Source organism: Bartonella sp. OC16QHHD, assembly GCF_042194035.1.
Classification (GTDB): domain Bacteria; phylum Pseudomonadota; class Alphaproteobacteria; order Rhizobiales; family Rhizobiaceae; genus Bartonella.
The window spans coordinates 1-57,245 of record NZ_JBHIMJ010000079.1 but is presented as its reverse complement, the minus strand read 5'-3'; the positions used below and the strand labels follow the sequence as shown (position 1 = coordinate 57,245).

Below are 57,245 nucleotides of genomic sequence, written 5' to 3'. Positions count from 1 at the left end.
TTCAACACAAAAATGTGTTCAATCTTTTGATTGATAGATAATTTGCTATATTAGATGATTTTATGGGATATGAAGTCGATGACAGAAATAACACCTTTTAAGAGCAATCATACAAACGCTTTTCATAATTTTCAGGTCCGCGTTTATGTTGCGGATACAGATTTTTCCGGTGTAGTTTATCATGCGCGTTATCTTGAATTTTTTGAACGAGGACGTTCAGAGTTTTTACGGGATACCGGTTTTAATAATAAGATGTTAGCAGCAGGGGGTGAGGGGGAAAAACTATTTTTTGTTGTTCGTCATATGGAAATTAATTTTTCAAGACCAGCTAAAATTGATCATCTTTTAGTCGTTAAAACACGTGTTACTCATATCCAAGGGGCCCGCTTTTTTATGGAGCAATCTATTTTGCATGAGATGACCACGTTGGTAACAGCCAAAGTTGAAATTGCTCTGATTAATGAGCAGGCAAAACCGCGACGTTTACCCAAAGAACTTTTTGCAAAAATGCTTGGTTAAAAGTGTTATTCATTGAATTAGCAGTTTCAGGAAAGATCAGCAGATATAAAGTAATCTACAATCTAAGATTATACATTTATCATAGCCTAAATGTTTTCCAACAAGGTTACACGATACAGCAAAAGAAAGCACCTCTGCTACAATAACTACAATAAATTGAAGATGATATCCCACAAAATTAAACACGCCTTATCCATGTTATGATTCAAAATCAATGTCGCCTCATCCATTTTCTGCTATAAACTCAAGATATTTTTCTTTCTTTTGAAGAAAGGTTTTTTGGTATCAGAAAGCAGCGAAAAAGTACAAAATATAAAAAAAATAAAAATGGATTAAGATTTATTTTTATAAAAATGCACATACCCAGCACAATATTGCAATAAAGTGATAATAAGCTATTAGGTCGAAAATTGTCTCAAAACACCTAAAGGGTGTTTTTAAGCAATTTGATTTGTTTTTTTACTGGATTATCATTTGGCATCACAAAAGCGCGTGTTTCATCCATTTCTATCCATCATGCATGACTTTATGTGCTATAATGCGCGATTTATGTGCGCTTCTAAACGTAGTGAATGAGTGAGAGATCAATGTATGCAAAGCAGAAATGCATTCTTGCATTTAAAGTTTCAAAAGCATATTATTCTATATAATATATTGACTTAGAAAGATAAATTATCACTTCTTACGGGCACAAACCCTAATAGAGGAATAGAATAAAATACTTTCATTTCAAATCTGTTCATGTTGAAACAATTAAAATCATTTGCTTACACATCATAAGAGAGCAATATAAATTATTGAAAAAATTGTAAAAATGTTCCTTATGGATCATTCTCAATGCAATAACGATCAAATATCGCAAGTGAGCAAAGAGAGCGAAGAAGCCGGTTTTCATAAAGTAAAGATGTGAAAAGGCTTTTTTCATATCACAGAAACTTGTACGTTACACCATGATGCCAGAGAGATGATAGGGATTGAAAGGGGTAAATTCACAACACAATGAGATTACATGAGACTTACACTAGATTATATAGGACTTATAATAGGGGTGTATGGGTGAGGCGCATTGTTGTGAGGCATTTTATGGTGGTTTATTGTCGTTTTTTGTGCCCGATGGTGTACCCCGTATTCAATTCGATGGAAAATGAGAGAAATAATAGCCTGAGGCAAAGCGTCATCTTTTATGATGATAACATATTTATTTACAATGATAATTCATTGCGTTGTCACTTTCAGATAATTCTGAAACTTGTAAAACTTTTTCTTTTCAAGCTCTATTGCCGAGAATTAATCAAAAACATTTTCTTACATGTCACAAGCGGAGTTGGTGAGTGGATACAAAAACACTTAAGAAAGGAATAAAATACCTCTTACGAATCTTTTCAAGTGCTAAGACTTATTGCAGCATTTTAAGCTAGAAACGCGTATGATGATTTAGCGTTCTTTTCATAAGCGTAAAGATGGTGGTGCATAATAGATTTTATATTATGCATTTTTATATCTTTTATTTTTATAGCATTTATGGAGAAGTCCTTATCGTTATATTTTTCATAAATGCTGTTGTGAAATGAGGGGGGCGTGCATTGAGGGATGTCTCTCGTCATCACTTTTTAAGGAAATTTAAGAAACAAGTCTTGTTTTAGCGCATGGATTTATGTGAAACTAGAGTCTTTACTTAAATTTAGAAACTATAAAATAATCTGTTTTATAAAATTTTAAAAAATGCATCTTTCATTTAGAGGGACAAAAATTATGCCGCATGTAGAACTAACGAATCCAGAAACAATTGGAATGTTGCATTTGTTTATGCAAGCGAGTTGGATCGTGAAAGGTGTTATGATCGGGTTGCTGCTCGCTTCTATCTGGAGTTGGGCAATTATTTTTGATAAAATTTTTACGTATCGGAGAATACGGCGTGAAATAAAGCAGTTTGAACGCACATTTTGGTCTGGCAAAGCGCTAGAAGATCTTTATGCATCATGCAAAAGTCAACGTACCAATAGTATATCCGCAGTTTTTATGGCAGCAATGGTTGAATGGAAAAAATCTTTTGAAAAAGGGACCCATACATCGAAAAGTTTGCAGAGCAGAATTGATAAGGCTATGGATTTGACGCTGGGACGTGAAAGTGAAAAAATAGAATCAAAATTAAGTTTTCTTGCGACACTGGGATCTGCGGGACCTTTTATCGGACTTTTTGGAACAGTTATTGGTATTATGGAGTCTTTTCTTTCTATTTCAGCTTCTCAAAATACATCACTTGCCATTGTCGCGCCAGGGATTGCAGAAGCGCTTTTGGCAACCGCTATTGGTTTGTTTGCAGCAATTCCAGCTGTTATTGCTTATAACAAGTTGACTCATGAAAGTGCGCGCATCATTGCACAAATAGAAAATTTTGCCGATGAATTTTCAACAATTGTATCGCGGCGTATTGATGAAACACGCACAGCACCTTCCTCTTTATAAAAAGGATCTTATCCCATGGGCGTTTCTGTTGCTTCTTCTTCTCGCAAAAATACACGTAGGCGGCATCATTCACGAAGCCAACTGATGAGTGAGATCAATGTCACTCCTTTTGTGGATGTCATGCTGGTCTTGTTGATTATTTTTATGGTCTCTGCTCCCCTTTTAGTGAACGGTGTTCCTCTAGATTTGCCTCGTAGTCAAGCGGGTCCCATACGAGCTCAAAAAACACCCCTTACGGTTTCACTTGACGCGCAAGGGCGCTTTGCCATTAATCAAGATTATTATGAAACGTCACAGGCACTGATTGCACACCTGAAAACTCTTCTGGAAGCAGATGCTACACAAAAAGATCAACGGGTTTTTGTGCGGGTTGCCAAAACTGTTGAATATCAACAAGTATTAAAACTGCTGGCGGATATTCAAAAAGCGGGGTTTTCTCAAGTTGCGTTAGCAAGTTTAGCACAATAAATAATAAGTAATAAAATTGTGCATAACCGGTTGTTTTTAAGATGTTTTTAAAAGAGCATAGAGTGATTAAAAATGAAAAAATGTAAGGCATAAGTAAGGCATAAAGAATGAACAAAGACTCTTATCATAGTATGAAACGAGGCTTGGCTTTATCCCTTGTGGTCCATGTCATTTTTCTCAGTTGGGGAGCTATTCAGTTTACAAGCTCTGTCTCTTTACCACAACCATTGGAAGCAATTCCCATCACTCTTGCTCCTTTAGTGGACGAGTTTTCTTCTCAACAAGGAGCCGTGAAGGCTCCTATCCGTGCAATCCCTGCCATAAAACCAACTATGCAACCACAAGAGAAAGAAGATGCACGCCATATTGGAGAGGGACAAATAGATAGTCTGGCACCGTTTCAACCAAAGGAAAAGCTGCGTCCCGTTGAAACAGCATCGCCACCATCAAGCGAGAACACATCAGAAACATTTGCACCCGAACTTACAAAACCAGAATTATTAGAAGCAAAAACAGAGGATGCACCCAAGGTTGCGCCTGAGATGCCTTTGGAGGCACCGGAGGATGCACCCAAGGTTGCGCCTGAGACGCCTTTGGAGGCACCAGAGGATGCGCCCAAGGTTGCACCTGAGATGCCTTTGGAGGCACCACCGGAGGATGCACCCAAGGTTGCGCCTGAGATGCCTTTGGAGGCACCACCGGAGGATGCACCCAAGGTTGCGCCTGAGATGCCTTTGGAGGCACCAGAGGATGCACCCAAGGTTGTGCCTGAGATGCCTTTGGAGGCACCGGAGGATGCCTCTAAGGTTGCGCTCAAGCCTGCGCACAAAAATGAAGAAATGATATCGCCAAAAGAATTGGCTCCAACGGTCCCAAAAGTACCAGCAGAGCAGATTGTTCATCAAGCGCCCAAAATTGTACTTCCAGAAAAATCTCTTCTTCCACAGTTTAAACCAAAGTTTGACGGAGAATTTCCAAAGAAGAATGAGGCTGCACTGAATCAAAAGACGCCAAAGCTTAACAAGAAAAACCAAGAGAAACAGACCATTGAAGATATTTTAGCTCTAGAGGAAAATAATTTGCTCAATCGTGCGCGGTCACAAGGAGGGGGAGCAAAACGTTCTCATATACCAGAAGCTTTGGGTGCAAGAAAAAATATTAATGATACCACAAAAATGGCACAAACATTGGTCAATATTGCGGGGGGATGTATTCAACAGAAGCTTAAACTTGTGGCGCTTGGCGGCGATTTAAAAAATCGTCCGGTCGTGCGGTTGCGATTTTACTTAGACCGTGAAGGGATGGTTGTGGGCGACCCTATCATTGATCCCGTAAGCGGCCTTGAGAGTCAACAAGCTATTATGATAAGGCAGGTGTATGCTGCTGTCTTTTCATGCCAACCTTATGCAGATCTCCCACGTGATCAATATGATCTATGGGGGCAAGGTTTTGACTTTAATGTTGATCCCCTCCAAGAAATAAGATGATAAACGAGAAAAAAGCGCTTAACGAAAGGACACATTCCATGATGACTATAACGAGACATAAAGTTTTTGCTTGGTTTATTGTCACTTGTGGGTTGTGGCTTTCAAATATTTCATCGGGTTATGCGCAATTGAAAGGAACTATTTCGAGCGCTGATTTTAATCCCATTCCCATTGCAATTACAGACTTTATTTCCAATGATTCGATTGGGTTAAAAATATCTGCTGTGGTGACAGCCGATCTTGAACGGTCGGGGCTTTTTTTACCGCTTGATAAAGCAAATTTTTTTGAAAACATTTCTAATCCTAATAAACAACCGCATTTTGCTTCTTGGCAGAAAATAAAAGCGCAAGGTTTAGTTACTGGGCAAGTCATGAGAGAAATCGATGGACGTTTGAGGGTCGATTTTCGTTTATGGGATGTGTTTGGACAAAGACAATTGAAAGGACGGCGTTTTTATACCGCGACAGAACGTTGGCGGCGTGTGGCACATATGATCGCAGATGAGATCTATAGTGAAATGACAGGAGAAAGTGGTTATTTTGATACACGAATTGTTTTTATCGATGAAACAGGCCCCCAAAATGCACGCATTAAACGCTTAGCAATGATGGATCAAGATGGCGCAAATTTGATTTATATGTCTGATGGAAGTGAATTGGTGCTTACACCGCGTTTTTCCCCAAAAAGACAAGAAATGACCTATATGGCTTATGAGGACAATCAAGTACCTCATGTTTATCTCCAACAAATTGAAATGGGGCAAAGAGAGTTGATCGGAACGTTTAATAACATGACAATTGCTCCACGTTTTTCTTCTGATGGACAAAAAGTTATCATGAGTTTGTTACAAAATGATGGGAGTGCCAATCTTTACACTATGGATTTACGAACCCGTACGATGACGCGACTTACAACAACTTCTGCTATTGATACTTCTGCTTCTTATTCACCGGATGGAAAACAAATTGTCTTTTCTTCAGATCGTAGTGGAAAGCCGCAAATCTATAAAATGAATGCGGATGGGAGTGATATTCAACGTATTTCTTCAAACGATGGGAGTTATTCAACACCTATTTGGTCTCCACGGGGTGACTATATCGCCTTTACAAAACAATTAAGCGGACAATTTTCTATCGGTGTTATGCGCCCTGATGGACAAGGAGAACGAATTTTAACCACAGGGTTTCACAATGAAGGACCAACGTGGGCCCCCAATGGTCGTGTACTGATGTTCTTTCGCAAAAATCCCGGTATGGGACCAAAAATTTATACGATTGATATTACGGGACGCAATGAACGACAACTCCCTACCCCCAATGATGCTTCAGATCCAGCATGGTCGCCTTTGCTCAATGTACAGTAAAACAAAATGCTTAAAAACAGAATATAGAAGGAATACAGTCTCAAGTTTACACAATCTCAATAGTTTTTAAATTATTTAAAAGAAGGAATTGATTATAATGGGCATGGGGAGTTATGTAGATTTCATCTATCATCTATGGTTGTTGATCGATAATGGAATTTCCTTGGGGGAAAATGCTTAAAAAAATTCAAAACAAGACCTTGAAAAATAGAGTCGAAAATTCTGAGGTCTCTAGAGTTCAACTTTTTATTCAAAGTGTCGCTATATTTTTTTAAACTTCCTCTTCGATTTTGTTTGTGAAGAGTCCGGACTCTTGTCAGGGGGGGGGCTGTTGCTCTCTGATGTGTTTTATTCAAGTACGCGGTTGTTTTAGGTCTGAATATTGATTGATCGGTAAGAGCAAAAGGACAGATTTTTAAGATAAATGACGTTATTTTAGAAATATACGATGCCATAAAGTTAATGCCATAAAGTCAAAAATTTATCTGCAACGGATTAGAGAGATGTACCGGCTTTTTGTACAATACTTTGCTAAAAAATCAGCTCTGGCTTTCCATTTGCTTATTTTTATTCTGTGATGTTGTAAAAACACTGCCCTTTGAGGTGTGGGGATATAGGGCGTATAAACCTCCTTGATATATTCTAAGTGTTTTTTAAGTGCGTAGCGAATATTTAGGGGAATGCATGTTTGTTGAGCCTTAAGTTTCAAGTGAATTTCATGAGTAATTCGTCATAGGAATACGTCAAGAAAACCCCAATTGTTTAGAGGCTAGATCATTTCATTACTTGAGGGTGGGGAGAGGAGGTTAATTTTAAAGAACAAAAAGATCAAATAGAGAGGAATATAGGGATAATCTTTGGGGCATGTAAGAAAGGCGTAAGGCTACAGAGTTTTGTATGCTTTCTTTTTGGGATTATGTTTTCTGCGATTGATTGTGGTTTTTTGTTGCATCAATGGCTTACCCCGCGATTGATGCGGGGCTTTTATATGTGCGGATAAAGAGGAGGGGTGACAGATGCTTTTGAAGCCCTCATGAATGAAGAGAGGGCTTATGCAAATGATGGGAATTATACAGACAATTTTGCCAAAATCTCATCACTGACATCAAAATTTGCATAAACATTTTGCACATCATCATCTTCTTCTAATGTTGAAATTAGTCGTAAAACGGACAAAGCTTTTTCTTCATCTATTGGTGCAAGGGTGGTGGCTTTCCAAATCGTTTTAATCGATTCTGCTTCACCAAGTTTTGCTTCAAGTGTTTTGGAAACTTCACCAATATCTTCAAATGCGCAGGTAATATGATGTCCGGTTTCTTCTGATTGCACATCTTCGGCACCGGCTTCAATTGCTGCATCCATGATGTTATCGGCTGTTCCTGCTTCTGGCTTATAGATTATTTCACCAATCCGATTAAACATGAAACTGACCGATCCTGTTTCCCCTAAGGCTCCTCCTGATTTTGTGAAGGCGGCGCGCACATTTGAAGCGGTGCGGTTGCGGTTATCAGTTAAAGCTTCAACAATGACGGCAACGCCGCCTGGTCCATAGCCCTCATAGCGTACTTCATCATAATTTTCGACATCGGTGCCTGACGCTTTTTTAATCGCGCGTTCAATATTATCTTTCGGCATCGATTGTGCTTTGGCATTTTGAACAGCCAGTCTTAAACGTGGATTCATGGCTGGATCAGGAGCACCTTGTTTTGCTGCTACGGTAATTTCGCGCGCAAGCTTAGAAAATATTTTCGAGCGCATTGCATCTTGACGCCCTTTACGGTGCATAATATTTTTAAATTGTGAATGTCCTGCCATAGTTTTCCTTCCTATTTGAGGGCTTTTTTGCCAGTTGGATACTCCTTAGAATTTAAGGCGATAAAGCACGCATCCCACCAGAATAAATGTGCCACAGCATGAGGTGAAATAATCGAATAAACCCTTTATAAGAAAATTCATCTTAAAGGTAAAGACACCTTAGTTGAGGATCATTACAAGAGAGATCTCTTGTCGTTAAGCAAAAATAACGCTATAACAGAATGTAAGCTCATAGCAAAATGGTTTATTCCATGCCGCGCTTTGTTTTAGGAGTGGTTGGAGAGACCTAAATATATAAAAAAGTTCCAGTGCTCTTGAGTGGGCGGTAACCTGCCTCATAGAAGAGGCGCAGAAGAGGATTTATAAAAATGGCAACGCAACTTTTGATGCCCAAAGCAACAGCTGTTTGGTTGGTTGATAATACAGCTCTTTCTTTTGATCAGATTGCAGAATTTTGTAAATTGCATGTCTTGGAAGTAAAAGCTATTGCCGATGGTGATGCGGCTTATGGTATTAAAGGTTTAGATCCGATTAGTTCTGGGCAATTGACGCGCAGTGAAATTGCACGGGTGGAGGCTGATCAAAACGCACGCTTGAAAATTTCTCAATCGAGGGTGCATATTCCTGAAAAAAAACGTAAAGGGGCGCGCTATATCCCTCTTTCTCGACGCCAAGATCGTCCCAATGGTATCCTATGGTTGGTTACAAACCATCCCGAGTTGAAAGATGCACAAATTGCACGGTTGATTGGGACAACAAAAGCGACAATTGAACAAATCCGCCTTAGAACCCATTGGAATAGTGCAAATTTGGTTCCTCTTGATCCTGTAGGGCTTGGTTTGTGTTCGCAAATCGATTTAGATTTTGAGCTCCAGCGTGCGGCGAAAAATCGCCCTGTTGCTGCAGAAGAAGATAGGTCGTTGCTTCCCGCTTCTGTGACGGAAAACGCTGCTCTAGAGGAAAATGAGAGTGAAGACAATCTGCATAAGACTTTTGACGCTGATAAAGTTTTTGCAAAGCTGAACGCGCTGCAAAAAAATAGTCAAAATCAAGATGATGCATAAAAAGCCATGACGCATAAGGGAAACATTTCTTATGGAAATGTTAGAGGAATGGCTGAAGAGAAGAAAAATTGGCAGAGACTTAAAAGTAAAAATAAGGACGAAAAAAACAGAAAAAATTTCGTCTTCATTAGGAATTAACGGTTATTCTTAAAAATATTTTTAAGAATTGACCCTTCTTTACGAAATTCAAGGAGAAACGGATTATGCGCTCTACCAAAAAAACCATCTCTCATTCCTTAGCTATCCTCTTTCTTTTCTCACTATGCCTGGGTGGGTGTGGCAAAAAAAATGTTGGTGCACTTAACGGTATGAATGGCGCTTATATGAATGATGCTGGTTTGAATCAGGTGTCACCAGGCTCAGGACAAGAATTTACGGTTAATGTGGGTGATCGCGTGTTTTTTGGTCTCGATTCTTCTTCACTTGATGCTGATGCTGAACGTATTTTAACGCGCCAAGCAGAATGGTTGCTTCATTATCCTTATTATTCTATTATGATCGAAGGTCATGCTGATGAGAGGGGAACACGTGAATATAACTTGGCACTTGGACAGCGCCGTGCTGTTGCTGTGCGAAACTATTTGGTGTCTCTTGGTGTGTCCGCACAACGGATTCAAACAATTTCTTACGGAAAAGAAAGACCTGTAGCAGTATGTGATGATATTTCCTGTTGGAATCAAAATCGACGTGCTGTGACAACGTTGAGTGACATGAATAGTCATTAAAAAGAAGATTGTTTGTTTCAACTATTCAATAAGCTCTTAAGGGGAAAAAAGAATGTATCGTAAAATCAATTGGAAAACACTCTTTTATATGGGGGTTTTCATAGCTTGTTCTACTTCACTTGTTCAAAGTGCGGCACGAAAGGCTTCCGAATATCCTGCACATGATACGGATAAAGTTGATGCAGTTGATAAGGCAACTGATGACGTGAAGAAAGCACCTGAAGCAGCCGATAAAGCAGCATCTGATGCAGCGGAAAAAGCCACTGACGCTGTTAATAAGGCTGTCGATGCTGTGAAGAAAGCACCTGAAGCAGCCGATAAAGCAGCATCTGATGCAGCGGAAAAAGCCACTGACGCTGTTAATAAGGCTGTTGATGCAGTGAAAGAAGCACCTGAAGCAGCCGATAAAGCAGCATCTGATGCAGCGGAAAAAGCCACTGACGCTGTTAATAAGGCTGTCGATGCTGTGAAGAAAGCACCTGAAGCAGCTGATAAAGCAGCATCTGATGTGGTGGAAAAAGCTACTAGTGTTGCGGAGCACCAAGGGATTATTTTAGAGAATCAACAGGCTTTATTTAAAGATTATGATTTAGATAAGCTTTTGCATAAGATACGAATGGTGCTTGAGCATAACAGTCTAAAAAATGTTAACAAGCAGTTTCACGAGCTTTTTGATACAGAAGCCTCTTCTGTTTATTCTTGTTCTTTTGAAAAGTCTGCTGTAGATGAAAAATCTCAGACTGTAAAAGAAGAGATGGAGCAGGACCATAGTACAGGTGATCAGACAAAGGTTGCTGCTGTGGAAGCTAAGGTGGAGAGCCATGACCATGAAAACAGTCAACCTTTTAACAAAGCGCATGAAGTAGGTGCTCCAATTGAAGCACATCAGAGTGACAATCTTTCTTCTTCTAAAGCTTTGTATAAGAAAGGGTATGATTTTATTCGTTCTGCCAACTATGTTGATGCTGAAAAAAGCTTTTGCGCTTTTCAAAATCGTTACAAAAAAGATTCTTTGAGTGATGACGCTTTATTTTGGTTGGCCGAATCTTTGTTGGGGCAAAAACGCTATCATGAAGCAGCACAAGTTTATCTTACCGCATGGTATGCAGATAAAAAGAAGCTCTATACCTCCGAGATTTTGCTGAAATTAGCAAGAAGTATGGTCGCTCTTGAGCCAAATAAAGACGATTGTGCTCATTTTGTGAAAAAATCAAAACGTCAACAAACATTAGCATCTGTTTTTTGTAAACCTGCAAAATAAACAGCGAGGTCGTTTTTGGTGTGCGTTAGACTGGCAAGAAATCTCTTTAAAACATCGGATTTTATTCAATGTCAGAAGTTGATTCTTGCCGTCTCAGGGGGAAGTGATTCTTTGGCTTTGATGTTTTTGGTCAAAGAGCATTTGGAAACTCTCGCATTTCCTCCAGAAATGATTGTTGTCACGGTTGATCATCAATTGCGTAAAGAATCGATGCGTGAGGCAGAAACTGTTGCGAAAATTTGTCGTGTCCATGATATTCAACATATCACTGTGCGATGGGAAGGCGAAAAGCCAAAGACGCATATTGCTTCCAGCGCGCGTGTTGCACGCTATGATCTCTTGGTTAAAGAAGCACAAAAACAAGGCGCATCACTTATTATGACGGGGCATACACTCAATGATCAGGTTGAAACTTATCAAATGCGGTATCAACGTCTCCAAAAGAATAGAGGTGCTTTATATAGTGAAGCTGTTGCCATGCGTGATGGAGTTTCTGCGGGCGGTTTTGCTGGTATTTTGCGCGGTGAAGCTGTTGCTATGCGTGATGAGGATCATACCAGACAAACAAGAAAAAATATTGCCGAAAAAAACTATGGTCCCCTCTATGAACGTGGTTTATCTTGTATTCCGCGTGAGGCGTTGTTGCATAGAAAAGTGCGTTTGATTCGGCCACTCCTTGGTGTAAAACGCCAAACATTACGGAATTATTTACGCTTACAAGGACAAACATGGATTGATGATCCAACCAATGAAGATCGCAATTTTGAACGTGTGCGCGTGCGTCAATCTCTTTCTCCACAAAAATTGGCTTATATTGCTCAAAAAATAAATGAAGCCGCATTGCAGCGTCGTCAACAAGCAAAAAATATTGCTGATTTGATCTTAGCGCTGGATATTACTGTCCAACATGGGCGTTGTTTCATAGCAAAGCCTGCGCTATTTTTACAGAAACATTCCAGTTTTCCTTTCGTGGTGGGGCTCTTTGCTGTGCTGATGGGAGGGGGATTTTATTTACTCCCCAATCAGAAATTAAGCATGCTTGTTCAAAAACTCTGTCTCGATTCTCCAGAAAAGAAGCGTTTTACTTATGCGGGCTCTGTTATTGAATATAACAAGCAGGGAATTTCTTTGTGGCGTGAAGGGCGAAATATGAAAGAGGCTATCGTTGAGCCAGATAAAACTTTTATATGGGATAGGCGCTATCATATCACAAATCATGGATATGAGGCTATAAAGGTTGGAGCCGCAAATTTAGAACAGCTGAAATTTTTATTAAAAAATAGCGATTTTGAGCTTGAAAAGCCTCATTTTCCCTCTTTACAATCGCTGCTGATGATTTCAAATCATAAAGGGTATGATATTCCAGAGTTGATTTCTCAAGCAGTTGTTCATAAACATGTTATCGTCAAGCGGATTATGGCACCTTTCGATTGGCTTTCCTCACGAGAAGATGCTGCCTTGGTGAATGTTGTGGAACCTTTTTTTAATATTGAGGTGAAAAGATAAAGGAAAATTACTTTAAAAGAAAATAAACAGCTTCTCATCCCTTGGCAAGGGGCTGACAAGGTTATATGTTAAGGGGAACTGTTTGAAATCTATATTTGATTAAGTGGGCTGAATATGAATTCCAATTACCGCTCTCTCCTTATTTGGGGAGTTATTGCCTTGATTTTGATTGTGTCGTTTTCTCTCTTTAATGGAGATAGCCAACGTTCTGGTGGTGGAGAAGTCTCCTATTCTGAATTTTTGCAAAAAGTTGAGAATAATGAGTTGAAATCTGTGACCATTCAAGGTCAAAAATTAACAGGAAAAACCATTGAACATAGAGCTATTTCAACCTATGCTCCTCGCGATCCAGGTTTGATACAAAAATTGGAAAGCAAAAACGTTAATGTTAAAGCTATTCCTGAAAGCTCTGGAAATAGCATTTTCCTCAATCTCCTCTTTTCCTTATTGCCTGTTATTATTATCGTGGGGGCGTGGGTCTTTTTTATGCGGCAAATGCAAAATGGGTCACGTGGTGCAATGGGATTTGGGAAATCGAAAGCAAGATTGCTTAATGAAGCGCAAGGGCGTATTACCTTTAAAGATGTTGCTGGCGTTGAAGAAGCAAAGCAAGATCTTCAAGAAATTGTTGAATTTTTACGCGAACCACAAAAATTTCAACGCTTAGGGGGGCGTATCCCACGCGGTGTTTTGCTTGTTGGTCCTCCAGGAACCGGTAAAACTTTGCTAGCACGCTCTGTGGCCGGTGAAGCCAATGTGCCATTCTTTACCATTTCAGGGTCTGATTTTGTTGAAATGTTTGTTGGTGTTGGGGCAAGCCGTGTGCGCGATATGTTCGAACAGGCTAAAAAAAATGCACCTTGTATTATCTTTATTGATGAAATCGATGCTGTTGGGCGCCATCGGGGGGCTGGTCTTGGCGGTGGAAACGATGAACGTGAACAGACCTTAAACCAGTTGCTTGTCGAAATGGATGGGTTTGAGCCCAATGAAAGTATTATTCTTATTGCCGCAACAAACCGTCCCGATGTGCTTGATCCTGCTTTATTGAGACCAGGGCGTTTTGATCGGCAAGTTGTTGTGCCAAACCCTGATGTTTCTGGGCGTGAACAAATCTTGAAAGTGCATGTGCGCAACGTGCCTTTAGCGCCTAACGTTGATTTGAAAATTTTGGCAAGGGGAACACCAGGATTTTCAGGTGCGGACCTGATGAATCTAGTCAATGAAGCTGCTCTTATGGCTGCAAGCCGTAATAAAAGAGTTGTCACGATGCAAGAATTCGAAGATGCCAAAGATAAGGTGATGATGGGGGCTGAACGTCGTTCAACCGCTATGACACAAGAGGAAAAAGAACTCACTGCTTATCATGAAGCAGGACATGCTATTGTGGCTCTTAATGTGCCGGTTGCTGATCCTGTCCACAAAGCAACAATCGTTCCAAGGGGAAGAGCATTGGGAATGGTGATGCAATTGCCTGAAGGCGATCGCTATTCTATGAGTTATCGCTGGATGATTTCTCGTCTGGCCATTATGATGGGTGGACGTGTGGCTGAAGAATTAAAGTTTGGAAAGGAAAATATCACCTCCGGTGCTTCTTCTGATATTGAGCAAGCGACGAAATTAGCACGCGCGATGATCACACGGTGGGGATTTTCTGATCTGCTTGGAAATGTAGCTTATGGCGATAACCAAGATGAAGTCTTTTTGGGTCATTCTGTTGCGCGAACACAAAATGTTTCTGAAGAAACAGCGCGCATGATTGATATGGAAGTGCGTAAGCTTATTGATGATGCCTATAAAAATGCGACAAACATTTTGAAAACAAAAAGAAAAGAATGGTTTGCTTTGGCACAAGGTTTGTTGGAATATGAGACTTTAACGGGAGCTGAAATTAACGAAGTTATTGCAGGAAAGCTTCCTTCACGCACACAGAAAGATGAGGGTGCTGCGCCACGGGGGTCTTCTGTTCCAAAAACTGGAACGGTCAGAGCAGAGATAACAGTGGTAGATGAAAAAGATGCTGAAGCAGCCCCTAAAACAGTGCCTCATAAAGAAGAGACCGATAAAGGCAAGGCAGGTAAAGCAGAGGTAGCTGTTGGGAAAAAAACAGCAAAATCCGGTAATGTTGAGCCTAAGGAGGCTCAGTCTAAAGAAGTGCAATCGGATGAGACTGAGAAAAAAGCGCAAAGCACAAAAGGTACCACAAAATCAGTCAACCGCTCTAAAAGTAATGCTGAAAAGAAGTCCAATACTGCGGGACATGATAAAGAAAAATAAGAACTGTTTAATATCGCTTGAGTGACGATGTTTTAGGAAAACTTCTAAATTCTTTGAGAAAGGCGCAAGTTTTGTTTGCGCCTTTCTTGTAATATTTGCAAAAATATGGAAGCAAAAAATTAAGCAAAGCCGTTGTATGATGACGGCTTTAGCATGCTACAAGGCGAGGTGGACTGTTGCTTTTCTAATGTGGTAGGGGTTGTAAGGTTAGGCGATAGATTTCCTTGCTGATTTGGTAGGGTATGAGGTTTGGTGCTGGGTTTCTTTACGGATTTAGCAAGTGTGTGAGATTATCCGTTGGTTGTGTTAAAGGGATGTATAGAGCATTTTGAGGAGATAATATTGCTTTTATGTGTAAGGGTGTAAACATAATTGCTTGAGAGTGGTTTAGATGTGTAGATGGTGAATAGGGGGCTTGATTGTTCTAAATGCATGAAGGTTTAAGATCAATGATCTGATTTTATACGGGGAGAGGAGGACTATTGTACCAAGGGGGCTTGTTAGGGTTTTAAGGAAAAGCCAAGGGAAGAATTATATATTAAAGGAAAGAGGCATGGTGCAAAAATATTTTGGTACAGATGGAATTCGGGGGAAAGCCAATTCATTTCCTATGACACCCGATTTTGCCATGAAGGTGGGGATGGCGGTAGGGGTTTTATTTCGCTCACAACATCAATCTCATCGTGTGGTGATTGGCAAGGATACACGATTATCTGGCTATATGTTGGAAAACGCTTTGGTTTCAGGATTGACTGCTGCGGGGATGGAAGCTTTTTTATTGGGTCCAGTGCCAACACCTGCTGTTGCAATGCTTTGCCGCTCTTTGCGCGCAGATCTTGGGGTGATGATTTCTGCTTCTCATAATCCGTTCTATGATAATGGAATTAAACTTTTTGGTCCTGATGGTTTTAAACTTTCAGATGATATGGAAGCGAAAATTGAACAATTGATCGATACAGATCTTTCAAAGTCTTTAGCAAGTTCTGCCGAAATTGGTTATGCAAAACGGGTTGAGGGAGATATTTATCGTTATATTGAATATGCCAAACGAACTTTGCCGCGTGATGTTCGCTTAGATACTGTGCGTATTGTTGTGGATTGTGCCAATGGGGCTGCTTATAAAGCGGCTCCCCGTGCTTTATGGGAATTGGGGGCTGAGGTTTTTGCTATTCATGATGAGCCCAATGGGACCAATATTAATCAAAAATGTGGATCAACCGATTTAAGCTCTTTAAAACGAAAAGTGCATGAAGTGCGTGCTGATGTGGGGATTGCTCTTGATGGAGATGGAGATCGTGTTCTCATTGTTGATGAAAAAGCACAAACGGTTGATGGAGATCAGTTGATTGCTGTAATTGCTGAAAATTGGCATAAAATGGGACGATTACGGTGCAATGGTGTTGTCACAACGATTATGTCAAATCTTGGACTAGAGCGTTTCTTGAATAGCAAAGGATTGCACCTTGTAAGGACAAAAGTTGGAGATCGTTATGTTGTCGATGCCATGCGCCAAAAGGGATATAATGTTGGTGGTGAGTCTTCTGGGCATATTGTGCTTAGTGATTTTGGTACAACGGGTGATGGCTTGGTGGCTGCATTGCAGGTTTTAGCCTGTATGAAGGAAAGCCAAAGTCCTATGAGCCAATTGTGTAAACGGTTTGAACCTGTACCGCAAATTTTAAAAAATGTAACGATTAAAAATAAAAATGTCCTGAAAAAAAATCCCGTCAAAACGGCTATTAATCAAGCAGAGAAGCGGTTGGGAAAAGAGGCACGGCTGGTGATCCGCGCTTCTGGAACGGAACCGGTTATCCGCCTTATGGCTGAAGGCGATGCACGAGAAGTATTGGACACTGTTGTGACAGAGTTGATGGATGTTATTATTCATCATGATGTACGCATGGGTACTGCACTTGAGGAATCTTGAATTTTTTGAGAAAATTATCAGATCATCTTTTGATAAAGATATTATTATAATGTGGGATTTTGGCAATTACAAAAGGTATGATTATTAACTCAGTGATGTAATAACGGTAATGGATACTCTATCTACGAACAAATTAAATAAAAAAGGGAAAAGTCCAATTCTAATAACTACAATGCGTATAGATTTCTCTATATTTCGTAAGATATGAAAAATATGCCTTTTTTTGATTTTCCTTTTTCTTTTACTTATTCGTAAACCGGTTATTAGTTTAACAGAGTTTGTAGGGGGGAGAGTTTATTAGTATTATTCATTCTTTTTACTGGATATCCAGCGGGTGCAGCGCCCCATGAACATCAAACAGCAATGGTCATTGTGGTTATATCATCTTGATGTTTCTAAGTGCCGCTGCCAATTGGAGATATGATACGCTCCTATTACGTTTAGCTCCTCCTAATTATGAACTTATACTTTTCCAATAATTAGTAGAATAATGAGAAAGAGATGGGAATGATCAATTTTTTTCACGATAGTTCTAATGTTTATAAAGTAAAAAAAGCTATGTGATGTAAAAATAATGAACATTTTTTGTATCTTGGAGGGGTACACTCTATATTCATTTATCATTTTAAGATTTAAACATAAAAGGATTGAAGCCTTCTATAATACTGGTACGACTGAAGGGATTAGAACCGCCCATGCTCAAAAATTAAAGCGTATTCTAAGTGCTCTTGAAGTAGATGTATTGCCAAAAGATTTTGAGTTATCCGTCCTTTTGATTACATCTGCTAAAGGGTGATTTCAAGGGTTATTAGTCAATTACTGTAAATGGAAATTGTCGCGTAATATTTCGCTTTGGTAGCATAGATGTCGAAATGGTTGATTATCTGGATTACCATCAAAAAGGAGATCTAAACAATGATGAAGAATCCTTCACATCCCGGTGAATTATTGTATGAAGATGTGATCAAAGAGCTTGGTTTATCCTTTAATGAAGCAGCAGAGTGGCTTGGTATATCTCGTGTAGCACTTTCTAGAGTTTTAAATGAAAAAGCCGCTATGAGAGCTAATCTTGCTATTAGGCTTGAAATGTTTGGTGTAAGCACAGCACGTGCTTGGCTTGCTGTGCAAACAAATTATGATCTATCAAAAAAATTCCTTAACAACAGTCTTATGATAAAGATTGCATAAAAGAGTTTCAAACGGCAGTTAAATTTTTGCAACAGAGACGTATACAAGAGCTAAATCATGCGTATGAGCGTACAAGGTCAAAAGATGTGACGGCGGGGTAAGACAAGGAATAAAATCTTGTTTCTATAGTCTGTTTGGCTATAATAAATGTAAGCAAATGAGGGTTTTATATGTTGAGTGAAGAGGAAATTAAGCTGCGTCGCTTTTATGCTGAAAATGCATTGGCAAGCCAACGTTTAGAGGGATTAGAACCAGATCCGCTGGTTGTTGCTCAAGTAGAGCGTTATATTATAGGTGAACTTGAAATAAGTGATATCATCACAGATTATATGGAGCGTGTAAGACGTGGAGAAGTATAAGGGGAGCGGCGATTCTTATACTGATCCTGAAACTGGTGTGATGTATAATCGGCTTGGTATTAAAGACAAAGCCACACTGCAGCGTGTAGAATCTACTATTACTTATGTAAAATCTTTCGAATTTGTACATACTCCTATTGGTGGTAAATTTGATCTGGATTACATGAAAGAGATCCATAGAAGGCTGTTTGGCGACATATATGAATGGGCGGGACAAATTCGTTTAGTGGATATTGCCAAAGGTAATAGTATATTTGCTAGTTATAATCAGATTGAAAGTTATGCACCGAAGATTACACAAAAGCTTGCAAAAGAACAGTATCTGCGTGGTCTTGGCGCTTATGACTTTAGCCAAAGGGCTGGATATTACATGGGCGAGTTGAATGCGTTGCATCCGTTTCGAGAGGGGAATGGGCGTACTCAGCGTGAATTTATGGTGCAACTGGCTCGTGAAGCTGGTTATCATATCAACTGGAAGGGTATTGAGCGACAAGAAATGACACGTGCGTCAATTGAAGCACATTTTGGTAATTCAGAATATCTGTCTGCACTCATCTATAAGAACCTTACCAAGTTTACAGAAAATAAAAGGGATGATGTTTCTCAAGGTATTGGCAAAAATATTGCTTTTGGCGTTGATCTTAATAAAGAGTGCTTGGAACAACAAAAAGAGAAGATTGAAACTCCTTGGGATAGAGAAAAGACAAGTTTTGCTAAACGTCAAAAAGAAGAACTTGAACAATTACAAAATGATTTGAATGTTGTTGCAAAAGCAACAGAACGAGAGCCATACCTTGCGGCTTATATAGATAATTCTAATTTAGAACAGAAAGCGCTTAGCGCTCTTAGGAATGAAAAATCTTATGTTAATATGTTTAAGGAGTTAAACAGTCGTTTAGCATCTATTTATAAAGATCCGCAAGCTGCCGCACTCAAGATTGAGCAGACGATTTTAGCAGGTAAAGGCGATAAATTGCCTGATATTTTGGAAAGGGAACCTGATAGAGCGGGTGAACTGCGTGGGTCAGATCGTTTAATCGATAAACTCAAATCTACAGGAAAAGAACGAAAAGAAGCGCTTTCTCATGTTCCTCGTGCACTTTCTTCTATTAAAAAGCTTCAAGCCTTTTATAAGAATTCTTATGAGATACATGTAAATAGGGTTGTACGGGAGCGTGAGCGATTGAAAGTTGAAGTACCTTCGCTTTCACAAGAAGCAGTGACTTTTATGAAAAATGTTGAAGCTGGTCGTGATAGTTATTCAAAGATACCAGAGCAGATCAATCAAGAGTTTTTAAAGCTACAAAGTGCTTTAGATAAACGTTTTGGACAGGATGCCATTCATAAATAAGACTTTGATTTATCAAAAGCAATACCCAAAGAACAGTCTTATAATAAAGAACACATAAAAGAGTTTCAAATGGCAGTTAAGTTTTTGCAACAGAGACAAAACAGGAGAAAATCAACGCAATAGCGCGTGTAAGATCAATAGATATGATACGGTAAGGGCAAGAATAAAACCTTATGCTGTATAAGCCCTATTAAGCCATATGGTAAAAGAGAGGTAATCAAAAGAAGGGTGTGTAATATGGGTGTGACAAAAGACGTTGTACGAGCCCGCATAGATAGGACATTAAAAAAGAAGCTGGTGAAATATTAGCAAGTTTAGGACTTACGGTGTCTGATTTCATACGAATTTCTTTAGCTAAAGTTGTTGATGAAAGAGGATTGCCGTTTGATATGGCTGTTTCTAATGCGGAAACGCTTAAAACTTTTGAAAAGAGTAAAAAAGGATAAGATGTATATTTCGCGAAAGATATGAATGATTTATTTAAGTGATTTCGACAGTTTTTAAAAAGCATCACGGCGCTTGAAAGGGTCGTAATAAATTTCTGTTACACGAAATTTTCCTTCAAGGCGTTTGCATTGGATGATGACATCTATCATCGAGATTAATAAGCCGCGGATATCATCGCGTGCTAAATTACCACCACCGTCACTTTCTTTGACTAAAAGGGTCATTTGCTCAAAGGCTGCAAGTGCTGTTGAGGCGTGGACGGTGGTAATGGAGCCGGGGTGACCAGAATTGACATTACGGATGTAGTAAAAGGCTGTACCATCACGCAGCTCTTGTAGAAGGATTCTGTCGGGGCGCATGCGTAAGCCAGATTCAAGCAGTTCTTTTGCGCCTGCTTTTGCTAAGCCTTGGTTATCTTTTGAATAAAAGAGCTGCACTTTGTTGGCGTGCGGAACGACAAGTTCTGGCGTGTCTTCAATGGTGAGAATTCGTTCATAGTCAGGGATTTTTGCAATCAAAGCTTTGGAGAGGGTTGTTTTCCCGGAACCGGTTTTTCCCGATATTAAGATATTTTGTTGTGTAATAACGGCTCTTTCTAAAAAGTTGCAAAAGTCTTTGGCGATAAAGAGATCTGTTAGCTCTTTGTCTGTATCAGAGAGTTCGGATAACCGTTCTGTCATTTGTTGCGTGGGTGTGAAACTGGTGTTTTGGGCGACAGAAAACAGATTGTTTTCATGTAAACTTTCAAGAGAAAAAGTGCGTGATGAAGGTTTACGAATGGTCATGCTAATGGTATTGGCAGCAACTGCTGGAGGCATAACAATTTGTATGCGTTCGTTGTTTGGCAGTGTTGCGGAGAGAACGGGGTTTTCTACACTGATTTTTTGTGTTGTGTAGGCAGCAACAACTTTTGCAATCCCTTCTAGTTCGCTGTAGGTTAGTTCTTTTAAGATGTGGGTTTGCCAACCATTGGGACCCTCAACAATTACTTCGCCTGGGCGATTGACAACAATTTCAAATAAATTTTCATCATTGAGGAAGTCATCTAAGATCTTTAATTTTGTTAAGACGATGGAGGCGCGTTCTGCATTTTTTGCTGATGGCATAATGTGACTTTATTGGCTTAATGAAAAAAGGAATAGCTGGGAGTAGAGCGGTTTCTTTTGCTCTTTACGACTAGTTTATAGACAGAGGAAAAATCGAGATCTTTTGCTACAAAGATGTTGACCAGTTCGCCTTGAAATTTTTCTAAGGTAGGAGGAATATTGATTTGATTTTCAAGGGCAATACTGGCGGACTCTTTTCCAGTGTTGTTTGCGCCTTCAAAACCGCCGCCTCCAGAGTTGTTTGAACCTTCTTTATTGGAATTGCCTACTATTTTATTTGTTAAAACTGTTGTGGCACCATCAATAACGGTGAGTAAAAGGGAAGAGCCAAAGCGTTCCCACCAATGGGTGTTGATGTTGCCATCAAAACCGGCTCTGCCTAAACTGTCGGTTGCGGGTGAGGCAAGGTCGATGATGACACCGGTTGGGGTTTTTGCTCTTGTCCAGAGCACAAAGAGGCGAGATTGACCTTGTTTTATCCCTCCGCGGTATTCGCCAATCACTTGGGTTCCTTTATCAAGCAAAACAACGCGCCCATTGTCAGAGAGGATATCACGGTTGATGATGCAGCTTGCAAAGCCTGGTTGCTCACTGTTTAATGCGGTTTCTAAGATACAGGGAATAGAGGTTCCCATGGCGATGATAAAGTTTCTATTGCCGATGAGTTTTGCTTTTGTTTCTTCTGTTTTGGTAGGCTTTAATAGGGTCGCAAAATTTTGTGTGTCTTGAAGGGCAGGAGAATTTTGCGCATTCGCGAGATTTTCGAGGGCATGGAATTTTTCAAGGGGGTTGAGAGTCGTGTTGACAATGTCTTTTAATTGAGATTTAGAACCTTTGGCAAAAGCTAAAACAGGGGCGCGTCTTGCGGCATCAAGTAGTGGGTCATCTTTTTTGGGTTCTTGTGCGAGTGGTTGTGGGGGTGGTAAGGTTATTGGTGCTATGTTTGCACGCGGGTCAGAGGGCGCGATCTCTAAAGGGGCGAGGGAATTGTGAAAGTTTTGTGCTTGTTTTTTATGAGCTTTTGCGGTGTCTTTTTGTTCTGTGGGGGTGGATAAGATGTTCCAGAGCACATAGCCGCAGATTCCTATACAGGCGATTGCGACAACTATTTTTTTGCCAGCGGTTTTGGCGCTATTGTTTTTGCCATCCCCAATAGATCCGCGATCTTCGATGATTGGTTTATCACTCATGTGTTGTCCCCTTCAATTCCCGCTTATTTAAAGATCTGATGCAATTTTACGTTCAACAGATGGTGAGGTTGTTCCGGTATTTGGATTTGTGCCTTTTGGTTGATAGGCTTCGTTAAAGACGCATAGGACGTTTTTTCCCTGTCTTAGGGTGAAGCGTGCGCTAATGGCATGGACAATAACCATGTTGCCTCTTGTGGTTTTGGGAACCAGCGATTCTGTACCGTCATTGCTGACAATATAAATGGCAGGGATTTCTTGGTTGTCTGGAAATGTAAATGTTGTGGTTTTGCCATTGTCATAAACGGAGGAGGGTTCGAGCGTGATAGAGCCTTGAGCGGTGTAAGCCCAATTGCGAGGTCCGTAGGTTTCAGAAGCGTTGAAGACATTATCAATGCGCTGGGCTTGTTGTTTTTCTTGTCGCATAAGGGCTGCGAGTCTTCTTTGTTCTGCTTCTTCTTGTGGGTAGCGAAATTTCACAAGGAAATATGTTTCTTGTCCAGATGAAATTTCTCCATCTTTGACCATCAGTTCAAATTGATAGGAGCGCTTTGAGCCATCAAGCTTTGTGGTGACGACTTGGAGATTGGTAATGGGTTGGACTTCCCGCGCTTTGAGGAAAAGAATATTGCCAGCGGGGGCGACTTCCCATGCAACGCTGTTGCCAATTGCCACATGGGCAATTTCTTCATTGGGAGAAAATTCTATTTGTACCGATGAGCGTATGGAGCCAATAATTTTTGTGACATTATAGGCATCATATTTGATAAAGCGAATGCGGCTATCGCTTGGCGCACGGGTGGGAAAAATACTGGCATGGCTAGGCGTTAAAGAAAGGGTAATAGCGATGTTAAGAATGAGAAAAAGAATTTTTTTTGTCATGATCAGTTGACCACTTCCGGATCGGTTCTATATTCATTAACAATAAACCCTAGAGGATTTATCAAACGGTTTTGGACAGAGATAGGGGCATTGATATATTCAAAGGTAAGTGTTGCAACCCAGTGGGTGATGAATTCTTTGTTGTTGTCGTTGTCATGAATGGTTCTGTAGTAACGCACTTGGGCAACATCGTCATTGATAAAGGAGATTGATTTTATTGTTATTGTAACGGTGGCGTTTTTATAGAGAATTTGAGGACTTTGGGGATTTCTTGCTCCATACCAGCTGGCAAATCTTTCCTGTTCTTCAGAAGAAGAGAGGAGGGAGACTGTTTGGAAGTTGTGTTGTGTTTCTTCTGTGGTGAAGCCTTCACGGGAGCGGACATATTTTGCAGCAAAGTAGCGTGTGATTGCTTCGTCGACATTGGTGGGACCTTCTTTTAAGGCTTCCACAACTTCGGTGATGCCGGTTGAATTGTCCACACGGATGACAAAAGGTTCCACGGTTTTAAGGGGTGTGAGGGTGATGACCGCGAGAGAAGACATTATTGCAACTGCAACGGCTATGCCGGCAATGGCAAGAGAGACGCGGGTGGTGCGGCGTGAGGCGAGCATGCGATCTTGATCAAACGAGCGCGCTTCGGCAATATATTGTTCTACATCTTTTTCTTTCATGCCTTTTTTCCGCAATCTTTGTAGGATTTGATTTCTTCATCCGTTAATTTTTGTGCCAGAAGCATTTCCAGCTTCCCTTCTTTTAGGGGTGAAGGGGTGTTGTTACTGATGATAATGGGCGTGGGCGTGGGTTTTTTCCCTTCCCAATTCCACATTGATCTGTTGAGTGGACGTTTAGAATATCCATCACACTTTGGGAGTGACTTCAGTGTGTTTGGTGAAGACACACAGCCACTGAGAAAGAGAAATGGTAAGATGACCCCAATTTTTTTAAATTCCCGCATTTGAACTTAGACCTTTTTTAATAGTGATGCTAATTTTTTAATGCCCCTTGTTGCTGCATTAGCAGCTCGTCCACTTAGTTGAGCCGTTGTTTTAGCGACTGGTCCTGATCCTGTAAGAGAAGCCCCCCCAGAGGCTAAAGCTGATGCGATATCAGGGAGTCTGAGGAAAAGGTGAATACCACCAATACCAACAACCAAGAACTGAATTAAAGTAGTGAAGATATTTTTAATACCTTCTGAAAAAACGTCCATTGAAATCTTGACATATAAACCACCAAGCAGCACGACTAACACATATAAAATGATGAAGTTTGCAACTTGCCCTAACCATGCTTCTGTGAATTTTCTGGTTGAGGAAAATATATAGAGGCTTATGAAGAGTGGTCCTATTGATATGACAAGAAACAAACCCAATTTAGCAAATAATGAAACAACAAAACCGACTAGACAAAATAAGATAGCAGCAACTAGGCAGATAAAACCAGCAATCCATGTCGCAATAAACATCCCCATTTGAGTCAGACCTGTGTACTGGTTTGCTGCGTCCAAAACCTGTGCTCCAGCTTTGTTTATCATATTGTCCCATACATTTCGATCCACATGTGCTCCTTGTGTGACATTTGAAATGGCATTCGGCAGATCATGGAAAAATATACCACTGACCCACTCATTATAAAGAGCAGCATTTGTGGCAAGTGAAACAACGATGCCGAGTTTGAAAGTTGTTACTATAAATTCCCATAAGGGCATGGAAGAGCGCCCATAGATGATATTGTAGCCCATAAATATAATGTAAATTGTACAAGATAGCTTAAGCGGAGCACCTAAGCTTGATGAGAGGTTGTTAATGACTTTATCCATTGTCTCTGTGAGGGGCTCCATCAACATATTGTCGATATAAGAAAATATGCCTTTGCTTTCTACTGCCATTGAGATGCTCCGCTCTTCATTATGTCTTAATTATTATTCTGTTGTTCTTCTGCCGCGCGCTCTTTTGCTCTTCGTTCTTCTTCAGCGCGTTCTTTTGCTTTTTGTTCAGCTCGGAATTTTTCATTCTCAGCTCTCATTTTTTTAATTCTGGCTCTCATTTCAGCTTCGGAATCTCTAATCATTTTTTGAAACTTTTCATCATCTTCACGCTCTCTTTCTGCTGCTTTTGCTTCATATTCTTTCTGAAGTTCTAAAAATGCTAACCGCATGTTTTCACAATTTTTTGAAGTTCCTGCAAATCCACATTTCGCATCCCACTCTAGGCGTAATTTTTCATCTTTTTTAAATTCTGCAACGCTATAGGTTTTTTCACAGCCAGCAGCGATAATTCCAGTGCAAAGTAGCAATGTTGTTATGAGAACTTTATTCATCAATATTTCCCCTTTTTCCTTTCAGTTTTACAAGTTTTGAGCACAATCTTTAAATTCTGCTTGTGTTATCGGTTTTTATAACCAGTGATGATAAATCTAGAGCACAGACATAATCTTGCCATAAATCTATTGTATAGTCTGTAAGGTTCTTTAAGTTGAGCAGCTAAAGCGCAATAGATGTTATCCATTGTTTTTGTAATGGGATTCATTAACATATTGTCGATATAAGAAAATACGCCTTTGGTTACTATTGCCATTTAGATACTTCGCTATTCGTTGTGTATTTTTATAATTTAATTATTATTTTGTTCTTTTGCTTTTTGTTCTTCCTCAGCACGCTCTTTTATCCCAAATGTAGCGTTCCATATTTCTTTAGCTTTTGCCTGACGTTCTTTCTCAAGTTCTAAGAATGCTAACCGCATGTTTTCACAATTTTTTGAAGTTCCTGCAAATCCACATTTCGCATCCCACTCTAGGCGTAATTTTTCATCTTTTTTAAATTCTGCGACGCTATAGGTTTTTTCACAGCCAGCCGTGATGAGCCCTGTGCAAAGTAGCAATGTTGTTATGAGAACTTTATTCATCGATATTTCCCCTTCTTTCTTTCAGTTTTTGAGGTTTGAGCACAATCTTTAAATTATGCTTGTGTTATCGGTTTTTATAACCAGTGATGATAAATCTAGGGCACAGACATAATGTTGCCATAAATCTATTGTATAATCTGTAAGGTTCTTTAAGTTGAGCAGCTAAAGCGCAATAGCGATGTGTAATGGCGCTATCCATTGTTTTTGTAAGGGGCTCCATCAACATATTGTCTATGTCAGTAAATACGCCTTTGGTTATTATTGCCATTTAGATGCTCCGCTATTTATCGTGTATTAATGGTTATTTTGTTCTTCTGCCGCGCGCTCTTTTGCTCTTCGTTCTTCTTCAGCGAGTGTTTCCGCTCTTTGTTTTTCGAGAATTTTTTGAGTCTCAGCTCTCATTCTTGCACGATCGGCTTCCATTTTAGCTTTCAATTTTTCCATTGATTTGCGATTTTCTTCTTCAATTTTACGACTTCTTTCTGCTGCTTTTGCTTCATACTCTTTCTGAAGTTCTAAAAATGCTAACCGCATGTTTTCACAATTTTTTGAAGTTCCTGCAAATCCACATTTCGCATCCCACTCGAAGCGTAAATTTTTATCTTTTTTAAATTCTGCGACGCTGTAAGTTTTTTCACATCCAGCGGTGATGAGCCCTGTGCAAAGCAGCAATGTTGTTATGAGAACTTTATTCATCAATATTTCCCCTTCTTCCTTTCAGTTTTACAAGTTTTGAGCACAATCTTTAAATTCTGCTTGTGTTATCGGTTTTTATAACCAGTGATGATAAATCTAGAGCACAGACATAATCTTGCCATAAATCTATTGTATAGTCTGTAAGGTTCTTTAAGTTGAGCAGCTAAAGCGCAATAGCGATGTGTAATGGTGCTATCCATTGTCTTTGTAAGGGGCTCCATCAACATATTGTCGATATAAGAAAATATGCCTTTGCTTTCTACTGCCATTGAGATGCTCCGCTCTTCATTATGTCTTAATGGTTATTTTGTTGTTCTTCTGCCGCGCGCTCTTTTGCTTCCTGTTCTTCTTCAGCACGTCGCTTTGCTCTTTGTTCTTCTAATTTTTTTTTAGTGTTAGCTTCCATTTTTTTAAGTCTGGCTCTCATTTCAGCTATATCTTCTTCTTCTCTTTTACGATTTTCTTCTTCAATTTTACGACTTCTTTCTGCTGCTTTTGCTTCATATTCTTTTTGAAGTTCTAAAAATGCTAACCGCATGTTTTCACAATTTTTTGAAGTCCCTGCAAATCCACATTTAGCATCCCATTCTAGGCGTAATTTTTCATCTTTTTTAAATTCTGCGACGCTATAGGTTTTTTCACATCCAGCTGTGATGAGCCCTGTGCAAAGTAGCAATGTTGTTATGAGAACTTTATTCATGATTAATGACTGTCCTGTTGTTTTTCGGACTCTTTTTGTTCTTGATTATCTTCAAGAAGTTCATTTGCAAGGTTATGGTAATATTCCTTTTGAAGTTCAAGTTGTGCTAATCTTAAGTTTTCACAATTTTTGGCAGTTCCTGCGAATCCACATTTAGCATTCCACTCTTCCATCAATGTTTTATCTTTTTTAAATTCTGCTACGCTATAGGTTTTTTCACAACCAGCTGTGATGAGCCCTGTGCAAAGTAGCAATGTTGTTATGAGAACTTTATTCATTATTTATTGTCCTGTTTCTTTTCAGATTCTTGTTTATCGTCATTTGTAGAGCCAAAGCCTTTCCAATTTTTACGGTTTTCAAATTCAGCTTGCTCTGCATTTTTACAATTTTTCGAATTCAAATCCCCTGACGTCAAACATTTCACTAATACTTCTTCCATCAGTTTTTTATTTTTTTTAAGTTCTTCTACGCTGTAGGTTTTTTCACAACCAGCTGTGATGAGCCCTGTGCAAAGTAGCAATGTTGTTATGATGATCTTGTTCATATTCAATCCCCTCTTTTTTACTCTTTATTGACCACGCATTTTTTGGGCCAAAGCTTTGGTTCGTGCTTTAAATTCTTCCATTTCACGTCTTTCTGCCGCTTTTTCTTCTGCTTGTTGAATCATCATGGCAGCTTGCATTTGTAGTATTTTTGTTTGGAGGTCTGCTTGTACCGCTGCTAATTGTGCTTGAATGCCTTGAATTTTACCCGCATCTTCAGTACTTCCAAGTTCGTCAAGGAGCTTGGTAATTTTTTTTTGTGTTTCACTGGCTTCTTCGTAGACGTCTTGTCCTTTGGCTGCTTGTCCTACTACGCGCTGTTCGGCTTTTTTTACTTCCTGTGCGTAAAAAGCATCTACTGCCTCTTTTGAGTCTGCGTCCCCCGCGGGCTCTTTGTATTTAAGTTCTTCTTGCCATTTTTGCGTGTTTTTGCTGCCGCCGCCGCCGCCACCACCGCTGCCCATCGATTGTTGAAAGTGGTTAAAGTCAGAAGGGAGGGCGCCACTGCTCCCTTGCTTGTTAAACATGTCTTTCAATCCCGAAATGTCAGGCTTGACATTTAGGGAGTTATATAATTGTTTCGCTTGATCGAGTTGGCTCTTTAATTGGTCAAGCTGTTGTTTGCCTTGTTGAATTTGTTCTTGCAATTTGCCAAGCTGTTGTGTGCCTTGCTGGACTTGTTTCATTATTTGTCCAACAGCTGTGGGATCAAATACCACGATGGCAAAGGCATTTGTTTGAAAGCCAAATGAAGCTGCATAGACGGCTGTTGCCAATAAAAGTTTTTTCATTGCTTTGACCTTTCTTGAAAAATAGGAAGCCATTTTTCTGGAGATTGTCCAACTTCATCCATAATGGTCTCTAGGAGTTCAATATTCTTGGTGGTGCCACTTAAAATGGCTATTTCATCATCAAAGCCGCGTAAATTTAGTTCTGCTACAACTGAACTTTGTCCTTGTTTGATGAGAAAACGCCGTGACTCACGGCTTAATTCTGATTGTATCAGGTTAAATTCTCTGTCTGATAATTTAAACCCTTCTACATAATCCCCATGATTGCCCTTTTGATTAGGGAAATAAATTTGTGTGGGGCATTGCTCTATAATGGTGTGAGCAATAGTCGAATTGATCGCATCTTTGGGAGATTGCGTTGCAAACAACATCAAACCATTTTGTTTACGGATAGTTTTCAGCCTGTCTTGCGCAAAGGCTTTAAAGGAATCATCCTCTAAGGCTTTCCAAAATTCATCAATGACAATGATAATACGACGCCCATCAATCAGAGATAAAATTCTATGAAAAAGATACATCATCAATGGTGGACGAATTTCATTATTGTCTAAAAAATCCGTCATGTCATAACCAATAAATTTTGCATCAATGCCAATGTCGTCATCAGGATTGTCAAAAACCCACCCTAAGGCATTGCCTTTACACCATCTTTCTAAACGACCCGATATCCCCTCCCTATGCGTGGTGTCAAAAAACATTTGTAAGGCAGAGATCGTCCGTTGTTCTTTTGGCAACAAGGCAAGCTGGTCAACAGCCGCCGTAATATCTTGTCTTTCTGATTCACTGATCTTTTGATCTTCAGATGAAACAAGCTTTATAATCCATTGGCGTAAAAAAACTCTATCTGCTGGATTGTTATAGTCTAAGCCTTTTAGCGGTGCTATGCCTGTCGGTCTACCATTCTTCAAGGGCATATAAGTGCCGCCACCCGCTCTGACAAAAAGTTCTGCACCCCGATCTTTATCAAAAAAGACCATATTGGGATCATGCTTTTGAAGTTGCGCTAAAAGAAAATTGACAATAACCGTTTTCCCAGAACCAGAGGGACCACAAACAAACGTATTGCCTAAATCACCAAAGTGAAAGTTAAAATAAAACGGTGAACCAGCAGAGGTTTTCATCAAGGCTACCGCTGGTCCCCACACATTGCCATCTATTTTTCCAACCGGAAAAGAATGAAATGGAGAAAGCGCTGCATAATTGCGGCTTGTTATTGCACCAGAGCGGGTGCGATAAGCATAATTGCCAGGCAATTGTGCCCACCAAGCCGCCGCTAACCCTAAATCTTCCCGCGCAATCACAGCCCCACCATCTGTAAGACGAGAACGCGCTTTGGCAAGATTATCCGCTAATTCTTGCGGCGTATCAGCAAAAACTGCCAATGATAAATGATGCTCCCCTAAAACAAAACGATTGGATTCAAGATCATCAAGCGCATCATCAAGTTCCATAATTTGTGAGCCCGCACGGTCTCCTGCATTGACCATTTGGTTTTGTTTGCGCCCCATAATTTGCTTGGCAATGTTTTTGCTCTTGAAAACAAAAGATTGGGTGAAAATAAACTCAAAGGGAAGGGTGAGCAAACCATCCGCCATGCCTACCCTGGTTTTTGCTGGATATTCTTTCCAACCAAACATGCCCGCAAACCGCTGTGCCGCCTCGGTGCGTATTTCTATGATCTCTTTCCCAAAAATGAGACGGTCTGAGTAAACAGTCGAAGCTATCGTCCCCCATGTGAGAGGGATCCGTTCACGACGACCTCCCACCAATTGGTGGATAAACTCACTTTGCTGCGAATAAATATTACCTTCATGTTCATAAAGGCTCAGTCTTCTTGCACCATAACGCTCTAAATTTTGAATAAGATCTGTGGTAATATCTTCAAGCTTGCGAATGGACTCTGCATCAACTTCTGTCTTTTCTTGCTTGGCTTTGCCTAAACGTTTGAAAAACTCCACTAATTTATCCGTTTGATCAACGTGTGGATTCCACAAAATCGAAAGATAAAGATCATTGCGATAAAGCTCCTGTGAAACCATCCGCTCGCGATATTTATCATCTAATTGCTTGGCAAATGCCGATCTGAAAGTCCCATCCGGATAAATCGTTTCACGCTTTCTGATAATATGGCTATAAAGCGCTATCCGTTCATCCGCTATGTTTTTAAAAAGATTATTGAGTTGTTCGTGAAGCACATTCAGATCAATAATATCCGCTGTCTCAAAGTTAATCCCTTCAAGTTTAATAACGCTCATGAGAGCGCGTGAATCCAGCGCAATGATGTGTTTGTTGACATGGCGCACGTAAGGAATGATCGCCTCTGGCTGCTTTTCACGTTTGCGCTCTGTTCTATTCATTATAATTCCTCATAATTACGAATTAATCGTAATGGAGAAATACTTCCCCCACCCCATAGACTCGAATTTCTGGCAAAAATAGATGTCTTTTGCCATGTCAGAAGAATACGAAATTTGTTATGGTCATGCTTTAGGATTTCCTTGAATATGAAATGCAGCATCACACCAAAGGTGATAAGAAAAATATTGCCTGTCATAATGAACAACATCATCGTTCCTATCGCATTTAATCCCATAGCTTCCACCGTCACGCCCGCAATCATTGCAGGGCGTGTGCAAGCAAGAAATAACGTATCTTCTGTTAGCTTGTCGTGCTCTTTCATGGCTTTGAAAGGCTAGAGTCAAGCGAATTAAGACATAAACATTGATGCGATTTGTGGTGCACCAAAAACAATGCCGATGCCAACACAAACAAAGAAAGCTTTACGCATTTCAACATAACCAGCAATCCATGCAAGCCCAATACCAGCAACCGCAATGGTTGCAATCGATTTTGCAATGTTTCCTGTTAAAGCTTTGACTAATTGATCAAGAGCAGTTTCAACTTTTCCAAAGTCACCTGCGGCAAATGCTGGCTCACTCAGTGCGATGAAGGCAATAAACAGCATCAATGCTGCTGTTAACCATTTCTTTTGTGTGTTGGATAGAGTAGTTTTTTGTAAGGTATGTTCACAACTGAACAAATTATTCATGTTTTTCATGAAAAATTCCCCGCTTTATGTTTAAGTTGATCGTAAAATTAATATTCAAAATATTAATCGGGAATCATATAAATGAAAAAAATAAATTTTTCTATCGATAAATTAACAATATTTAATCTTTTATTATTTAATGAACAATAAAATACAGTAATATTCAAAATGATAATTTTAAAACATCTTCGAGCAGCGCCTAAATATATTGTCTTAATTTGTATTATTATTTTAGGATACTTTTATTTAATTAAAAATAATGAACAACTTACTCAAAATTCTTTTTTAAAAGGAACAGAAAAGACAATAGAAAACCCCGTTCAAAATCCGAAGTCACAATTGATAGATTATGCAAACCAACAAGACGCAAGCCAACAAAATGTGGTATTGCATCCAGAACCAATCGCATCACAATTTTATGAAGAAAATGTGCCGGTCTATTCCGGTGCTATACAGGTCACAAGTGGTGTGACCTTTAAAATGATCACGCTCGTGGATGATGGATGGAGAAAAAAGATTATCCGTGATATCCGCTTATATGGTGTGGAAAGCTGTGAAATGAGGCAATTTGCCTTACGCAACGGAGTTAAGTGGCCATGTGGTGCTTTTGTTACTGCTTGGCTTGTCTCAAAAACAATCGATAAAAATGTTACTTGTCGGCAAGCACGTGTCATTCAACAGGTTCATTATGCACAATGTTTTGTAGATGGGGTTGATCTGGCACGTTTGGGGCTGGCAGAAGGGTTGATGGTGTTGACAAAAGATCAGCATCATTTTCCATCCCCAGCAGACTATAAAACTCTACAATCTGCTGCTCAAAAAGCACAAAACGGTTTATGGTCGAGCCAATTTCAACAACCAGAAGATTGGCGAAGAGATCATGGGAGCTATAATCCCATTGACCATTATTGATAAAGCGTCCTCTTAAGCGCTATTTAAAAATCAAGACAATATTCTACTGCAAATCTTATCAGAAAAAAGTTAATTATAATCCACGCACTCCTTGGTGGACAACGTTCGTTATGGAAATTTGTTGTGTTTAAAATAATCCTATAGGTTGTTTACTACAGCGCTATGGGAGAGCGCGTTTTTTCCCCTAAACAAAATAGTCATTGTAACAAACATGAGTGTTCAGAAAAATATGAATAAATTCAAATCGATGACGTGACCTTTGGTCATGAAAAAAAGGCTTATGAAAATATAAAGAGAGGCAGAAATAAACTATCTCTTCTTAAAAAAATACTACATTGCTTCAAATTAAACTAGGACTTCTAACGCAAGCTTTGCCTCATGTTGCCATGTTCATGAAACATGGGTTGCAATCTGAAAGAGAGTGTAGCGGTTCTATGGAAATTTTAACCAAAATGAAGGGGATTTCTTTTCAGGAACTTGAAGAAGCTAAAGAAACTATGAGGAAAAAATGTGCTTTCTTTTGTCATAAAAGAAAGCACATTGAGAGGGGGGATTTAGAGTGACAGTTTTACATATTTTACTCTGAAAAGCGGTCTTTTTTATCTTTTTTCCACAGAAAATAAGTTGCAAGTCCGAGAATGGGAACACTCAATTTGGCAAAAGGGAGATGTTGACTGAGAGCTGCAAGGCTGGAAACGGTCGCATCTGTCATGAGTTTATGGCGTTGTTCTTCTGTCTTTTTTTGTTGGTCATAGCGTTGATAAGTTTTGAGAATGCGACTGATAATAAGACCTAATCCCGCAAGAGAAAGACAAATTAAAAACATGATACTAGCGGCGGCAAGAGGCTTCATAACAGAACATAACGCAATAAAACCGATGGTACATAAAAAAAGCAAAGACATGAAGAATGAAATGCCAATAAACCCATAGAAAATTGCTTGAAGGCGTACTTGCTTGACTGTGCTTTTAAGCCCTCCACCGACAAGATGGTTTAAAAGAGGAGCGATAAACTTATGCATTGCTTAACGACGTAGTAATTGAGAAAGAATAAAACCAACCCCTGCGGCAAACAAAACGCTTTTGCCAGGATTTTTGCGAACGCATTGATTCATGGTTTGTTCAAGATCACTGATTTTATCTTTTGCTTGAGACATCATGTCTTCACCACTTTCTTTCGCTGAGTGATATAGTTTTTCTGCTTTGTCTTTGGCGGCGTTGAATTTGTTTGCACCAAGATCTGTTAGGGTTGAGGTAATCCCTGAAATTTCAGTGCGTAACTTTTCTAATTGTCCTTGTAGGTCTTTTTGTTGGTCTTTTTCTACGGCTGATTTATCGTGCTGTGTTGTTTTATTATGGGCCATGGTATTTTTCCCTCTTGATTCATTATATTTGTATTGGTGTGTTCATAGTGATCATTTGCATTGGAGTGAAAATTTTCACTGCTTGAGTAACGCCAAAAGCTTTTTTTGGTTCCTTTCATTTTGTCGAATTTAAAACTGTTTTTGATAAAATAAATCTTTCCTATACGATATGCTCTGTCTGTAAAGGGTCGCATTTGTTAAAAATTGTCTTATGCTTTTGCAAGAATTTAGCACCATTCTTCAGTTTCTCATGGCACAGTTTTTATAAAAGTTTTTTAAAAGCGTGTTGAGGTTTATTTTTTAGGCTTGTGACAGGTAAAAAACATGGTTATTGTGAGTTTGCGGCAGAAATAATGTCATTTTTATGTTTTTGAAGCAAAGAAAAAGAAATGATATTGCGGCTCTTTGTTCTCTATGTATTTGGGGGCAACACGCGCTCTCCCATTATACTTTTGGTCAGTTTAAGATATTGCGATAGTTCTTTTTTTAAAAAAGGTATATTTTTATTTTAGGATAGGAGAGGTATTTCAGTGCACGGGCTTTTAGAGATGTGCGTATCCTTTTCTTCAAGAGTTTTATGATATTTTTGCTGCTTGTTTCATGTAAGCAAATATTTTGTTGGATTTAAAAGAGCCGCTGAAATGAAAGAAGCTTTGCGATATGAGGAATTCATTTAACAGGAATGATGATAAATTATTCTTATAAATGAAAATATTATATGCGATATTTCTTGTAACTTTATCATTTTGCCTAATTTATGCAATAAATTGATTGAGTAAGATAAACTTGTTGAATTGTTAGAGAAAAATTTCTTGAGTGATTTCTTTAGAATTAAGAGAGAGCTTGTGGAATAAAACTATACTTGATTTATCAAGTTTTCTTTCTTAAGAGGAATACACAAGTGACGTTAAAAGGGTCGTGGCATTTTGGAACAGTGATGCTATGCGGGGTGACGACCCAGCTCATAAATAAAGATAAGAGCACAAGAATGTGAGATAAAAATGGAATCTGAAACAGTACCTTTAGATAATATGTCTGCTGTAGTGACAACGCATGATTTTTCTCCTCTTTCTATGTTTATGGCTGCTGATTGGGTGGTGAAAGCGGTTATCATTATTTTGTTACTTGCTTCACTTGTGTCTTGGACAATTGCTTTTGTGAAAATTGTTGAGATCACTTTGGTAAAACGAAGAGTACGTCATGAACTTCAATTGGTTCTAAATGCTCAGACTCTTACGCGTTTGGCAGCTAGCTTGAAAGAAAGCAAAGGGGCTGGTGTATTTTTTCTCAAAGAAGTCCTTAAAGAGGTGTATCTTTCTGCACAACAGGTTCATTTTTCTGCTCCTGAAGGGATAAACGAAAGCTCTGGTGAAAAAACCAGTACAGGGGAAAGGGCACAAACGATTGAAGATATTCTCTTTTATGAGGAGAGCAATCAATATGAAGATGTTTCCCGCGATGTTCGTGATGCTAGGGTTCGCGATGTTCATGAAGGTTTAAAAGAAAGGGTTCATTCACTTTTGTCACGCTGCTTGCTGGCTGCTACACGCCGTGTTGCATGTGGAAGTGCTGTTCTTGCAACTATTGGCGCAATTGCTCCTTTTGTTGGTCTTTTTGCAACTGTTTGGGGAATTATGAACTCTTTTATTGGGATTGCTCAGTCTCAAACAACGCGACTTGATGTGGTGGCGCCTGGAATTGCTGAAGCTTTATTCGCAACGGCTGTTGGGCTTTTTGTGGCTATTCCCGCCGTTGTTATGTATAATAGCCTTATGCGTGCTTTGAGTGGTTATCGCAGTGATTTAGGCGATATCGCTGCTGCTCTTGAAAGGCTCTTGAGCCGTGAACTTGATAGACAAAGACAACAGAAAAGTCATAAAAAATGAAAGCAAGCCTTAATAATGATTGGGATATAGACGAGAGTGGGTTGCAAAGTGAAATCAATGTGACCCCTTTTATTGATGTTGTATTGGTGTTGCTTATTGTTTTTATGGTTGCAGCGCCTTTGGCAACGTCTGTCATTTCCGTTCAGCTTCCTTCTATAATTCAAGCACCTTCAGTGGTTCAGTCTGATGAACCTCTTTATGTTACGTTGCAAAAAGATCGTTCTCTTTACATTGGTGATCATCTTGTAGAACAAGCAGCTTTGAGAGAAGCTTTGTTGAGGGAAACTACGCAAAATTTAGAGGCAAAAATTTTAATCAAAGCGGATAGCGAAATTGATTATGGTACTGTCATCGATTTATTAAATCAAATACGCATGGCTGGATATAATAAAATCGGTCTTGTAGGATTGCAAAACTCTACCAATCTTGTCTCAAGAGGTGAGATCAATAATAAAACAACAGGGGTAGCGGATGCTGTTGTCGATGGAGCGGGTGGTAACGTTGTGGGGCGTGTGGATGCCGTAACAACGAGCCCTGCGGGAAACGCTAATATTCCAGCTGATGTCTCTGATTAGTGATAAAAAACAGCCTTTGTTGCAGGAAGCAAAGCATATTACTCAAAGTCGTAGAGTGAAATTGATGAGGGTTCCGTGGATTTATTAAACCAAATACGCATGGGTTTGATATTATGCAGGGGGTTCATATATTGAATCGTTTTTTTTAGGATTAAGCTCTACTCATCTTGCCGCAAGAGGTGCGATCAAGAAAAATAGCCAAGGGCGATTGTTGTGTGTCTTAATACATCTTAAAGCCTTTTTTGCGGCGATGTTCATAAATGGTACAACGTTAAAGCCCCCGTAACATAATAAAAAACCTATCAAACATCACCATCTTTATGCTTAACAAAAGAGCAAGCGAGCACCATTATCGTATTTATATTTTTTCCCAATGTTGTGATAGTGCTATTTATTGTAGGCATTTTTTCAGTTTTTATCTGCATGCTAGCCACGTTTGGAATGTGAGAAACATGCTTTTGATTGATTTAATATAAATAGGCTTGCCATGAAACAATCTTACAGTATTGAGATTTCTCATTTAAGTTGCAAGACAATTCATTATTATTATAAATCAATATGATGTATAGATTGTCGACATTACCAGCGGTGTGTGAGCTCTCAATGTTTAATGCCAATGTTTTTGTTATGGGGGAGGGGTATCTGGTGATAATGAAGTTTTGTATAGCGCACGAGACGTAATTGAGAGATGCTTGTTTATAGGTGCGTTTAGTGAAAAAACTTTGAAAGCAAATGCGCATTCCCTCTGCATTTTAAAAGCTCAAAGAATTTCCAGTGAAAGAGTGGTTGGAATAAGTATGTGTGTTATTTTGAGAGTAGCGATTTTTCAGAGCTTCTTAAGTGTGTCCCGTTGAACCAAAACCTCCTGTTCCACGGCTCTCTATATGGCTTTGGGTATTTTGCTCTGGTTCAATGGTGCAAACATTAACTTGAGATACGGGGGCGATGACTGTTTGGGCAATGCGCATGCCCCGTTGGATGGAAAAGTCTTCTTGGCCTAAATTGATAAGAAGGACTTTGACTTCACCACGGTAGTCACTATCAATTGTTCCTGGAGTGTTGAGGCATGTAATGCCGTGTTTTAAGGCTAAGCCAGAGCGTGGACGTATTTGTGCTTCAAACCCAAGTGATAAATGAAAAATGAGACCTGTTGGAATAAGTGCCCGCTGCCCAGGGGTAAGAACAAGCGTTTCTTCTTCTCCAATTGCTGCCCGTAGATCAAGACCCGCAGAACCCGCTGTCGCGTAGCAAGGAAGTTCTAAACCTTGTCCGTGTGCAAGACGCTGAACAAATAAAGTCTGGGCATGTGAAGATTGAGAAGAGACAGGATGATTGTTTAGAGGGGCGTTGGTTTCAGTGTGCGACATGATCGAGGCATTTCCAAAATATGAGGTCTAGAAGAAAATGATACTTTAACAAAAGATATCTATAAAACCAAGTCGATAAAGGTGTGTGGATATAGGTTGTCCCCAGAGCTTGCTTATCATCTCTTACTGACTTAAAATATTCCACAACACCACCTAACATTATCAATGGCATTTTTCAATAATGGCATCATCAAGGATGGCTTATGCCTAGGGGCATGCGCTTATTTGAGATCTAAATTATGGTTACAGATAAGATTTTTTAGATACTACCGATAAGAATACCCGTGGCAAAAACCAGAGCACCACCAATGATGACCTGTAAAGAGGCGCGCCAAAAGGGAGTGGACATGTATTTGTTCTGAATCCAGACGATGGCACCTAGTTCGAAAAAAACAATGATAAAAGCAATAATTGTCGCTACATAAAAAGAGTTGATCAAATAGGGAAGAGTATGACCTAGTCCTCCTAATGTTGTCATAATGCCGCTGGCAAGACCTCTTTTTAATGGCGAACCACGCCCTGATAATTTTCCGTCATCATGGGCTGCTTCTGTGAAACCCATTGAAAGTCCCGCACCAATTGAAGCTGAGAGCCCTATCAAAAAAGTTTGATGCGTGTCTCCCGTGGCAAAAGCTGCGGCAAAAATGGGGGCAAGGGTGGAGACAGAGCCATCCATTAATCCTGCAAGACCTGGTTGAATCCAAGTCAAAAGTGTTTGTCTTTGCGTTTTCGAAGGTTTTTTTATGGTGTGATTTGCCGCTGTTGTTTTTTGGGAGGGATGGCGGCTCTTGCCTTTCACAAGAGAAGTTCTGTCACATAATGAACCGATAGTGTTTGCACGATTATGGCAAGAAAGGCACAAAAGTTGCTGATAATTTTTAAGCTCTTGAAGCCCCATGGCGGTAAAAACCGCGGCTTCTTTAGAGGAATAAGGTTCTAGAGCTTTTGCATATTTTAAATAGAGCGCCGCATGTTGCTCTTTTATTTTGAGCGCTTTAAGTATCACGTTTTGTGCTGAACGAAAGGACAGAGCTTTACGTTGTACAAATGAAAAAAACGATCTCAACATTTTCTGTACCTCTGCACTTTAGAATAATTCTAAAACATAAGAAAAATAAACCGAAAGTCAATCTAAAAGTTAAAAACTGACAAATTACAAAAAGGTTGCACTGAGAAAAAAGGTGATGGGATGCTGAGAAAGTACAAGGAGATTTATCAAATGGAGACGAGAGGGGCGCATGAAAGAAATAATTGCGTGAAAAAATTTAAGAGACAATGTGCTTTATTTTGCTAAAGGGATGTTTGAATGGAGCATTTCAATGTATTGTGAATATATGGAAAAAAATAAGCTAGCACCATCATTCATTTGATGCGTTCAAAAGACTGTAACAGCTCTTGGAATTTGAAATGATTCTTTAAAAGAGACCTTTTTCAAGGGACAAAAGCCCATTTCGCGAGGGGCCCCCGTGAAGAGTATAGAAGGGTAGAGCCGCAAAATTTCCATGAAATAATATAAACTCCATTGAGTCTTCTTAATCTTTACGCTTCATAAAAGAGCAAGCTGGCATCATCATACACCTTAGCTCCCAATGTTGCGACAGTCTTTAGAACGGTTCATTATAGGCATGGCATTTTATTGTACAGTTTTACGCCACTCATTCTGCTTGTGGAGGTGTAAGACAGTATTCTTATGATATTTACGCGCATTGAGCGTTGTTACAGCTTTTGCATTTAGGTGGATTTGTTAGCGTGTAACGAATTATCTTTTGTGCTGTAATTGCAGGGGCAGGTTTAAGGGTGGGAGTGCATAAATGAAAGAGATATTATCATATCAAATTGTTTGATCACGCATAAAAATTTACCCTTTATGAAGGGGCATTTATCGCCTTGTAACTTGCCTGATATCTTGCATGAAAGCCCAAAATTCTGTAGGATTCTTCTCATTTCAAAACTTCTTATATTGAAGCAATTCAAATCATTTTCTTGTGTATCACAAGGAGGGGTTTGATTGTGGGATTATTAAAAAGTGTGATAAGTTGCAATGTGAGGGGAGGATAATCTCCGTGTAGTGAAGGAGATTGCTCTTAGCGTTTTGAAAAATATGTTAAGTTTCGTAGAAAAAGGCGGGGAATATATGGAAATTGATAAAAGTTTAGAATGGTTTTTACGTTCTCCAAAAATATCAATATCGCAGGCAGCGTTATTGATAGCGGGCTTGAATCCACTCATATGTGAATTTACCGGCGAATACAGACTTGAAGACAGTGGTATTTATGAAGGAGGGGAGCGAGTACCGCTCGCTAAAATTGCTTTGTTCTGAGCTGTTTATAGTGATATAGTAAGAGAAGCAAAAGAGGGAAAATTAAGGGTAGAATGGTACTATCGTTGTGATTTTGAGGGGATGCCTTTGAACGAGAGTCCTATTGGTGAATATTCTGTTGTTTCCTTAGATGATTTAAAAGAATGGCTTTCATCGCGTGGTGAGAGACCTAAAATTCTTTTCCCTGAGGATGATTCTGCTGAGACTAAGGACCAAAAATATGCGTTTCAAGATCCAACGCATCCACGTTATGCTCCAAAGCTTGCAGCTATTGTTGCGGCATGGGAAGCGGTGAGTGAGGCTGAGGGTGGTAAAACTGTTAAAAAAACGCTTATAAAGTGGCTTAGTGACAATGCCATTCAGTACAAGTTGGTGGATGATAATAATTTACCAAGAGAGAAGCTCATTGAGGAATTAGCGGCTGTTGCGAATTGGGAACCTACCGGAGGGGCTCCTAAGACACCTGCCAATTAATTTTATCAAAAGAAAAAAAATAAAAAGATCACTAAAATTGTGCTGTTTTTTTTGATAATTTTGAAGGTAATATCTTTTGCTGGGGGAGATTTTTACTTTTCTTCCATAGATTATAAGTAATTGTTTTTCAATGAAAATAATTTTTATAGTGTTCCTCTGACTGTTCAGACGGGGAAAAATAGACGTTGTTGGGCAGTAAAATTTACCCTGTAGTTTCGTAACTTACCTCTCTATTTTTGTTTGATTTTTTTGGGCATTTTGCAATTCCTTATAAATTTAAGGAATGCAATATGATTAAAGTTAATCTTTTTTTACTATGCGTAAAAGTATGAAAATTTTTCGGGGAAATGTACGGATATTTGGCAATGTGCTGCGGATGAGGTGGTACATAAATCGTTTAGAATAGGCGTATTATCGCGTTGGTTAAAGTTTGAATGATCGCTGTTATTCAAATAGTCGAAGTTGAGCGTTGTTATAGCTTTTGCATTTAGGTGGATTTTTTAGCGTGTAACGAATTGTTTTTTGTGCTGTAATTGCAGGGGTAGGTTTAAGGGTAGGAGTGCATAAATGAAAGAGATATTATCATATCAAACAGTGTTCAATTTATCGCATTGCATTGTTATGAATATAGCTGATCAAATTTTATTTATCATGTAGAGTGGGGAAAAGTTAACAATATTAATTGAATATAAAAAAACATAAACTGTAATCTGAATTACAGTTTATGTTATTAAGTATTAAATAAGCTTACTGTTTAAACGAGCATCCACGCACTGTCCGCAAAAGAATCAGATGCTCTTTCACCCGGTGTACGATAGGGAGCCCGCTTTTTAGAAAACAACCATGAAAAATACGCAATAAGACCCCAAAGTACTGGTGCAAGTCCCATCATAACTCCTACCTTTACAACACCTTTTTTAAAATCTTGTTCAGTGCTTTGTGTTGAAATATGATCCATAACCATATCAATAGCTTTAACAACTTTATTTTCTTTTGACACTGTAGAAGCAAAACTAGAACCTTGAGAATGACTATTCAAATAATAAGCATTAGCTTCCAAAACCTGTGAAAAGAAAAAGGCTATTGTAACAATATATAACGCGATTTTTTGAAAGATTTTCATTATAATGATCCAAATTTAAAAGATTTAATCAAAAAAGTTTTTTTATTACACTCTCTAAACAAAACAAAAAAAGCACCGTGGCATCCCATGATGCATAATTTCATCATGTGTTTAATGTGCTGTTGATACAAAGTGTTCAATTGCACATTTTGTATTACACTTTTATGTAATTTCCATAGTTTATTAATTCTGTCAACTTTTCAATCTTGGAAAGATATTCCCATTGCGGCAAATCATATAAAGTTTAAGCAACGGCAGCACGGTTTTTTGTGCAATGAAATGATAAATATGACAACATCACGGTAATCTCCATGGGAAACTTTACCGGATCCAAGGTGTGGATATTGTTTTCTGCTTATCCCAAATCACAGATATTTCAAAACAACAACGGTGGAGGAGGGATATTGGATATGTTCTAGGGAAGGTTGCAAAAATGGCTAAAAAGTTTTCAAAAAAATACCAAAAATGACGAAAGGAGCGGTTTCCCACTCCTTCGTTCCTATCTCCCCTTGCGGGGAAGCGGCCACCATTACTGATGCCGTGTATGGTGATATAGATACACTTATTTTTCTCAAAAGTCAATACTGTAAATGCGGTAAATATTTGAGCATCAGAGCTACAACTTTATGAAAATCTTCGCAGGATAACCTTGGAACGGTACGTGAGCAACTTAAACGACTTACAGAAACTGTTGTGACATAATTGCAGATAATCCATGCTTTTTTATTCTCTATGGGAGATTGTATTGGATACGCAGCGGGATTATTGGGTTGTGATTTCGTTGAAAAAGGTAAAACTGTCACATTTCCATATAATTTTGCATTCTTAGAAAGCACTAAAACAGGCCGCTTTTTCCAAAATTCAGGGAGTATCGAATCATGAGGAAAATCGCACCAAAAAACTTGTCTGATGCGTGGGGCCGATTTGATTCGTGGTTTTATATGAGGTGGTTTTTCGTAAGGCGCATTTAAATCCCTTTCTTTTATATGCTCGCGCCATGCATTATGATCATGTTCCATCATAACACATGGTTCTTCAAGTTTGGTTATATCTAAGGAAATAGGTGATAGGGTAGAAGGCTCTGTGTTCTTATCTTCAGCCATAGCAGACCATTTATATTTACTGGTCCCCTCACTTATTATTTTACGGCTTTTCTATCACGAGTTTTTATCAAAATGTTGCTTATAAGTACAGAGAGGTGAAACCATAAAATGGATGTATCTGCTCATTTTTGTTTTTTGAGTACAACGCTAGAGGAGGGATGTTGGTGACTCGTTGGTGTTGGTGGGTTGGTTTGGCGGGTGGGTGGTTTTGGGTGGGGATTGGTGACTGGAGGGTTGTTGGTGGAAAGCGATTGGAGAGAACGAGTGCACGCGGTTTCGTTTCTATTTTATGGTTAGAGTTTTTTATGGACTGAAAGGAGCCCTTTTGAAGTAATATAGAGGCTTATAAGGCTGAAAAATAGGCTTGAGACGACATTCCAACCGGCAAATGAAAGAAAAAGAAAGCGTGCGGATGCTTCAGAACAAGAAGGAGGATGAATGTTGTTTAATTGGCTGAGCAGCTGGTTAATGTCTGAGGTTTTTCTGACTGCGCTTAAACCACAACTGAGGGGAGCTTCCCAAAAGCCATATTCAACACCCGCATGATAAACGGCTAAAACAAGGCTGATGCACATTAAGACAAAAACACAAAAAAATAAAAGTTGTATCCAAGCAGTTATGCGAAAAAAACATGCTCCAAAACCTGCTAAGAGCAAAAATGGTATGGCTCCATAATAAGGAAAACGCTCTATGAGACATAAATCGCAAGGAAGATATCCTCCGAAATATTCAAAACCAAGGGCAATACCTATTGTGGCAGACAAGCAAAAAGCGAGAAAAAAAGCCCATAAACTTTGTTCTTTTCTGCTGGGTTCAAGATGAAGGTGCTTGTGTAAAAGTGGGTGAGAAGACAAAACGCATGCCATTAAGTCTGTTCCTTATAAAAGCTTCTTGTTTAAAAAAGCTATGAAAATCCCATAAATTAAAAGGAGGCTAACACAACCAATGAGAACAATCCATTTAAAATGCTGTACTAGAAAATTCATTGCTTTTTGCCCAAAATGTTTAATCAGCCACGCGAGAAGATAAAAACGAGCGCCTCTAGAAAAAATACAAATAAGAATGAAAAATTCAAGACGCACACTCATAACACCGGCCAAAATTGTGACAATCTTGATGGGGGGAAGATGAAAAAAACCTGATGTTATCAGTAAAATGATGAGAAACTGCAGGGTTGCACTATTTTTCAGAGATTCAAAACTTTCAACCTTACCATAAATTTCTAAAATGGGTTTGGCAAGGGTATCATAGGCAAAATGTCCGATAAACCAACCGGCAATGCCTCCTAATACAGAACAGATCGTCGCAATCAAAGCATAGCGATAAACCCGCTTTTGATGGATAAGCAGCATCGGAATATATAAAACATCTATGGGAATTGGAAAAACAGAACTTTCAATAAAGGCAATGAAACCAAGCCAGTGTGGTGCTGTACGCCGATTTGCTAAAGAAATCGTCCAAAGCTTTAATTTGTTTAATATCATGAGGCTTTTATAAGTTTAAGAGGTAAAGACTTTACAAATGAGATTGCTATAAATCCGGTAGAGAAATCCAATAAAGAAAGTATTTCATAAAATAGATAAGAAAATGATATGAATTCTTAAAAAATGAGAAGTCTTCTGTTGACGAATCTGTTCTTCTTCATATAGTGCAAAGGAATAATCGACAAGTCTGTCTTTTATAGTCCTGTCTTTTATAGCAGTGTGCGGGTGTGGTGGAACTGGTAGACGCGCCAGACTCAAAATCTGGTTCCGAGAGGAGTGTCGGTTCGAGTCCGACCACCCGCACCACTTCATAAATATTTTCCTTTATCCTGTTACGGCGCATCACGTTGTTTTATAGAACGTGGGATTTATAAAACATGGGGGGTTATAAAACGTGGGATTTATAGACCGTGTTCAATGTTTTGCATGTTGAATGAAAAACATTGAATACCGTAGGATTCTTTCATTTCAAGTCTGCTTATAGTAAATCAACTAAAATCATGTCGCTCGTACGTTACAAGCTAGATGAGCTCGCGTGGAGTGAAATTTTACAAAAAATGAATAAAAATGCCTCTTATGCCGTTTCAAGGGCATCATTGGAGGTAAAGTGTATGATGGATGGGGGGGGTGCCTGCTTGCACTTTTATGAAGTGTAGAGATGGTGCTCTATAGATTTTATATTCTTGTAGGTGCTGTCGCAAAATGGGCTTGAGGGTTTTGAGAGCTGTTTCTTTAAAACACGCATGTGAATTGGCAACCAAAGTGTCTTGAATTTGAGTGTGTTTGGTTTGAAGCGTTGTCGTATGACATGAGGGGTGTGATTCAAAAAAGATCCGTGAGAAACACCAGCATGAGGTAATGCGTAATCTCCTCTCTTTAAAAGACAGGAGCATGAGAGGCTTAAAAGATTTTGCTTTAGAGGCTTTTGAAAGTCGTAAAGCAGAGGGAAATGGTAAGGTTGGAAATTGGTTTTTACCTTGAAAACTTCATGTGCTCCCTAAATGAAGCTGTCTCCCCGTTACAGAAATTACATAAACAGAGAACCGCAATATCCTCTTTCCACTCTGGCATACAATAGCGGTAAAATACTGTCGTTTGAAGTGTGGTAATATAGGGCATACTTCCTTGAAACGTTACAGTATTTTTTTCGGTGTGTGTTGGATATTCTTAAATGTGTTTGTCTTGCTTTAGGTTTAAGGGCATTCCATGAGGAGGAGCCCAAAGAAACCCGCTAAAATCCCCCCAATATCCCCCCAAGAGTTTTTGTGCTTTTATAAACGGACATGGTGTTTAAAAATGGGTGTTTAAAAATGGGTTTTTAGAATCTTTATCCTTTAAGAGCGGGGAGGCCAAGTCAACATCATCCTATAACACTGCAATTGATGCACAATATCCATATTTCTTTTAAAGAAATATCTCTTACATAACGGCTCTCATTTATTTTACGATGGCGCCCAGTGGTATGATGGTAAAGCTTTTATATTCCCAATGCACGACATGAAAGGCTGAGAGGATAGGAGTTTGCTTTAAGAGAGGGAGAGGCTTTATTGTTTCGTGACTATTTGTTTACAGTTTAGTACTGGTTTTTAGAATCTACGTCTTTTTAGGGGGAAAGGGGCATTAAAAAACCCCGTTTTTAACAGGGTTTTTTAATCGTTCAATTTTTCTACAAAACTTAGAATTTATAAGCGATACCAAAGCGAACATCATGCGTTTGAGAAGAGATTTTAAGGTTATCGTTTGCAAATTTCTTTTTAAAAAAATCTGAATAACGATATTCTGTACGCATGATGATATTATCTGTCATTGCAAGATCAAAACCACCACCAACAGTGTAACCAAACATTGTTTTTGTCTCATCTAACACATTGCCAGAAGCAAAAATTGTCGAATCTTCTTGCGATTTTGATAAAAGTGACATGATATATTGCATCTGTGTATAGGCTATACCCCCTGCAATATAAGGCATAAGACGATGGGAAGCAAAACCAATACGCGCACGCGTGGCACCAGACCACGTTTCTTTCAATGTTACACTGCTAACAACAATGTCACCATAGTTGGATATCGTTTCACCCTGAGCTGCAGGTTTTATGATAGGAATCCCAGCTTTTTTAAAGGCAATGTTAATGGAGTTTGATTCATCTAGAATTTTCTTTCCATTGTCTGTTTGGGTGCTTTTCCTTCCAGACCAGACCATATCGGTATCAAAACCGAAAACAAGATCTCCCAGATCAATATTAGAACCTGCATACAAACCTGCTCTCAATCCTGATAGTTTCGGTGATAAATCTCTATCAACCCAAGCCCATTTTCCTTCCCTAGCTTCTTGTGCGTAATTTAGAGTATTTTTATTGGAAAAATATCCAATTTGTCCTCCAAAATAAAAACCAGACCAAGAAAAAGGCGCAGAAACAGTAACCGGTGAAATACGTGACGATGAAACATCTTGCAATGAAACCTTCGGTTCTGATTGCTTAAAGATTACCGTATCTGCTGCTTGCGCTGTTGAAGCGGTAATGAAGGTGAAAATAGATAGTGCAACTAAACATTTTGTTTTCATAAAAACGTCCCCAATTTATTTCAGATACAAATCGTATTATATACAAATTGGTTAAAAAAATCTATACTTAATATCATTATGAAAACTAAAATACGTATAAAATATATAATTAACCATATTGAAGCGTTCTTAAAACTTGTTTTCATGCTATTATCCCGCGTTTATATTGATTTTTCAGGATTTTTTATATACGCCTTCAGTGTTCTCTGTGTTTTAGAAAAAATTATAGTATAGTAAACAAGCTTTTTATTTATTTAAAAAACATTATTTTATATATATTAAAACACTTTTTGTTATTAAATGTATTATCCATTATGATTGACATCAATGTGCTTACATATTCAATTGATCGTAAAAAATGCATATTGGCACCATCATATTCTTTGCTCGTTTCTGATATTGCGTAGCTTTGTATTGCGGTAGCCTTTTGAGCACTTGAGGGGATGAGCGACTTTATTTCTTTTTTATCTATATGCCACTTTTGCTTATGATAATCCAAGCGAATAGTTTTGATTGATTGAATGGAATACGAAGAATAAGAAGGAGTAAAGTGCGAGAATCTCAAGTCTCATGAGGTTTCTTATGCGCCATGTAAAACGGATAAACTCTCCGTTCCGTTTGCTTAAAGCCGGAACGTGGATGAGAGCCTAAAAACTGAATGTCGTTGGCAATTTTAAACAGATTAGCGCGTGTACTCAGATTTTTGTGGAAATGGGTGAGGGCGTCATAATGGGCAAATGCCTCAAATTTCTTGCGAGCTGTCAAGGACATCCCCGTCAGAGAGCGGATTGTTTCAGCAAAGGTCAAAACCTTTCGGTGCATTGAATTTTGTTCCAACAGCTGTTCCTCTATTGAGCACCCCCATCTTCACGCTTCATAAAAGAGACATTTCTCAATGTTCCTAAACCCATTTCATGACAGCGATTGTGAATGGTATAATAATAAATCTATTGAGCATCTCTTTTACGCTTCATAAAGGAGCAAGCCGGTACCATTACTATATTTGCCAGTTCGTGGGGTGTTGTGACAGTCCTCTCCACAATGTTGTGACAGGTCCCTTTGTCCGTTGTGACAGTCCTTGGCACTTAAGGTGGTTCATTAGAGGTGTTTTTGTCCTTATCGGATACAATTTCTATTCATACATTCATTGCGTTTGTGATGTGCAAGTCAGTGATTTTGATTGATGCAACATGGGACCGATTTAAAATGAGAAAATCTTACGGTATTTAGGATTCTCGTTCAATATGGATAACGCTAGATTATCATTATAAATAAACACATTATCTCATTGAGATAAGAGTTATCTACCCAATGTTATCAATAATGATAACATTGTAAAGCGTAACTACGATGAATTCATTAATCTTTTTATACTTCGATTGAAATTATGTCTATTAATACCGATAACACCGATTTTTTTGAGCTAATTCTGTTTCGTTGATAGCTAATAGATTTTCAAAATCAAGACGCGAAGCTAGAATGAAAAACACCTTAAGGTCATATCCATTTAAATCACTTTCTGCCAGTATAGCTATTGGGTGTTGAGCTATGATTATCCATTCCTTTTCAAAATCGTTGTGCTTTTTAAGTACAATATAAGCAACAAAACCACCCATAGCATAAATGCGGATCAGAGCCTAAAATGAACGCTGTGGGTAATTGTTATCGGTCATCATCGGGGTGGTTACACCCCGATCTTTTGACAGAAAAATTTGTTTTAAGATGTTTGCATCTTTTTTGGTGGGTTGTTTATTGGGGAGCAATCATCTTTTTGGGATCAACTAATCGGTCATAATCCTCTACAAAAACGCCTGCTTTTAATGCTTCGGTGCGCAAAGTTGTATCATTTTTATGCGCTGCTTTGGCAATTTCAGCAGCTTTTTCGTAGCCAATTTCTGGTGCAAGAGCTGTGACTAACATGAGTGAGCGCTCCATGAGCGAGTGAATATGAACACGATTGGCCCGTAATCCTTGAATGCAATGCATATCAAAAGAACGCATGCAATCACCAAGAAGGGTAATTGATTGTAAAACGTTATAGCCAATAACAGGTTTATAAACGTTGAGTTCAAAATGTCCTTGGCTTGCGGCAAAGGTTACGCTGGTGTGATTACCAAAAACTTGGCATGCAACCATGGTTAAGGCTTCACATTGCGTGGGGTTGACTTTGCCGGGCATAATAGAAGATCCGGGTTCATTTTCAGGAAGACTGAGTTCCCCTAAACCGGAACGTGGACCAGAGCCTAAAAACCGAATGTCATTGGCAATTTTAAACAGATCAGCAGCGAGAGCATTCAAGCTTCCGTGGAAATGCGCAAGGGCGCCATGATGGGCAAGTGCTTCAAATTTATTGCTGGCAGTTTGGAATGTTATTCCTGTGAGAGTGCTCATTGTTTGCGCAAAAGCAACGTCAAAACCTTTTGGCGCATTCAGCCCTGTGCCAACAGCCGTACCACCTTGAGCAAGCATTTGGACATCGGTTAGAGCATTTTCAATGCGTTGAAGATTGGCTTCTAATGCGGCACGATAGCCTGAAAATTCTTGCCCTAAGGTTAAAGGGGTTGCATCTTGCGTATGGGTGCGGCCGATTTTAATGATATCTGCAAATTCTTGCTCTTTTTGTTTTAATGTCGCAATAAGAGCTTCAAGGATTGGCAGTAAGTGTTGGCGTGTTTGCAACGTGGTGGCAATGTGAAGCGCCGTGGGAAAGGAATCGTTCGATGATTGGCTCATATTGACATGGTCATTGGGATGAACTGGTTTTTTGCTTCCAAGTTTTCCTCCCAAAATCTTACTAGCACGATTAGCAATGACTTCATTGACATTCATATTGCTTTGTGTGCCAGAACCTGTTTGCCAGACGGATAGTGGGAAATGTGTATCAAAATCGCCAGCAAGCACTTCATCAGCGGCGGCAATAATTGCTTTTCCAATATTTTCTGGTAGTTTTCCTTTGCCCATATTTACAATCGCTGCTGCTTTTTTGACAAGGACTAAGGCATAGATGATGGCAAGAGGCTGCTTTTCACTGCCAATATTAAAATTATGCAGAGAACGTTCAGTTTGTGCGCCCCAATAACGATCTTGACGTACCGAAATCGTTCCAAAGCTATCCGTTTCCTGACGTGTTTCAACCATGATAAGATCCTTTTTTGTTCACGGGTTCTCAAAAAAGATAGATAACGCGAAAGTGCAATAAGAGGCAAGACTTTCAAGCTTCATTTAGAGAAATTATTTTTATGGCTATTCTTGACATTGAGAGATGCCGATTTTATATCTAACACATGCTAGCACTCGTAGTTTGAGAGTGCTAGCAAGAACTTTTAAGATTAATGCAATTATGTTCAGTTTTAAGGATTTAAAACATGGCTAATATACAATTCCGCCCACTTCACGACCGTGTCGTTGTCCGTCGGGTTGAATCTGAAAATAAAACGGCTGGTGGGATTATCATCCCTGATACAGCAAAAGAAAAACCCCAAGAAGGCGAAGTGATTGCTGTTGGCAATGGCGCTCTCGATGATAACGGAAAGCGCGTGCCTTTAGAAGTCAAAACAGGAGACCGTATTTTGTTTGGAAAATGGTCTGGAACTGAAGTCAAGATTAATGGGGAAGACCTCCTCATTATGAAAGAATCTGACATTATGGGAATTATGGGCTAATTGAAGCGCTTAATTTTTCATTGTGTACTATTTTGAGAAAACTCCAAGGAGAAATTAAATGGCTGCTAAAGAAGTCAAATTTGGCCGTGAAGCGCGTGAGCGTTTGTTGCGCGGTGTCGACATCCTTGCTAATGCTGTTAAGGTGACACTCGGCCCTAAAGGTCGCAATGTGGTGATTGATAAATCATTCGGTGCGCCTCGCATCACAAAAGATGGTGTATCCGTTGCAAAGGAAATCGAACTGGAAGATAAGTTCGAAAATATGGGTGCACAAATGTTGCGCGAAGTTGCTTCTAAAACCAATGATATTGCTGGTGATGGAACAACAACAGCAACTGTTTTAGGACAAGCTATTGTGCAAGAAGGTGTTAAAGCTGTTGCTGCGGGCATGAACCCAATGGATCTTAAACGTGGGATTGATGCTGCTGTTGAAGAAGTGGTGGCAAACCTCTTCAAAAAAGCAAAAAAAATCCAAACTTCAGCAGAAATTGCACAGGTGGGAACAATTTCCGCTAATGGCGCTGCTGAAATCGGTAAAATGATCGCTGATGCTATGGAAAAAGTGGGCAATGAAGGCGTCATTACCGTTGAAGAAGCTAAAACTGCTGAAACGGAATTAGAAGTCGTTGAAGGAATGCAATTTGACCGTGGGTATCTTTCCCCTTATTTTGTCACAAATGCTGAGAAAATGGTCGCTGATCTTGATGATCCTTACATTCTCATTCACGAAAAGAAATTGTCTAATTTGCAATCTCTTCTTCCTGTGCTTGAAGCTGTTGTTCAGTCTGGAAAACCACTTCTCATTATCGCTGAAGATGTGGAAGGTGAAGCTTTGGCAACGCTCGTTGTCAACAAATTGCGTGGTGGTTTGAAAATTGCTGCTGTAAAAGCTCCTGGATTTGGTGATCGCCGTAAAGCAATGTTAGAGGATATCGCTATCTTGACATCCGGACAGGTTATTTCTGAAGATGTGGGCATTAAACTTGAAAATGTCACTTTGGATATGCTTGGACGTGCAAAGAAAGTGAATATTTCTAAAGAAAACACCACCATTATTGATGGTGCTGGACAAAAGAGTGAAATTACTGCTCGCGTCAATCAAATCAAGGCTCAGATTGAAGAAACAACTTCTGACTATGACCGTGAAAAATTGCAAGAAAGACTTGCTAAACTCGCTGGTGGTGTTGCTGTTATCCGTGTGGGTGGTGCAACAGAAGTTGAAGTGAAAGAAAAGAAAGACCGTGTTGATGATGCTTTGAATGCAACACGTGCTGCTGTTGAAGAAGGTATTGTTGCTGGTGGTGGTACCGCATTGTTGCGTGCAGCAAATGCGTTGACCGTTAAGGGAAGTAATCCTGACCAAGAAGCTGGTATTAGTATCGTTCGTCGTGCTCTACAAGCACCAGCGCGCCAGATTGCAAGCAATGCTGGTGAAGAAGCCGCTATTATTGTGGGCAAAGTGCTGGAAAATAATGCTGACACTTATGGTTACAATACCGCAACTGGTGAATTCGGTGATTTGATTGCTTTGGGAATTGTTGATCCCGTGAAAGTTGTGCGTTCTGCTCTTCAGAATGCGGCTTCAATTGCGAGCCTTCTGATCACAACAGAAGCAATGGTTGCTGAAGTTCCAAAGAAAGATACACCAATGCCTCCGATGCCTGCTGGTGGAATGGGCGGAATGGGTGGAATGGATTTCTAAGCTCTTTTCCATAGAAATAATAAAGAAACGGGTCTTCTGTGCCCGTTTTTTTTATGCTTTTTCATGTTTTTCAACCGGTGAATTTGGTGATTTGATTGCTTTCAAGAATTGTTGATCCTGTGAAAGTTTTTGCGTTCTGCTCTTCAGAATGCGGCTTCAATTGCGAGCCTTCTGATCACAACAGAAGCAATGGTTGCTGAAGTTCCAAAGAAAGATACACCAATGCCTCCGATGCCTGCTGGTGGAATGGGCGGAATGGGTGGAATGGATTTCTAAGCTCTTTTCCATAGACGTAATAAAGAAACGGGTCTTCTGTGCCCGTTTTTTTATGCTTTTTCACGTTTCATACAGTTTTTCCTTTTATGACAGTTTCTTTATCTTATAGGATTGTTCTATTCTCCACTGGTTGATCTACCGTTATTGTGAATGAATCTCATTCTCGGTTCTTGGCTTTTTCTCTTGTTTTTATGAAATGTTTCTATTGTGCGGGGATCGTGGTTTCCTTTGAAAATATTGTGCTAATAAAAATATAACTCTTTGATTTATAGTAATTTATTCCTAATACAGTTCTATTTTTTCATTTCAGGTTTATGCATGCCCCGTTAAAAAATCCTGTGTTTGTGCTTCATAAGGTGAGAGGTCACTACGGTTTTTATGAACCAACGTAATCATTAAAAGTCAGTAGTTAAGAAGAGTCAGTAGTTAAGAGTTAGTACCTATTGAGCGTTGGAAAGACAGAGTTGAAAAGAGCATGATGGGGCTGGTTTGTTTTTTTATGAATAAGATGCTGGTATTTCAAGCTTTTGTATGAAAAAATAAGGGTTTTCTCTGTTAAAGGGCTTTTATATACTGGGACAAGCATTTTTCTGTTTGGGTAGTTTTTGGAATGAGGAGACTGCTCCATTTGAGAAGCTTAAAGATAAAAGCTAATTTTTCGCCTTGCTCTCATCTTTTTTTCGGTAAGCTCATCACCTAGAGCCAAACCCATGTTGTTATACTCAAGTTCTGTTTGTTGCCTATATTGTGACAGAAAATTCTTAAGTGGGGAGCAATTTTTGAGCTAAGGGGACCATGACAGGTAGCCGAAAAAATCATGACAAGACAGTAGGCGCGCTTGTGTTAGAATTTTTAATGCTTCTGATGATAAAGGCACGCGAAACTCTGTTGTATCCTCATGCTTTCTTTTCATATTTTCGAGCCAAGGATTTTCCATATATTCTCTTCAACTTGACCTTTATGCATAGGACATAAGGGCATTGAGAGGGTGGGAGGAGCCAGCTTGCTTTTTTATTAAACGTAAAGATGAGAGGCTTTATGTAAGGCTACCATTACATTGCTTGTTTATGCGCTTCTTTAAAAGAAATATCTTTTAATACAAATTCTTGGCAATGCTATTTATGAAGAGTATAAAATCATTTGGATATCAATAGTTTATTAAAAAAATGTACGTTGGTATGATCCTTTTCTTATGTTACCAAAGTTGCTGACTTACGCGTTGGTTAAAAATCTCTCTTCATACCCCTAAATTCATTTCATGAAAGCGTTTGTGAAGAGCACGACGTTTATGAGGCGTGTAAAAAATTCTCGTGAGACATGAAAAAATCATCAATAAAATCTCCATGTTTTCAAAAAATAACGAATGGCTTTTTATCTTTTTAAAAGATTTAACACGTCTCACGTTTTTTATTTATTTTAGAGCTGAATATTCGATTTTTGTGTAAAAATACTTCCCAGCACATCTATGATCCGTGAAAAATCAAGTGCTAATAAGAAAATGATGAATATAATCCACTTCGTATAGCGTGACATCATTTTTACACTTTTATACGTTGTGATGATTTCTTGTAGGATTTCTTTTTCCTTTTCTGTAAGCTCTGTTTGTTTTTCTGTTTTTTTTCTAGCCATGTTTCCACCCACACAAGCCTTCCCCTTGTTTGTTATGCTTTAAAATATCTCTTGCGAGATTTGAACTGATGATATTGAGATCTTTTTTGTCTAAATAAATGGGCATCCAACCAACGCAAGAAAAAGGCTCATTGATTGTTTTTATCGCGCAACCAGTGAGTAAGAGAAGCGCGTACATCAGCATCACTTTTTTGATTAATTTCATTTTCCACCTCTAGCCGTGTTGTTGATGACTTTAGCGTTTTTTCTATTTGCTTTTGTTGTTCAACTTTCTTTCCAAGAGTGAAAGCTTTTGCTAAAGCGATAAAAAAAGCGGTCAGAGCCGCTCCTGTTATCATCAGATTTTTTTTCAACCACCACATCATAAGCGCTGCTCCCGAAACCGTTTTGCCACAAAGAAAATGCCAACGCAGGCGGCTAAAACCATAATGGTTGCTAATGCCCATTGGATGGGACCATTGCCTGCCAATAAGCCCCCAAGTCCAGAAAAAGAACCAATAATCGGTATAAGCGCTTCTGCTTTGAAAAATCCCATTGGAGCTTGCGTTTCTACAGTTTGGTAGTTGGGAGAAACATAAGCTCCTTTTGCCCATAATCCCGATTCTGCTGCACGACGGTGCACTAAACCGTGAAGACGTTTTCCTCCTGCTTTAGTCCACTTTTGTAACTCAGCAGGGACGGCTTCATATTCGCCATTATTGAGTTTTTTGAGCAGGGTCGAATTACAAAAAGCCGATGTTCCTATATTATAGCAAAACGATACGAGCGCGGCGAATTGTTCATCCGTTAAAGAAACCGTCACATGTTTTTCAACGGTATTTTCAAATTGTCTTAAATCTTGAGAAAGAACTTCTTCTGCTTGTTTTTCAGTAATGATCATGCCCTTGTGAACGAACGGTTTGCCAGCCGTGCTGGTATGACCATAGCCAATTGTCCACACCCCGGTGGCATCTTTATAGGCATGTAAACGCAATCCTTCCCATTGTTTAATGAGTGCAAGCCCTGCTGCTGATATTTTTCTCATTTGCTTCTCCATAAAATAAAGCCTCACGGTAACGTGAGGCTGGTTGACAGATTAAAAATGAATTTTTTCACGCTTCAAAAACAGAAGAGATGTGAAACTTTTATGAAATCAAAAGGTTGGTTGTGACATCTTAGGGAATGGGGTAATAGTTGGCCAAGTGGAATAATGGTTGGGCTGGTGTTTTCCGTTAAGAGAGGTTGTAGATTTTAAGAGCTTGTCCTGGTGTTTTTGATGGAGCCTTCTTGGGGTGCGGGCAGCTGTTGGGTTGATGCACGATAAGTGTGGTCTATTGCGGTTGTTTGGTCGTATGGCATTGATGTGGGGGTGTTTGAGATACGAAGTGGATACTCTCAGAAAAACAAGACATATGCTTTTACTGAAGACGAAAGCATTAAATATTTTATGTATCAAACGTTTTGCTTATCCAAAGAGTCTCATTGTTACACAGAGCTTTGGGCTAACAAGAGCTGTGGAATTTTGATACAATTTTAAGAGGGGCTGGTTTTTATAGGACAATGGTGCTTTTTCTTTAAGAGGAAAGTTGTTTGCTATTTTTATTTTATGAACGCAAAAGCTGGTTTGCTTAGAGAAATCTTAGCCGTAAAGCAGCCTCTCTTCGTTCTTTGATGAATAGGAATATGGAAAAAGCCTCAATTACATCGTTAAAGATTTGTATTCAGTGAGCCTTTTTTGGTGGGAAGAAACGGAAACAGTTTTTCCCTCTGTTTCTCTTAAGTTTTTTTCAAATCTCTCTCTCAGAGTTTCACCTTTTTTGTTGACTGTTTCATGTTCAGCATCGGGATTGGCTTTTAAATAGTGTTCTAGACGTCTTCTTCCTTGTGTGTGTTTATAAAAAGTGGTTGGAAGATAGGAATCTAACTTTTCAGCAGATACAGATGAATTGGGTTCACATAATACACCCTTAACATTATCTTTGTGCAGTCTTGCTAATTTATCAGATTCAAGATGAAGCTTTTTGGCAAGGCTTAAAGCTGAACATCCCGCATTCAGAAGAGCTTCGCTGAATATCCATTTCTGCCGTGGTAAAAGAATAAGGAGGCAGTTGAAGACATTGAAGGGTTTGATTTATTTTTATCCCTAGTTTGCAAGCCGTGATATTCTGAAATGTTGTAGGTTCAAGCATAATCAAAGAAATTTTGTCATCAACTTTTTGATAATCAAGGACTGCAAAGTGGATTTTGCTTCCCGAATTGACTATAAATCGGGCAGAATTTGCGCCGCTCTCAACGACTTCTTTTAGGGCGTGCGAAAACTCTTCTGCTGTAAGAGCCAATTTGAGATTCATTTCTGGATATTTGCTGTTTGCTTTTTCTACGAGAGCCGGCATCAATCTAATATCTGTGTTTTCATAATAAGAGTTAATCCAACGGCCGGTGACGAGATCATCTTCTAAGCCTGTAATAATTCTTTTAATTCGTCAGAACTCGGTGCAACATGTTCTTCTTCTGTTTGGATGGAACTTTGCATTAAACGTGCAATAAGGTCTTCTAAGGATTCATTTGCACTTGCTCCTTCTTGTGTTTGTGAGGAATGAGGGAGGGAAGAATCTTGTGGCTTCATAATCTTAGCCTCCATATTGATAATCGATAAATGATATTATTTCTTCAATTCTGGCTAAACAATGTTTGCAGGAAAGATTTTTAGCTAGAAAAAACAAAGAGATGAAATCATTTTTATTTAA

The 57,245-nt window shown here is 39.2% G+C and carries 56 protein-coding genes, 1 tRNA gene and 4 pseudogenes; 26 read left to right on the top strand and 35 right to left on the bottom strand.

The window, feature by feature from the left end:
• Nucleotides 1-78: 78 nt before the first annotated feature.
• The 5 genes from ybgC to tolB all read left to right on the top strand — a co-directional run bounded on the left by ybgC (nt 79) and on the right by tolB (nt 6,304).
• Complete coding sequence (ybgC, locus tag ACFIK1_RS07585; RefSeq protein WP_375642891.1) at nt 79-519, top strand: tol-pal system-associated acyl-CoA thioesterase; 441 nt, start codon at nt 79-81, stop codon at nt 517-519.
• A gap of 1,752 nt (nt 520-2,271) precedes the next feature.
• Nucleotides 2,272-2,985, top strand: a complete 714-nt coding sequence (tolQ, locus tag ACFIK1_RS07580) for a protein TolQ (RefSeq protein ID WP_375662504.1) — start codon at nt 2,272-2,274, stop codon at nt 2,983-2,985.
• A gap of 15 nt (nt 2,986-3,000) precedes the next feature.
• Nucleotides 3,001-3,453 carry a protein TolR gene (gene tolR / locus ACFIK1_RS07575; RefSeq protein WP_375633421.1) on the top strand — a complete coding sequence of 151 codons (453 nt, stop codon included), beginning with the start codon at nt 3,001-3,003 and terminating at the stop codon, nt 3,451-3,453.
• 107 nt (nt 3,454-3,560) lie between these two features.
• A complete protein-coding gene (locus ACFIK1_RS07570) occupies nt 3,561-4,940 on the top strand; it encodes a cell envelope biogenesis protein TolA (protein ID WP_375662503.1) in 1,380 nt (459 codons plus the stop codon).
• Nucleotides 4,941-4,978: 38 nt separating this feature from the next.
• The gene (gene tolB, locus ACFIK1_RS07565; RefSeq protein ID WP_375655037.1) at nt 4,979-6,304 is read left to right on the top strand and encodes a Tol-Pal system beta propeller repeat protein TolB; all 1,326 of its coding nucleotides are present in this window, start codon (nt 4,979-4,981) and stop codon (nt 6,302-6,304) included.
• 1,068 nt (nt 6,305-7,372) lie between these two features.
• Here the strand turns inward: tolB and ACFIK1_RS07560 are convergent.
• Nucleotides 7,373-8,119: a YebC/PmpR family DNA-binding transcriptional regulator gene (locus ACFIK1_RS07560; protein WP_005774608.1), complete on the bottom strand. Its 747-nt coding sequence runs from the start codon at nt 8,117-8,119 to the stop codon at nt 7,373-7,375.
• Between the two features lie 368 nt (nt 8,120-8,487).
• Here ACFIK1_RS07560 and ACFIK1_RS07555 point away from each other — a divergent pair, with 368 nt between their 5' ends.
• The 11 genes from ACFIK1_RS07555 (at nt 8,488) to ACFIK1_RS07505 (ending at nt 20,223) form a co-directional block, all read left to right on the top strand.
• Nucleotides 8,488-9,183, top strand: a complete 696-nt coding sequence (locus ACFIK1_RS07555) for a DUF1013 domain-containing protein (RefSeq protein WP_375634428.1) — start codon at nt 8,488-8,490, stop codon at nt 9,181-9,183.
• Nucleotides 9,184-9,386: 203 nt separating this feature from the next.
• Nucleotides 9,387-9,908, top strand: coding sequence for a peptidoglycan-associated lipoprotein Pal (gene pal, locus ACFIK1_RS07550; RefSeq protein WP_375628006.1), 522 nt, complete (start codon nt 9,387-9,389; stop codon nt 9,906-9,908).
• Nucleotides 9,909-9,960: 52 nt separating this feature from the next.
• Entirely contained in the window at nt 9,961-11,169 is a 1,209-nt protein-coding gene (locus ACFIK1_RS07545; protein ID WP_375662502.1) for a hypothetical protein, read from the top strand.
• 18 nt (nt 11,170-11,187) lie between these two features.
• Nucleotides 11,188-12,675 (top strand): tRNA lysidine(34) synthetase TilS, encoded by a 1,488-nt coding sequence (gene tilS / locus ACFIK1_RS07540; protein ID WP_375662501.1) that lies wholly within the window; start codon nt 11,188-11,190, stop codon nt 12,673-12,675.
• 114 nt (nt 12,676-12,789) lie between these two features.
• On the top strand, nt 12,790-14,952 hold the full coding sequence (ftsH, locus tag ACFIK1_RS07535; RefSeq protein ID WP_375637006.1) for an ATP-dependent zinc metalloprotease FtsH: 2,163 nt from the start codon (nt 12,790-12,792) through the stop codon (nt 14,950-14,952).
• Nucleotides 14,953-15,505: 553 nt separating this feature from the next.
• Nucleotides 15,506-16,879 carry a phosphoglucosamine mutase gene (gene glmM, locus ACFIK1_RS07530; protein ID WP_375633414.1) on the top strand — a complete coding sequence of 458 codons (1,374 nt, stop codon included), beginning with the start codon at nt 15,506-15,508 and terminating at the stop codon, nt 16,877-16,879.
• Between the two features lie 574 nt (nt 16,880-17,453).
• Entirely contained in the window at nt 17,454-17,675 is a 222-nt protein-coding gene (locus ACFIK1_RS07525; RefSeq protein WP_375662500.1) for a hypothetical protein, read from the top strand.
• A 119-nt stretch (nt 17,676-17,794) separates the two neighbouring features.
• Nucleotides 17,795-18,067: a HigA family addiction module antitoxin gene (locus ACFIK1_RS07520; RefSeq protein ID WP_375662499.1), complete on the top strand. Its 273-nt coding sequence runs from the start codon at nt 17,795-17,797 to the stop codon at nt 18,065-18,067.
• A 170-nt stretch (nt 18,068-18,237) separates the two neighbouring features.
• The gene (locus tag ACFIK1_RS07515; RefSeq protein ID WP_375662498.1) at nt 18,238-18,426 is read left to right on the top strand and encodes an antitoxin VbhA family protein; all 189 of its coding nucleotides are present in this window, start codon (nt 18,238-18,240) and stop codon (nt 18,424-18,426) included.
• Entirely contained in the window at nt 18,413-19,777 is a 1,365-nt protein-coding gene (vbhT, locus tag ACFIK1_RS07510; protein WP_375662497.1) for a type II toxin-antitoxin system protein adenylyltransferase VbhT, read from the top strand. The genes ACFIK1_RS07515 and vbhT overlap by 14 nt, the downstream gene beginning before the upstream one ends.
• A 326-nt stretch (nt 19,778-20,103) precedes the next feature.
• Nucleotides 20,104-20,223 (top strand): type II toxin-antitoxin system RelB/DinJ family antitoxin, encoded by a 120-nt coding sequence (locus tag ACFIK1_RS07505; protein ID WP_375662496.1) that lies wholly within the window; start codon nt 20,104-20,106, stop codon nt 20,221-20,223.
• 54 nt (nt 20,224-20,277) lie between these two features.
• Here the strand turns inward: ACFIK1_RS07505 and virB11 are convergent, their stop codons facing one another.
• The 16 genes from virB11 to ACFIK1_RS07425 all read right to left on the bottom strand — a co-directional run bounded on the left by virB11 (nt 20,278) and on the right by ACFIK1_RS07425 (nt 32,089).
• Complete coding sequence (virB11, locus tag ACFIK1_RS07500; RefSeq protein WP_375662495.1) at nt 20,278-21,330, bottom strand: P-type DNA transfer ATPase VirB11; 1,053 nt, start codon at nt 21,328-21,330, stop codon at nt 20,278-20,280.
• Nucleotides 21,331-21,347: 17 nt separating this feature from the next.
• On the bottom strand, nt 21,348-22,520 hold the full coding sequence (virB10, locus tag ACFIK1_RS07495) for a type IV secretion system protein VirB10 (protein WP_375662494.1): 1,173 nt from the start codon (nt 22,518-22,520) through the stop codon (nt 21,348-21,350).
• Nucleotides 22,521-22,547: 27 nt separating this feature from the next.
• Complete coding sequence (gene virB9 / locus ACFIK1_RS07490; RefSeq protein ID WP_375662493.1) at nt 22,548-23,399, bottom strand: P-type conjugative transfer protein VirB9; 852 nt, start codon at nt 23,397-23,399, stop codon at nt 22,548-22,550.
• A gap of 2 nt (nt 23,400-23,401) precedes the next feature.
• On the bottom strand, nt 23,402-24,073 hold the full coding sequence (locus ACFIK1_RS07485) for a virB8 family protein (RefSeq protein WP_375662492.1): 672 nt from the start codon (nt 24,071-24,073) through the stop codon (nt 23,402-23,404).
• Nucleotides 24,070-24,357 carry a type IV secretion protein VblB7 gene (locus ACFIK1_RS07480; RefSeq protein ID WP_375662491.1) on the bottom strand — a complete coding sequence of 96 codons (288 nt, stop codon included), beginning with the start codon at nt 24,355-24,357 and terminating at the stop codon, nt 24,070-24,072. Before ACFIK1_RS07480 ends, ACFIK1_RS07485 begins: the two co-directional genes overlap by 4 nt.
• Nucleotides 24,358-24,363: 6 nt before the next feature.
• Nucleotides 24,364-25,287, bottom strand: a complete 924-nt coding sequence (locus tag ACFIK1_RS07475; RefSeq protein WP_375662490.1) for a type IV secretion system protein — start codon at nt 25,285-25,287, stop codon at nt 24,364-24,366.
• A gap of 26 nt (nt 25,288-25,313) precedes the next feature.
• The gene (locus ACFIK1_RS07470; RefSeq protein WP_375662489.1) at nt 25,314-25,718 is read right to left on the bottom strand and encodes an EexN family lipoprotein; all 405 of its coding nucleotides are present in this window, start codon (nt 25,716-25,718) and stop codon (nt 25,314-25,316) included.
• A 293-nt stretch (nt 25,719-26,011) separates the two neighbouring features.
• Nucleotides 26,012-26,302, bottom strand: a complete 291-nt coding sequence (locus tag ACFIK1_RS07465) for an EexN family lipoprotein (RefSeq protein WP_208438499.1) — start codon at nt 26,300-26,302, stop codon at nt 26,012-26,014.
• Nucleotides 26,303-26,596: 294 nt separating this feature from the next.
• A complete protein-coding gene (locus ACFIK1_RS07460) occupies nt 26,597-26,998 on the bottom strand; it encodes an EexN family lipoprotein (RefSeq protein WP_375662488.1) in 402 nt (133 codons plus the stop codon).
• A 295-nt stretch (nt 26,999-27,293) separates the two neighbouring features.
• Entirely contained in the window at nt 27,294-27,698 is a 405-nt protein-coding gene (locus ACFIK1_RS07455) for an EexN family lipoprotein (protein ID WP_375662487.1), read from the bottom strand.
• A 2-nt stretch (nt 27,699-27,700) separates the two neighbouring features.
• Complete coding sequence (locus ACFIK1_RS07450) at nt 27,701-27,976, bottom strand: EexN family lipoprotein (protein WP_375662486.1); 276 nt, start codon at nt 27,974-27,976, stop codon at nt 27,701-27,703.
• The gene (locus tag ACFIK1_RS07445; protein WP_375615858.1) at nt 27,976-28,242 is read right to left on the bottom strand and encodes an EexN family lipoprotein; all 267 of its coding nucleotides are present in this window, start codon (nt 28,240-28,242) and stop codon (nt 27,976-27,978) included. The genes ACFIK1_RS07450 and ACFIK1_RS07445 overlap by 1 nt, the downstream gene beginning before the upstream one ends.
• A gap of 24 nt (nt 28,243-28,266) precedes the next feature.
• A complete protein-coding gene (locus ACFIK1_RS07440) occupies nt 28,267-29,031 on the bottom strand; it encodes a type IV secretion system protein (RefSeq protein WP_375662485.1) in 765 nt (254 codons plus the stop codon).
• Nucleotides 29,028-31,388, bottom strand: a complete 2,361-nt coding sequence (locus tag ACFIK1_RS07435; RefSeq protein WP_375662484.1) for a VirB4 family type IV secretion/conjugal transfer ATPase — start codon at nt 31,386-31,388, stop codon at nt 29,028-29,030. Before ACFIK1_RS07435 ends, ACFIK1_RS07440 begins: the two co-directional genes overlap by 4 nt.
• Nucleotides 31,388-31,711, bottom strand: coding sequence for a type IV secretion system protein VirB3 (locus ACFIK1_RS07430; RefSeq protein ID WP_015856920.1), 324 nt, complete (start codon nt 31,709-31,711; stop codon nt 31,388-31,390). Before ACFIK1_RS07430 ends, ACFIK1_RS07435 begins: the two co-directional genes overlap by 1 nt.
• A gap of 27 nt (nt 31,712-31,738) precedes the next feature.
• A complete protein-coding gene (locus tag ACFIK1_RS07425; protein WP_375662483.1) occupies nt 31,739-32,089 on the bottom strand; it encodes a TrbC/VirB2 family protein in 351 nt (116 codons plus the stop codon).
• 159 nt (nt 32,090-32,248) lie between these two features.
• Here ACFIK1_RS07425 and ACFIK1_RS07420 point away from each other — a divergent pair, with 159 nt between their 5' ends.
• Nucleotides 32,249-32,992 (top strand): nuclease, encoded by a 744-nt coding sequence (locus tag ACFIK1_RS07420; protein ID WP_375662482.1) that lies wholly within the window; start codon nt 32,249-32,251, stop codon nt 32,990-32,992.
• Nucleotides 32,993-33,569: 577 nt separating this feature from the next.
• On the opposite strand, the gene ACFIK1_RS07415 is transcribed toward ACFIK1_RS07420, so the two are convergent.
• Nucleotides 33,570-34,013 (bottom strand): hypothetical protein, encoded by a 444-nt coding sequence (locus ACFIK1_RS07415; RefSeq protein WP_375617902.1) that lies wholly within the window; start codon nt 34,011-34,013, stop codon nt 33,570-33,572.
• 3 nt (nt 34,014-34,016) lie between these two features.
• Nucleotides 34,017-34,355: a YqjD family protein gene (locus tag ACFIK1_RS07410; RefSeq protein ID WP_375628058.1), complete on the bottom strand. Its 339-nt coding sequence runs from the start codon at nt 34,353-34,355 to the stop codon at nt 34,017-34,019.
• Between the two features lie 1,001 nt (nt 34,356-35,356).
• On the opposite strand from ACFIK1_RS07410, the gene ACFIK1_RS07405 reads away from it, so the two are divergent.
• Complete coding sequence (locus ACFIK1_RS07405) at nt 35,357-36,241, top strand: MotA/TolQ/ExbB proton channel family protein (RefSeq protein ID WP_375617904.1); 885 nt, start codon at nt 35,357-35,359, stop codon at nt 36,239-36,241.
• The gene (locus ACFIK1_RS07400) at nt 36,238-36,816 is read left to right on the top strand and encodes a biopolymer transporter ExbD (RefSeq protein WP_375662481.1); all 579 of its coding nucleotides are present in this window, start codon (nt 36,238-36,240) and stop codon (nt 36,814-36,816) included. Before ACFIK1_RS07405 ends, ACFIK1_RS07400 begins: the two co-directional genes overlap by 4 nt.
• Before the next feature lie 836 nt (nt 36,817-37,652).
• Here ACFIK1_RS07400 and dut read toward each other — a convergent pair.
• Nucleotides 37,653-38,183 (bottom strand): dUTP diphosphatase, encoded by a 531-nt coding sequence (gene dut / locus ACFIK1_RS07395; protein ID WP_375662480.1) that lies wholly within the window; start codon nt 38,181-38,183, stop codon nt 37,653-37,655.
• Between the two features lie 259 nt (nt 38,184-38,442).
• A complete protein-coding gene (locus tag ACFIK1_RS07390) occupies nt 38,443-39,252 on the bottom strand; it encodes a VIT1/CCC1 transporter family protein (protein ID WP_375662479.1) in 810 nt (269 codons plus the stop codon).
• Nucleotides 39,253-40,251: 999 nt separating this feature from the next.
• On the opposite strand from ACFIK1_RS07390, the gene ACFIK1_RS07385 reads away from it, so the two are divergent.
• Nucleotides 40,252-40,503 carry a hypothetical protein gene (locus tag ACFIK1_RS07385; RefSeq protein ID WP_375662478.1) on the top strand — a complete coding sequence of 84 codons (252 nt, stop codon included), beginning with the start codon at nt 40,252-40,254 and terminating at the stop codon, nt 40,501-40,503.
• An 87-nt stretch (nt 40,504-40,590) separates the two neighbouring features.
• On the top strand, nt 40,591-40,977 hold the full coding sequence (locus ACFIK1_RS07380; protein ID WP_375662477.1) for a hypothetical protein: 387 nt from the start codon (nt 40,591-40,593) through the stop codon (nt 40,975-40,977).
• Between the two features lie 754 nt (nt 40,978-41,731).
• Here the strand turns inward: ACFIK1_RS07380 and ACFIK1_RS07375 are convergent.
• Both ACFIK1_RS07375 and ACFIK1_RS07370 read right to left on the bottom strand, forming a co-directional pair.
• Nucleotides 41,732-42,100, bottom strand: coding sequence for a hypothetical protein (locus ACFIK1_RS07375; protein ID WP_375662476.1), 369 nt, complete (start codon nt 42,098-42,100; stop codon nt 41,732-41,734).
• 578 nt (nt 42,101-42,678) lie between these two features.
• Nucleotides 42,679-43,203, bottom strand: coding sequence for a type II toxin-antitoxin system PemK/MazF family toxin (locus ACFIK1_RS07370; RefSeq protein ID WP_273790913.1), 525 nt, complete (start codon nt 43,201-43,203; stop codon nt 42,679-42,681).
• Nucleotides 43,204-43,367: 164 nt separating this feature from the next.
• Between ACFIK1_RS07370 and ACFIK1_RS07365 the strand changes: the two genes are divergently transcribed.
• The gene (locus ACFIK1_RS07365; RefSeq protein WP_375662475.1) at nt 43,368-43,517 is read left to right on the top strand and encodes a hypothetical protein; all 150 of its coding nucleotides are present in this window, start codon (nt 43,368-43,370) and stop codon (nt 43,515-43,517) included.
• Here ACFIK1_RS07365 and ACFIK1_RS07360 read toward each other — a convergent pair.
• Both ACFIK1_RS07360 and ACFIK1_RS07355 read right to left on the bottom strand, forming a co-directional pair.
• Nucleotides 43,497-44,069, bottom strand: a complete 573-nt coding sequence (locus ACFIK1_RS07360; RefSeq protein WP_375662474.1) for a disulfide bond formation protein B — start codon at nt 44,067-44,069, stop codon at nt 43,497-43,499. The two genes, ACFIK1_RS07365 and ACFIK1_RS07360, sit on opposite strands and share 21 nt — an antisense overlap.
• Before the next feature lie 12 nt (nt 44,070-44,081).
• Nucleotides 44,082-44,687, bottom strand: coding sequence for a YqaA family protein (locus tag ACFIK1_RS07355; protein WP_375662473.1), 606 nt, complete (start codon nt 44,685-44,687; stop codon nt 44,082-44,084).
• Between the two features lie 221 nt (nt 44,688-44,908).
• Between ACFIK1_RS07355 and ACFIK1_RS07350 the strand changes: the two genes are divergently transcribed.
• A tRNA-Leu gene (locus ACFIK1_RS07350) sits at nt 44,909-44,993 on the top strand.
• Between the two features lie 1,369 nt (nt 44,994-46,362).
• Here the strand turns inward: ACFIK1_RS07350 and ACFIK1_RS07345 are convergent.
• The 4 genes and pseudogenes from ACFIK1_RS07345 to fumC all read right to left on the bottom strand — a co-directional run bounded on the left by ACFIK1_RS07345 (nt 46,363) and on the right by fumC (nt 50,388).
• Entirely contained in the window at nt 46,363-47,250 is an 888-nt protein-coding gene (locus tag ACFIK1_RS07345) for an outer membrane protein (RefSeq protein WP_375634495.1), read from the bottom strand.
• 627 nt (nt 47,251-47,877) lie between these two features.
• Nucleotides 47,878-48,097, bottom strand: a pseudogene (locus ACFIK1_RS07340) (lyase family protein); the annotation flags it as partial.
• 547 nt (nt 48,098-48,644) lie between these two features.
• A complete protein-coding gene (locus ACFIK1_RS07335; protein ID WP_375662472.1) occupies nt 48,645-48,866 on the bottom strand; it encodes a hypothetical protein in 222 nt (73 codons plus the stop codon).
• Nucleotides 48,867-48,999: 133 nt separating this feature from the next.
• Nucleotides 49,000-50,388, bottom strand: coding sequence for a class II fumarate hydratase (gene fumC, locus ACFIK1_RS07330; protein WP_375662471.1), 1,389 nt, complete (start codon nt 50,386-50,388; stop codon nt 49,000-49,002).
• A 227-nt stretch (nt 50,389-50,615) separates the two neighbouring features.
• Between fumC and groES the strand changes: the two genes are divergently transcribed.
• From groES to groEL, 3 genes and pseudogenes are all read left to right on the top strand, one after another.
• Entirely contained in the window at nt 50,616-50,912 is a 297-nt protein-coding gene (gene groES / locus ACFIK1_RS07325) for a co-chaperone GroES (protein WP_005774667.1), read from the top strand.
• 58 nt (nt 50,913-50,970) lie between these two features.
• Nucleotides 50,971-52,614, top strand: a complete 1,644-nt coding sequence (gene groL, locus ACFIK1_RS07320; RefSeq protein ID WP_273790908.1) for a chaperonin GroEL — start codon at nt 50,971-50,973, stop codon at nt 52,612-52,614.
• Nucleotides 52,615-52,684: 70 nt separating this feature from the next.
• Nucleotides 52,685-52,890 (top strand): annotated as a pseudogene (groEL, locus tag ACFIK1_RS07315) (chaperonin GroEL); the annotation flags it as partial.
• 808 nt (nt 52,891-53,698) lie between these two features.
• On the opposite strand, the pseudogene ACFIK1_RS07310 reads toward groEL, so the two are convergent.
• The 6 genes and pseudogenes from ACFIK1_RS07310 to ACFIK1_RS07285 all read right to left on the bottom strand — a co-directional run.
• Nucleotides 53,699-53,868, bottom strand: a pseudogene (locus tag ACFIK1_RS07310) (integrase); the annotation flags it as partial.
• A gap of 438 nt (nt 53,869-54,306) precedes the next feature.
• Complete coding sequence (locus tag ACFIK1_RS07305; RefSeq protein WP_375617918.1) at nt 54,307-54,519, bottom strand: hypothetical protein; 213 nt, start codon at nt 54,517-54,519, stop codon at nt 54,307-54,309.
• Nucleotides 54,512-54,724 (bottom strand): hypothetical protein, encoded by a 213-nt coding sequence (locus ACFIK1_RS07300; RefSeq protein ID WP_273790903.1) that lies wholly within the window; start codon nt 54,722-54,724, stop codon nt 54,512-54,514. Before ACFIK1_RS07300 ends, ACFIK1_RS07305 begins: the two co-directional genes overlap by 8 nt.
• The gene (locus ACFIK1_RS07295) at nt 54,648-54,884 is read right to left on the bottom strand and encodes a hypothetical protein (protein WP_375606489.1); all 237 of its coding nucleotides are present in this window, start codon (nt 54,882-54,884) and stop codon (nt 54,648-54,650) included. The genes ACFIK1_RS07300 and ACFIK1_RS07295 overlap by 77 nt, the downstream gene beginning before the upstream one ends.
• Entirely contained in the window at nt 54,881-55,543 is a 663-nt protein-coding gene (locus ACFIK1_RS07290) for a lysozyme (RefSeq protein ID WP_375662470.1), read from the bottom strand. Before ACFIK1_RS07290 ends, ACFIK1_RS07295 begins: the two co-directional genes overlap by 4 nt.
• A gap of 654 nt (nt 55,544-56,197) precedes the next feature.
• A pseudogene (locus tag ACFIK1_RS07285) lies at nt 56,198-57,124 on the bottom strand (YopJ/AvrA family T3SS effector serine/threonine acetyltransferase).
• Nucleotides 57,125-57,245 lie beyond the last annotated feature (121 nt).

Excerpts from the sequence above, each read along its gene's own strand:
- ybgC (WP_375642891.1), top strand. The coding sequence starts at position 79 with ATGACAGAAATAACACCTTTTAAGAGCAATCATACAAACGCTTTTCAT.
- tolQ (WP_375662504.1), top strand. The coding sequence starts at position 2,272 with ATGCCGCATGTAGAACTAACGAATCCAGAAACAATTGGAATGTTGCAT.
- tolR (WP_375633421.1), top strand. The coding sequence starts at position 3,001 with ATGGGCGTTTCTGTTGCTTCTTCTTCTCGCAAAAATACACGTAGGCGG.
- ACFIK1_RS07570 (WP_375662503.1), top strand. The coding sequence starts at position 3,561 with ATGAACAAAGACTCTTATCATAGTATGAAACGAGGCTTGGCTTTATCC.
- tolB (WP_375655037.1), top strand. The coding sequence starts at position 4,979 with ATGATGACTATAACGAGACATAAAGTTTTTGCTTGGTTTATTGTCACT.
- ACFIK1_RS07560 (WP_005774608.1), bottom strand. The coding sequence starts at position 8,119 with ATGGCAGGACATTCACAATTTAAAAATATTATGCACCGTAAAGGGCGT.
- ACFIK1_RS07555 (WP_375634428.1), top strand. The coding sequence starts at position 8,488 with ATGGCAACGCAACTTTTGATGCCCAAAGCAACAGCTGTTTGGTTGGTT.
- pal (WP_375628006.1), top strand. The coding sequence starts at position 9,387 with ATGCGCTCTACCAAAAAAACCATCTCTCATTCCTTAGCTATCCTCTTT.
- ACFIK1_RS07545 (WP_375662502.1), top strand. The coding sequence starts at position 9,961 with ATGTATCGTAAAATCAATTGGAAAACACTCTTTTATATGGGGGTTTTC.
- ftsH (WP_375637006.1), top strand. The coding sequence starts at position 12,790 with ATGAATTCCAATTACCGCTCTCTCCTTATTTGGGGAGTTATTGCCTTG.
- glmM (WP_375633414.1), top strand. The coding sequence starts at position 15,506 with ATGGTGCAAAAATATTTTGGTACAGATGGAATTCGGGGGAAAGCCAAT.
- ACFIK1_RS07525 (WP_375662500.1), top strand. The coding sequence starts at position 17,454 with ATGAACATTTTTTGTATCTTGGAGGGGTACACTCTATATTCATTTATC.
- ACFIK1_RS07520 (WP_375662499.1), top strand. The coding sequence starts at position 17,795 with ATGATGAAGAATCCTTCACATCCCGGTGAATTATTGTATGAAGATGTG.
- ACFIK1_RS07515 (WP_375662498.1), top strand. The coding sequence starts at position 18,238 with ATGTTGAGTGAAGAGGAAATTAAGCTGCGTCGCTTTTATGCTGAAAAT.
- virB11 (WP_375662495.1), bottom strand. The coding sequence starts at position 21,330 with ATGCCATCAGCAAAAAATGCAGAACGCGCCTCCATCGTCTTAACAAAA.
- virB10 (WP_375662494.1), bottom strand. The coding sequence starts at position 22,520 with ATGAGTGATAAACCAATCATCGAAGATCGCGGATCTATTGGGGATGGC.
- virB9 (WP_375662493.1), bottom strand. The coding sequence starts at position 23,399 with ATGACAAAAAAAATTCTTTTTCTCATTCTTAACATCGCTATTACCCTT.
- ACFIK1_RS07485 (WP_375662492.1), bottom strand. The coding sequence starts at position 24,073 with ATGAAAGAAAAAGATGTAGAACAATATATTGCCGAAGCGCGCTCGTTT.
- ACFIK1_RS07480 (WP_375662491.1), bottom strand. The coding sequence starts at position 24,357 with ATGCGGGAATTTAAAAAAATTGGGGTCATCTTACCATTTCTCTTTCTC.
- ACFIK1_RS07475 (WP_375662490.1), bottom strand. The coding sequence starts at position 25,287 with ATGGCAGTAGAAAGCAAAGGCATATTTTCTTATATCGACAATATGTTG.
- ACFIK1_RS07470 (WP_375662489.1), bottom strand. The coding sequence starts at position 25,718 with ATGAATAAAGTTCTCATAACAACATTGCTACTTTGCACTGGAATTATC.
- ACFIK1_RS07465 (WP_208438499.1), bottom strand. The coding sequence starts at position 26,302 with ATGAATAAAGTTCTCATAACAACATTGCTACTTTGCACAGGGCTCATC.
- ACFIK1_RS07460 (WP_375662488.1), bottom strand. The coding sequence starts at position 26,998 with ATGAATAAAGTTCTCATAACAACATTGCTGCTTTGCACAGGGCTCATC.
- ACFIK1_RS07455 (WP_375662487.1), bottom strand. The coding sequence starts at position 27,698 with ATGAATAAAGTTCTCATAACAACATTGCTACTTTGCACAGGGCTCATC.
- ACFIK1_RS07450 (WP_375662486.1), bottom strand. The coding sequence starts at position 27,976 with ATGAATAAAGTTCTCATAACAACATTGCTACTTTGCACAGGGCTCATC.
- ACFIK1_RS07445 (WP_375615858.1), bottom strand. The coding sequence starts at position 28,242 with ATGAACAAGATCATCATAACAACATTGCTACTTTGCACAGGGCTCATC.
- ACFIK1_RS07440 (WP_375662485.1), bottom strand. The coding sequence starts at position 29,031 with ATGAAAAAACTTTTATTGGCAACAGCCGTCTATGCAGCTTCATTTGGC.
- ACFIK1_RS07435 (WP_375662484.1), bottom strand. The coding sequence starts at position 31,388 with ATGAATAGAACAGAGCGCAAACGTGAAAAGCAGCCAGAGGCGATCATT.
- ACFIK1_RS07430 (WP_015856920.1), bottom strand. The coding sequence starts at position 31,711 with ATGAAAGAGCACGACAAGCTAACAGAAGATACGTTATTTCTTGCTTGC.
- ACFIK1_RS07425 (WP_375662483.1), bottom strand. The coding sequence starts at position 32,089 with ATGAAAAACATGAATAATTTGTTCAGTTGTGAACATACCTTACAAAAA.
- ACFIK1_RS07420 (WP_375662482.1), top strand. The coding sequence starts at position 32,249 with ATGATAATTTTAAAACATCTTCGAGCAGCGCCTAAATATATTGTCTTA.
- ACFIK1_RS07415 (WP_375617902.1), bottom strand. The coding sequence starts at position 34,013 with ATGCATAAGTTTATCGCTCCTCTTTTAAACCATCTTGTCGGTGGAGGG.
- ACFIK1_RS07410 (WP_375628058.1), bottom strand. The coding sequence starts at position 34,355 with ATGGCCCATAATAAAACAACACAGCACGATAAATCAGCCGTAGAAAAA.
- ACFIK1_RS07405 (WP_375617904.1), top strand. The coding sequence starts at position 35,357 with ATGGAATCTGAAACAGTACCTTTAGATAATATGTCTGCTGTAGTGACA.
- ACFIK1_RS07400 (WP_375662481.1), top strand. The coding sequence starts at position 36,238 with ATGAAAGCAAGCCTTAATAATGATTGGGATATAGACGAGAGTGGGTTG.
- dut (WP_375662480.1), bottom strand. The coding sequence starts at position 38,183 with ATGTCGCACACTGAAACCAACGCCCCTCTAAACAATCATCCTGTCTCT.
- ACFIK1_RS07390 (WP_375662479.1), bottom strand. The coding sequence starts at position 39,252 with ATGTTGAGATCGTTTTTTTCATTTGTACAACGTAAAGCTCTGTCCTTT.
- ACFIK1_RS07375 (WP_375662476.1), bottom strand. The coding sequence starts at position 42,100 with ATGAAAATCTTTCAAAAAATCGCGTTATATATTGTTACAATAGCCTTT.
- ACFIK1_RS07370 (WP_273790913.1), bottom strand. The coding sequence starts at position 43,203 with ATGGCTGAAGATAAGAACACAGAGCCTTCTACCCTATCACCTATTTCC.
- ACFIK1_RS07360 (WP_375662474.1), bottom strand. The coding sequence starts at position 44,069 with ATGGCATGCGTTTTGTCTTCTCACCCACTTTTACACAAGCACCTTCAT.
- ACFIK1_RS07355 (WP_375662473.1), bottom strand. The coding sequence starts at position 44,687 with ATGATATTAAACAAATTAAAGCTTTGGACGATTTCTTTAGCAAATCGG.
- ACFIK1_RS07345 (WP_375634495.1), bottom strand. The coding sequence starts at position 47,250 with ATGAAAACAAAATGTTTAGTTGCACTATCTATTTTCACCTTCATTACC.
- ACFIK1_RS07335 (WP_375662472.1), bottom strand. The coding sequence starts at position 48,866 with ATGGGTGGTTTTGTTGCTTATATTGTACTTAAAAAGCACAACGATTTT.
- fumC (WP_375662471.1), bottom strand. The coding sequence starts at position 50,388 with ATGGTTGAAACACGTCAGGAAACGGATAGCTTTGGAACGATTTCGGTA.
- groES (WP_005774667.1), top strand. The coding sequence starts at position 50,616 with ATGGCTAATATACAATTCCGCCCACTTCACGACCGTGTCGTTGTCCGT.
- groL (WP_273790908.1), top strand. The coding sequence starts at position 50,971 with ATGGCTGCTAAAGAAGTCAAATTTGGCCGTGAAGCGCGTGAGCGTTTG.
- ACFIK1_RS07305 (WP_375617918.1), bottom strand. The coding sequence starts at position 54,519 with ATGGCTAGAAAAAAAACAGAAAAACAAACAGAGCTTACAGAAAAGGAA.
- ACFIK1_RS07300 (WP_273790903.1), bottom strand. The coding sequence starts at position 54,724 with ATGAAATTAATCAAAAAAGTGATGCTGATGTACGCGCTTCTCTTACTC.
- ACFIK1_RS07295 (WP_375606489.1), bottom strand. The coding sequence starts at position 54,884 with ATGATGTGGTGGTTGAAAAAAAATCTGATGATAACAGGAGCGGCTCTG.
- ACFIK1_RS07290 (WP_375662470.1), bottom strand. The coding sequence starts at position 55,543 with ATGAGAAAAATATCAGCAGCAGGGCTTGCACTCATTAAACAATGGGAA.